We start from the raw sequence: 51,547 nt of genomic DNA on the forward strand, positions 1-51,547 counted from the left end.
CGGAGGTGCCTGTTGCGGTCAACGCGATCTGGTTCGTCCAGTACCACCGGCGCGTGGTCCAAGTCCCATCGAGTGTCACGTCGTCCCCGTCCACCTGGCCGTAAAAGACCACGGTATGGGGGGCATCGGGGCAAATCGTGCGGGCAGTGAAGTGGATGACGCCGTCGATCTCTTTGGTTTGATACTCAGACCACCCAAAGTCACAGTAATTCTGACAATCCACCGACTGGAATGTGCCGTTACGAAATACGATGAGGTCTTCGAGTACGGCGCCGCTGGCGACGTCGACACCGTTGACCTCAAAGGACCTCCCATCCAGCGCGCCGCTTTGGCTCCAGTCGCCATCGGGGACTTTCAGGTCCGGAATATCTTCGTTCATCACCGTCATGGTCGCAGCGCCGGTTCCGAGTGTTGCCATTGCGATGGCCGCAACCTGAAGAATCTGGGGCATGGAAATCTCCTAAATCTGGGACCCGTTGGCAAATAATCGCGCCGCTTCGCGATGGTATGTCACCGGGTGACTGTGCGTAAAGCAAAACCTATGCTTTGACTTCTGTCATCAGAACGCGGAACGTGGCACCGATCCGGTAGCCGCCATCCTTTTGGCGGAAGGGCGCGAGGGCCACGGCATGGGCCGCATCGAGCGCGTCTTGTCCGTTGTTCTCGGCAGCTTTGGCTGCGACGCCGGACGATCCCAGTCCCTTTTGCGCGGTGGCAAGATCCGGATAGGTCCAGAGCGTGTCCACATCAAAAACCTCCAGGGGGGTCAATCCGGCGGACGCGGCCAGATCTTCCAGCCTGCCGGGTTCCGAGAGCGCAAACGGCCCGTTGGCATGGGGCGGTGCAGGGGGCAGCAGCGGTTTGAGCGCCGCGATAAGGGCTGTGGCTTCCATCGTTTCTGGAGCGCCCCAGGTCATGACAAAGACCTTCCCGCCGGGCCGTGTTGCGCGGTGTGCCTCCTGCAGAGCCCGCGTCGGATCAGCGGCGAATTGGAACGCGTTGAAGCCTGTGACCACATCGAAGCTGTGATCTTCAAATGGCAACGCCTCCAAATCGCCATGGGCAAGAGGCGCGTCGGGCAACCGCTTACGGGCCACGTCGAGCAAGGCCTCTGAGGCGTCGATGCCGGATACGTCGGCTCCGAGTTCGGCGGCAAAAGACATGGCCATACCTGCGCCACAGCCTGCATCCAGAAGCCGCGTGCCCGACCCTGCCCGCGCTTTGTCGAGGACAGCGTGGTAAGCAGGTGCGCATTGCGCTTCTTGGATGTTGGCCCAATCCGTGGCGCGCAAGCCCCAGATACGTCCGTTGGCCTCTCCGCTGCGGGCGGCCGGGGTCTTTGCATTGGTCTCCGTAACACTCATGGGTGCCTCCCTTTGGGCTTGGCCTTACGGCACATCTGTCCCGGGCGGTCGAAACGCGACTCGCTGCGGATGTGCTGTCAGGGCGTCTGGTTCGGTTAGGTGCCTAGCCGCCCGACGCCGGGATCGGGCTTTACGGTTTCTCAGTGCGTCCCTGTCGAAAAGTGTTTTCTTTTCGGTTCTTTGATCTCGGGGCCGCGGTGGCTGGCATCCCTTTTCTCTGGACTTGAAGACACTATCGGCGCGATGCTCATGTCAGTCCAGCGAAACGATTTCAGGCCCATATGAGCGAAATTCAGCTACATAAGGTTGATCTGAACCTTCTTTCGACATTCGAGGCCTTGATCGAGGAGGGCAGCGTCGCGGGAGCGGCAGACAGGCTTTCACTGACAGCCTCCGCTGTCAGCCATGCGCTTGGACGATTGCGCACGCAATTTGACGATACGCTTTTTGTCCGCGTCGGTGGCAGGATGCAGGCTACACCACAGCCGCTGCGGCTTGCCGATGAGATCGCACCGGTTCTGAGGCACTTGCGCCTCGCGCTCAAACCGGCCGCACCCTTTGATCCCCGCACGACAGACCGGGTGTTTCGCATTGGGCTCCATTCTTGTCCGACGCTGATGGCGCAGGTGACTGCGCACCTCCAGTCCGAAGCTCCCAATGCAATGATCGAATGGGTGCCGATCCGGTCTCGCAGTCAGGCCGATCTGGTCGACGGATTGATCGATTTGTTGCATGTGGGCGGGCCTGTCCACCTGTTTGACCGGGTCCAGTCCAAGGATCTGGAGCCGGCCACCTTCTTCAGTTTTGTCAAGCGCGGACATCCCGCTGCGCAGGACTGGCGTGTCGAGATGGCTGCGCAGTATCGCTATCTTCAGGTCGCCGTTGAAGACCAAGGTGCTGGCAGACCGGTCGAACAGGAACATCACCTGCTCAACCGGCCGCGCACCCTAGGGAGCAAGGTGCCGGATTTTTCACTGGTGGGTGTGATCCTTGACGCAACCGATTTCATCGCAACGCAGCCGTCCATTGCCATGGAGGACATGTGGGTGCGCTATGATCTGGAGGTGATGGAACCCGTGGCGGCGCCGTCGAGTTTCCCGATGCGCTTTACCTGGTCCGCGCGCAATGCGACCGATCCCGCCAACACCTGGCTGCGCGATATCGTCATCGCGGCCTATGACGCGCATCAGGCCGATATCAATCGCAAGTTTCGTGACGTGTTGATCTCGCTTCAGCGCTGAATCGATGCGGGCGTGAGAATCATGCGTGGTAACTTGCTTGGGCGCAGCCGTCATGTATCCCTTGGGATCGAGCGACACGCGCGGAAAGGGGGCAGCCCGGGTCAGGGAACCCAACGGGTGCGGCGTGTGATCGCCCCGCTTGAGCCGCCTTTGTGTTAGGGGTAACAGTATTGCAAGCACCAAGAAGGACGCATGCCTGTGACGATTGATCCCAAACGCCCGCTCACTCTTCGGGATGTGTCTGAAGCCTCTGGCGTATCGGAGATGACCGTCAGTCGCGTGCTGCGCAATCGCGGCGATGTGTCGGCCGCAACGCGAAAGAAGGTCCTCGAAGCGGCAAAGTCATTGGGGTATGTGCCCAACAAGATCGCTGGCGCTTTGGCCAGTCAACGCGTCAATCTTGTCGCCGTGATTATCCCGTCGCTCTCTAACATGGTGTTCCCGGAGGTGATGGGCGCGATTTCGGCTGAGCTGGAAGATACCGAGTTGCAGCCCGTGGTCGGGGTGACGGATTACCTACCGGAAAAAGAAGAACGCGTGCTCTTCGAGATGCTCTCATGGCGGCCGTCGGGGATTATCATCGCCGGTTTGGAGCATACGGATGCCTCGCGCGCCATGTTGCAGGCCTCCGGTATTCCAGTGGTCGAGATCATGGATGTGGACGGGACGCCGGTTGATAGCGCGGTCGGGATTTCACACCGCCGCGCCGGGCGTCAGATGGCCAAGGCAATCCTCAAGCAAGGCTTTGAGATGATTGGCTTCATGGGCACGAAAATGCCCCTCGATCACCGGGCGCGCAAACGCTTTGAGGGGTTCACGGAAGCGCTTGCCCGTGACGGTGTCGAAGTGCTCGATCAGGAGTTTTATGAAGGCGGCTCGGCGCTGGCCAAGGGGCGGGAGATGACAGCCGCCATGATGGAGCGGACGCCGGATCTCGATTTTCTGTATTACTCCAATGATTTGATCGGCGCAGGCGGTTTGCTTTGGGCGATGGAAGAGGGCCTTGATGTGCCGGGCCGTTTGGGTCTTGCGGGGTTCAATGATGTTGAGCTGTTGCAGGGCTTGCCGCGCAAATTGGCGACGATGGATTCCTGCCGGCGCGAGATTGGTGCCAAAGCCGCGAAAATCATCCTGTCGCGTTTGGATGAAGGTGGCGAAAGCGAAGCGGGCCAAGTTGTGGAACTGAGCCCCACGATCTCGATGGGCGACACGCTCAAGCGCTACTGATGTCGGTGCCGGTCCTGCCAAACGCGCTGGCGCGGCGGCTTTTTCTGCACAAGCATCTTCTGGCCGAGGCGCCCGAGGGGCCTGCGGATGGGGCCGCTTTGACAAGCCTTGTAGAGCGGCTGGGCTTCATTCAGGTTGACAGTATCAATACCGTCGCACGGGCGCATGATCTGATCGTTCATACGCGCAGACCGCGCTACCGTGCGGGTGGTTTGGCGCGGCATCTGGAGCGCAATCGCGCACTTTTTGAACATTGGACTCATGATGCGGCCCTGATCCCGATGTCTTTCTATCCGTACTGGCGGCTCAAGCAGCGGCGCGATGCGGCGCGTATGTTGGAGCGGTACCGCAGCTGGCGCGAGGGTGACTTCGAAGTGGAGTTTGATCGGGTGCGCGCGCATATCGAGATGCATGGGGCCTGTGGCTCCGGGGAACTTGGGACACGCGAGAAGAAAAGCTCTGGCGGATGGTGGGATTGGCATCCTGCCAAGACGGCTTTGGAGTACTTGTGGCGCAAGGGCGAACTGGAGATTTGTCACCGGAAGTCTTTTGCCAAGTATTACGATCTGAGCCACCGCGTTATCCCGCTTGAGGTTGCCGAACGTGATGTGACGGAGGCTGCATCGGTTGACTGGTTTTGTCAGGGGGCTCTCGATCGGTTGGGTTTCGCTACGACTGGTGAGATCGCCGATTTCTGGGACATCGTGACGAAGCGGGAAGCCAGGGACTGGGCTGAGGCCGCGGATCTGATTGAAATCGATGTCGAAGGCCACGATGGGGCCTTGCGGCGCCATCTCGCGCGTCGGGATGTATTTGATGCGGCCGAGGCGGCGCCCGCTCCCCCCAATCGCTTGCGTGTTCTCTCACCGTTTGACCCGGCCTTGCGGGACCGTAAACGCGCTGAGCGCCTGTTTGGATTTCACTACCGTATCGAAGTCTTTGTGCCGGAAGCAAAGCGCCAATACGGCTATTACGTCTTCCCCTTGTTGGAGAGAGATCGACTTGTCGGGCGGATCGACATGAAGGCGGATCGCAAGGCGGGGCGTTTGAAAGTCACCGCGCTGTGGCCGGAAGCTGGCATGCGATGGGGGCAAGGGCGACAGGACCGTTTGGCGGCGGAGCTGGGACGGATCGCGCGTTTGGCGAATGTAGAAGAGGTTGTCTGGGCGTCCGACTTTCTCAAGGCACCCATCGTTAAGGATTCTTCATAAAACAGGGCTATTCAGAGGATGTTCGAAAGAACGGTTCATTCTTGCGAGTGTTTTTGAATACGACAAATGGGCGGCTCTGTGAGCCGTCCTTTTTTTTCGGCTGGTGCTTGTCAGCTTGTCACACTTGCAACTATCGCATGGCGGCTTTCGCCAATCCGAATTGGTGCTGCGGTGCAGCATGGCCTATCTCCGATCCTGTGGGCAAGCGCCCTTCATTCGAACTGGAGAGAAGATCATGGCACATTTCGTAGACGAGCTGAACCAACACCCAACTTTGCTGGCCCGTGTTGCAGATCTCTTTGAGAGCCTCGTGACGAGCTCCAGCCGTGTGCGCGAACTCGAGCGTTTGAACGCGATGACCGATGATCAGTTGAACGCATTGGGTCTGCGCCGCCAGGACATCGTGCAACGTGTCTTCGGCGATCACCTCGCAAGTTAAGTCACGTTTTCCATCTCTGCCAAGGCGCGGACCCTTTTGAACGCGGGTCGCGCGCGCATGGCGGACAGATAGGGTGAGAGCGCATCGGGCGGCGCCGGGAATTTGGCGGACACGGCCCAATTGCAGCAATGTGTCAGCAGAATGTCCGGAACGGTCATCATGTCTCCCATGAGATAGGGCCCGTTCACGCGATCCACCAACCGCTCAAGATTGCGCACAAATTCAGCTTTCAGAGACGTTTTGATCTGCGGGACACGCTGATCTTCCGGCAGCACAAAGCTGTGGCGTGCAGCGGTCCAGAGCACGGCATCCAATTCATCGAGGATGGTGTGCAGAAGCGCATCTTGGTGCGCGCGCTCAATGCTCCCTGCGTCAAAGGTCAAAACGCCGTGTTTGTCGGTCAGGTAGGTCATGATAGCGCTGCTGTCCGTGAGAACATGCGCGCCGTCCAGCAATACGGGGATCTTGCCCGAGGGGTTCACCGCGCGCACCGCTTCACTACGCGGCTTAGCCGGGACGAACTCATAATCGGCCCCAAGCTCTTCAAGAACCCACAAGACCCGAAATGCCCGGCTCGCCACGCCGCCCAAGACCTTATACATCGCTCATCTCCCGTGGTGTTTTGATTTCAATGTCATGTTGGAGGGATGCTGACCGAGCTGCCACTCAGACGGCGCAAGCCGTGGTCAGTCGGTTTCGACGGCACGGATCAGTTTGCGCTCGAGAACGCGCAGCACGGTCTTGAGATCTGCGCCGCGCTTCAGGATTTGCCCGTCCATGCCAATCACGGAATACTGCCCCTGCCGCCCGCGCAGTTTGGGCCGCTTTTCGATACGGTAGAGCGGATGCTCCGCTGTGCGCCGAAAGACCGAGAAAATTGCCACGTCTTTGAGCGATGAGATGCCATAGTCGCGCCATTCACCAGCGGCGACCATACGGCCGTAGAGTGACAGGATCACATTGAGCTCTGTCCTGTGAAACGCGACGACATCGCCGGATTGAGCAGAGAAGGGGGCTTGGCTGTTCATTCCTGACAAGGTGACGCGGCTTTGCGTGTAAATCAAGCGTTACGCGCGGCGCTCTGCCGCGAGCGCTGCATCGTAGAGCGGGGAGCGTTGGCCCGGTTGCACGTGGCTCGGGTCATAAGGGGCACGCGCGAAGACCTCCCGGACCATGGGCGCAAAGAAGGTGATTGGCTCGGTCGGGTAATCCGGATCAAAACTCGCCTGATCCCAATTCTCGCAGAATGCGGCGCAGTCGTCGAAATAGGGATGGCCCTTGTAGACGTCACGCTTGTGGGGATCAGCGCCGACGTGTTCGCCATAGTAGATCATCTGGAAATCGCCATGGGTCTGGACACACCAGGCGCATTGCTCTCGCACGAAAGGCCGCAGGATGGTCGCGGCATATTCGTCGTGATTGTACGGGGCGTAGATATCACCGATGTCGTGCAGGAGAGCAGACACGACCCAGTCGATATCCGCCCCGTCGCGCCAGGCGCGTGTGGCAGATTGCAGGGAATGACCAAGCCGGGTGACTTGATAACCCGAAAGGCTTTCATCGAGCTCGACCAAAGCTTTCAGCAATCTGTCGGCTGTGCCGGAGGCGTAGTCCGTTTCATGCTCGGTCAGAAAGTCATAATCTTCCTTGGTCCCGTCTTTCATCTGGGTAAAGCTGACTTTGTCCATTCGGGCCTCCCTGCCGTGCCGGGCTTCATCTTACTGAGTGCCAGTGGTGCGAACCACACAAACGCGATGCATGGCGGCGCGCACAAGCGGTTTTGGGCGCTATGCCAAAACAAAATCCGCTTTGGCATAGCCTTGCAGATAAAGCAGCGCAGTGAGATCGCCGTGATTAATCCGGACCGCAACCTGCGCGGCAACAGCGGGCTTGGCATGGGCTGCGACGCCAGTGCCTGCGGCCTGCAACATGCCCAGATCATTGGCGCCGTCGCCAACGGCGATGACATCCTCTGAGCTCAAGCCCAGACGTGTCGTGATCTCTGACAACGCTTGTACCTTGGCGTCGCGCCCAAGGATGGGCCGCCCGACGTCGCCAGTCAGCCGGTTGTCCTCAATGATGAATGTGTTGGCGCGGTGCTCATCAAATCCGAGCATCGCAGCCACCTTGCTGGTGAAGGCCGTAAAACCGCCGGAGACAAGCGCGGCATGGGCGCCATGCGCTTTCATGGTGGCCAGGAGAGTGGCCCCGCCTGGCATAAGGGTGATCCGGCTCTGCAGGACGTCCTCAATAATGGAGGCAGGTTGGCCTTTCAAAAGGCCCACGCGTTCGATGAGCGCGGCTTCGAAATCCAGCTCACCGTTCATGGCGCGTGCCGTGATGTCCTTGACCCGCGCGCCCACGCCCACGAAATCCGCAAGCTCGTCGATGCACTCCTGCTCAATCATCGTGCTGTCCATATCCGCCAGGAGCATCTTCTTGCGCCGGTTTTCCTGAGGCTGCACGATCAGATCCTTCCCGATGGCCTGACAGCTCTCCCAGACATCCCACAGATTTGCCGGTTCGCGCTCCAGCGGGAATTCGGCGGCTTCGTCGGGCGCAAGCCACAGAGCATCGCCGCCGCCCCAGGCATCCCGGATCGAGGTCACAAGCGCGGGGTCCAGTTGATTGGGTTTGGCAATGAGCGTCGCGATATACATCTGTGATCTCCGGATCGTCTGAAATGCGCCCTAGCGCAGCCTGCTGACGGATGCCAGAGGATGAATTGCCACCGGGTGATCAGCGCTTGCGGAATTCAGAGGTCTGTCAGAGGGCTGTCTGCTGGGACTCAAACCCGTGCAGGAGCCATGCTGCCGCATCAACAGGTTTCCGATAGTGGTCTGCCCGTGTCGCTTTTTTGAGGGAAAGCGCCGCGGGAGCGTCATTTTGCCTGTTGTGCCAAAACGCCTTGGCCCGTATGTCCGCCCGTGGGACACCCCTCCCCAACGAGGGGCGCTTATCTGGAAGGGTAGCATTAATGGCTATTGCACAACCGGTCACGCGGCCGGCAAACCCGCGTTTTTCGTCTGGCCCCTGTGCCAAACCCCCCGTTTTCGAATTGACCAAACTGGCGGATGCCGCCCTCGGGCGCTCGCACCGCGCGGCTGTTGGCAAGTCCAAGCTGAAGGCCGCGATCGAAGAGACGCGTGAGATCCTCGGCGTGCCTGCTGACTACAAAATCGGCATCGTACCAGCCTCCGATACAGGCGCCTTTGAGATGGCGATGTGGTCGCTCTTGGGCGAACGCCCTGCGGAGATGGTGGCCTGGGAGAGCTTCGGCGCTGGCTGGGTGACCGACGTTGTCAAGCAGCTTAAGATCGAGGCTAATGTTCATACGGCGGAATACGGCGAGATCGTCGATATGACCGCGCTGAACTACGACAATGACGTTTGCTTTACATGGAATGGCACCACCTCGGGCGTGCGCATGCCATCGGGTGATGCGATCCCTGCGACCCGCGCAGGCCTGACCCTGTGCGACGCCACATCTGCCGCCTTCGCCATGGATCTGCCTTGGGACAAGCTCGATGTGACGACGTTCTCCTGGCAGAAGGTGCTGGGCGGGGAAGCGGCGCACGGGATGTTGATCCTGAGCCCTCGCGCGGTTGCACGTCTGGAAAGCTATACGCCTGCATGGCCGCTGCCCAAGATCTTTCGCCTGACGAAGGGCGGCAAGTTGATTGACGGCATCTTTGAGGGCGCAACGATCAATACGCCTTCCATGCTCGCCGTCGAAGACTATCTTCTGGCGCTCGAGTGGGCGCGCTCTGTTGGTGGGCTCCAAGGATTGATCGCGCGGGCGGATGCCAATGCGCAAGCCGTGCATGATTTCTGCGCCCGGAACGATTGGATCGACAATCTCGCGGTGGATCCTGCAACGCGGTCAAATACATCTGTGTGCCTGAAGTTCACCGATGCGCGCATTACGGACGGTGCGGCCTTTGCCAAGGCGGTGGCCAAACGGTTGGAAGCTGAAGGCGTTGCGCTGGATATCGGTGCCTATCGTGATGCGCCCGCTGGTTTGCGTATCTGGTGTGGCGGGACGGTCGAGACAGCTGACATCGAGGCGATGTTGCCGTGGTTGGCCTGGGCGTTTGAAGCCGAGATCTCCGCACATTCCCAAGCCGCTTGACCTCTGTCGTCCCGGACGGGCTCCGGGGCGCGTTTCTCACTCCCTCTGACTATGACGTCCCGGCTTTTGCCCCGGGATACGAAGGATAAACCCCATGCCTAAAGTTCTCGTCTCCGACAAACTCTCGGAAACCGCCGTTCAGATTTTCCGCGACCGCGGGATCGATGTCGATTTCATGCCCGATCTGGGCAAGGACAAGGAAAAGCTTCTTGAGTTGATTGGCCAATACGATGGTCTCGCCATTCGCTCCGCCACAAAAGTGACCGAGAAGGTCATTGCCGCGGCGGACAATCTCAAGGTCATTGGCCGCGCCGGGATCGGCGTTGACAATGTGGACCGTGAGGCGGCTTCCAAGAAGGGCATCATCGTGATGAACACGCCCTTCGGCAACATGATCACAACGGCTGAGCATGCCATCGCGATGATGTTTGCGGTGGCGCGTCAAATTCCGGAGGCTTCCGCCTCGACTCACGCGGGCAAGTGGGAGAAGTCCAAGTTCATGGGCGTTGAGCTCACCGGCAAGACGCTGGGCGTGATCGGCGCTGGCAATATCGGCGGGATTGTCTGTGATCGCGCGCGTGGGCTCAAGATGAAGGTTCTGGCCTATGATCCCTTCCTGTCGGAAGAGAAGGCCGAGAAGATGGGCGTTCAGAAGGTGGAGCTCGACGAGCTGCTGCCCAAAGCGGATTTCATCACCCTGCACGTGCCTGCAACCGATCAGACACGCGGCATGCTGAATGCAGACGCAATCGCGAAGATGAAGAAGGGCGTGCGGATCATCAATTGTGCCCGCGGCGGGCTGGTCGATGAGGAGGCTCTGGCCGAAGCGCTCAAATCCGGCCACGTGGCTGGCGCGGCCTTTGATGTCTTCGCTGAAGAGCCCGCCAAGGAGAACGCGCTGTTCAATTTGCCCAATGTCGTCTGTACGCCGCATTTGGGCGCGGCCACCACCGAGGCGCAGGAAAATGTCGCGCTGCAAGTGGCCGAGCAAATGGCCAATTATCTGCTCACAGGGGCCGTCGAGAACGCGCTCAACATGCCGTCCGTCACAGCTGAGGAAGCCAAGGTCATGGGGCCATGGATCAAGCTCGCGGATCATCTTGGCAGCTTTACCGGCCAGATGACGGATGAGCCGGTCAAGGCGATCAATATTCTCTATGACGGCTCCGTGTCCGAGATGAACCTTGCTGCGCTGAACTGCGCCGTGATTGCAGGGATCATGAAAAAGGCGAACCCGGATGTGAACATGGTCTCCGCACCGGTTATCGCGGCGGAACGTGGCATCAAGATCTCAACCACGAACCAGGCCAAGTCTGGCGCGTTTGATGGCTACATCAAAGTTACCGTTGTGACCGAAGAGCGCGAGCGCTCCGTTGCGGGGACCGTCTTTTCCGATGGCAAGCCGCGCTTCATCCAGATCAAAGGCATCAATATCGATGCCGAGATCGGGGCCCATATGCTCTACACCACAAACGAAGATGTGCCGGGGATCATTGGTGCGCTGGGTCAGACCATGGGTAAAAACGGTGTCAACATCGCCAACTTTACGCTTGGACGCTCCGACAAAGGCGGCGAAGCGATTGCGCTTTTGTATGTCGATGAAGCGGTGCCCGCGGAGGCGCGCGCCGCTTTGGCCGAGACAGGTATGTTCCGCCAGATCAAACCGCTGGCGTTTGACGTCGCTTGACGTTGAGACTTGAACAGCAAAGGCCCGCGCGATGACTTGTCGTGCGGGCCGTACTGCGTTTTCTAGGGCAATCTACAGTTATCCAGTCGCATTGTTTGCTAATGCGCAACAATCCACCGGCGCTTTTGCACCTCGAACGCAATTCCGATAACCCGGCCGCAGGAGGGCGTGCAGTGAAACCCATTTACGCCATTGGCGATGTCCATGGTCAGTTTGACAAACTTGCGGATGCGCTGGAGCTGATTGAAGACGATGGCGGTCCAGACGCGCGCGTTGTCGTGTTGGGCGATCTCGTGGATCGTGGTCCGGATGCTTTTCGTGTCATCGAGCTTTTGCGTTTGGGCTGCGCGGAAGGGCGGGATTGGACCGTCCTGCTGGGCAATCACGACCAGATGTTTCTTGAGTTCCTGCGAACCGGTGAGACCCATCATCATCGCATCGTGTCCGGTATTTCATGGCTCAACGACCGCATGGGTGGGAAAACGACCCTTGCGTCCTACGGCGTAGATACCGAGCAACCGTTGCGAGACATGCAGGCGCAAGCGCGCGCGCTGGTGCCGCAAAGCCACGTCGATTTCCTCAACGAGCTGCCGCTGGTGTACGAAACCGGGGGGCTGTTGTTTGTCCATGCGGGCCTGATGCCGGGGGTCACACTGGAAGAGCAAAATCCGGAAGATCTCTTGTGGATCCGCGAGCCTTTTCTAAGCCATGAGGATCCGTTCGAGTGGCTCGTTGTGCATGGGCATACCGCGATTGATGCGGCGCAGCATTACGGCAATCGGGTCAACCTCGACAGCGGTGCGGGACGCGGCGGGGACCTGAGCGTTGCGGTTTTTGAGGACAACGACGTGTTGCTTCTGACCCCCATGGGCCGGGCTGTTTTCTAAAGGAGCGCGCTGACGCGCGCGCTCGTTCTTTCGTTCATGGCGCCAGGCGGATCTACGCGGGGCTCAGGTGTGGTCCACGATTGTGAGATGTTGGGCGAGCTCATCTATGGTGGCCATCCAGCTTTGGACAATGCGGGGGTCTGAAGGCGCGGCCTGCACACCCGAGGGCAGGGTACCCGCCAGTACGGCTTCAATCGCCAGCGATACCGGGATCGAGACAAGGCGGGCCATGGCGGTGTTGGTCTCATCGCCCCAGGCATCCATGACATATGTCTTGTGCCATACCGGGCCGGTCGCGTTTTCCGCTTTGAGGGAGACGCACAGCACAACCCGGTCAGGCTCGCCCGGAGCATAGGCGTTGTCGCGCCAGAACCCTTCTGACATTTCAGCAAGGCGCGCATCGCTGGCTGTCCCAACTTCGGCAAACACGTCCTGCCACGCATCCTGCCAGCCATCCAGCCGGAGCGTACCGCGCACGAATTCCTTGACATGCCATGTCGGATCGAACCCGTATTCCTCCATGAAAGGCAGGCTGTCGCGATTGGGGTAAACCTCGAATTGTTCAGGTTCGGGCAGAGGCGCTTCATAGTGGCTCACAGCGTCCCAGGGTCTGGCGACGTTGAATTCCTTGAAATCCCGAATGGACTTGGACGGAGAGCGCAGCGCTTTGAGGACGCCGACGGGCGACCAGCTGAATTTGTAGCGAAATGGGTTGGGGTTTTTGGGAATGCCACCGCAATAGCTCAGAAAACTGAGCGCATTCGAGCTGTCGAGACGCGGCGACGCGCGGTAATCTGCGACCAGCGCATGCGCCATCAGATGATCGATTCCAGGGTCCAGACCCACCTCGTTGACAAGGCTCACACCGCGCAATTGCGCCTTGGCATGCAGGGCGCGCATCTCGGGGGCAATGTAGCTGGATGACACAAAATGCGCGCCAGCCGCGATAGCCTTCTCGGCCAGCGGTACGTGCCAGTCGCCAGGGAGCATGGAGACGACAACGTCTCCTTCCTGCAAATCCAGCGTATCAAGATCAAAACGGAAGATCCGGTCGGTCAGATCGCCCACCGCCTCGCGCGCCTTTGCTTCTGTCCGGTTGTAAACGGCGACGTCATGTTTGGTCTCAATCAGCCGTCGCAACCCCGGAATGGCCGACAGGCCCGTACCGCACCAATGAATTGTCATGTCAAACCTCCCCGATATGTCGCTCGAATTCCGCCTGTGCACGCCCCCAAACACCTTGGCTCAAATCGCTAAGTGCAAGAAGCGAAGGTAGGAGTTGTTCGGCGTAGTCTTCTGAGCTTTCCACGGGCAGCATCGAGGGCAAATTGTCAATCGCTGTCACATCGAGACAGGGTGTGTCGTGAACGCGCAGGGCAGGCTGCGTCCATGTTGTGGTGCGGTCGTAGACCTTGATGGGTGAAAAGTCCGACGTCGGATCGCAAGCAATATCGCCAATCACGCTCAGCCGCCGTGCCGCTGTTTTGGCTGACGCAGGCACAAAAACAGGGGTCCCCGGACGCGCGAGAATGCAATTGAGGAAGATGTCATGGGCCAGTACCTCCGGGAAGGGGCCGCCGGACGCTGTCTCCGCCATATCCCATTTGGTGACAGGCACACCCATCTGAGTGCACAGATCACTGGCGCCGGAGCCCACGCGCCCAAGAGCGCCAATCACGATGGCTGTGGGACGGGCGCTGCCGGTTTGTGTCAACGTGGCTTGCAAATCCTCCAGCATGGCTGTGGCAGAGGCGTGCGTACTGACCTCGGGGCAGAGTTGGCCGCTTTGCTGGGCCGCCCAGCATCTCAAAGCGACCGCCGCGCCGGCATACCCCGCCCAATAGCCAAAGGCCGCCACACGGCGCCCGCTCTCATCGACAAGGTATTCCAGATCCAGCAGCGTGCCTCCTCCGGCCTTGAACCTCTTGAGCAATTCTCGCCCGGCGGGTTGTCCTTTGTAGGCGTGACCGAACATGATGTGGCGGTGGATGAGCGGGGAACCGTCTTCAGGCAGTTCCTTCAGGCCGAAAACGATGGCGTCCCGCGGCGCGTCGGGCCAGGAGTTTTCCGGAGCCCAGGCACATCCTGTGTCGCGATAGGCCTCGTCTGGCACAGCCCGCACGGAGCTGTGTTCCATCGTCACCTGTAGCCCCGCTTGAATAAGCGCTGCGACGCCTTCAGGCGTGACGCCAACGCGCTCTTCATGGTCGCGCTGTTCGGCCCGGATCCACAGATGGGTCATGATGGGGCTCCTGACTTAATAAAACGTGCGGGCATGGGCGCGATCCGGGGCGTCGAGATGGGGCGTGGCGTTGTAGCCTGACAGGAAGAAGCTGCCATGGATATGTTGCAACTGATGAATGGAGGCATTGCGGATTTGCAGCATGACCTTGGCCAAGGCGTGGGCCTCAAGGCTCAACGTGTGGCGCAAGGCCATTGAAATCACGCCGCCCGAGGTCACGGCGAGGATGCGTCCGCCGCGCGCTTGCAGGTCTTGCAAGGCATCCTGAACGCGGCCGTCAAACGCCGCGAATGTCTCGGCCGCGCCTTCAATCTTACCTTCTTGCCAAAGCTTCATCAGCTTGGGCGCTGTGCGCGCAAAACTCTCGGGCCCATCGGAAAAGGGGAGCCCGTGCTCTCGCTCCCCGGCTTGCGCGAGGGCAAAATAATCGAACTCGTCCAATCGCGGATCAGTCTCCGTTTCGAGGTGGCCCATGGCGCGCGCCGTGCCGCGTTGGCGGTGCATGTCCCCTGTCACGACGATGTCAAAGTCTTGCGATTGGGCTTGCATATGCGCACCCAACCATTTGGCTTGCTGCTCCCCCAGCGGGCTCAAGCGATCGTAGTCGGCGGCATTGTCGGCGTGGCTGTTGGCCTGACCGTGGCGGATAAGAGTGATTTGTGTCATGCGACCAGAGCTACCCGGACCGCGCGCCTGAGGAAAGGTCTGGATATGCGTATTTTGGGCCAGAAGAAGTCAGGATGCGCCTATCGGAAACAGGCGGTGGCGCAAAATGTCTTGTGGGCGTCGGGATTGAGGCACCGGAAATGGCAGAACTTTGATGTATGATTTCCGCAGATGCGGGGAGAGAGCCATGTCCAAGACGATTTCATTTTTTCTCGACGGCCAGCCTGTCGAGGCGCAGCCGGGCCTCACGATATGGGAGGTTTGTCATGGTCGTGGTTTGGTGCTTCCTCATTTGTGTCACAAGCCTTCGCCTGGGTATCGGCCTGATGGGAACTGTCGGGCGTGTATGGTTGAGATTGAGGGTGAGCGGACGTTGGCGGCGTCGTGTATTCGGGAGCCGTCTGAGGGGATGGTTGTGACGACCAGTTCAGAGCGGGCTTCGAGCGCGCGGAAGATGGTCGTGGAGATGCTTGTGGCTGATCAGCCGGAGCGCGAAGAGGCCCATGACAAGTCTGCACATCTGTGGGACATGGCCGATCTCAATGGGGTCTCCGAGAGCCGTTTTCCCAAGCTCGAGGAGGGGCGCATTCCGCTCCTGGATGACAGCCACGTGGCGATGTCGGTCAATCTCGATGCCTGCATCCAATGTGGGCTTTGCGTGCGGGCGTGCCGCGAGGTGCAGGTCAATGATGTGATCGGCATGGCGGGGCGGGGCCATGATGCCTATCCGACCTTCGATTTCGCCGATCCGATGGGCGAGAGCACCTGTGTGGCTTGCGGCGAATGCGTGCAGGCCTGCCCCACGGGCGCGCTGATGCCGTCGTCCGTCGTGGATGAGAACCAGGTGGGTGACAGCAGCGATTACGACAGCGAGACCGAGAGTGTCTGCGCCTTTTGCGGCGTGGGGTGCCAGATCTCGATCAAGGTCAAGGACGGCAAGGTCAAGTATGTGGAGGGCATCAATGGCCCGGCCAATGAGGGGCGGCTCTGCGTCAAGGGGCGCTTTGGCTACGACTACATTCACCACGGTCACCGCCTGACCAAGCCTTTGATCCGACGCGAAGATGCGCCCGCCAAGGGGCTCAATGTCGATCCCGGCGACCTGCTGACGCATTTCCGCGAGGCGAGCTGGGATGAGGCGCTGGATTTTGCCGCCGCTGGCTTGAAGGGGCGGGGCCGCGAGGTGGCGGGATTTGGCTCGGCCAAGTGCACCAACGAGGAGGCCTATCTCTTCCAGAAGTTCATCCGGCAGGGCTTTGGCCACAACAACGTCGATCACTGCACGCGGCTGTGCCATGCCTCTTCGGTCTCGGCGCTGCTCGAGAACGTCGGCTCCGGCGCGGTCACAGCGACCTTCAACGAGATCGAGAACGCCGATGTGGCCATCGTGATCGGGGCCAACCCGATCGAGAACCACCCCGTCGCCGCGACCTATTTCAAGCAGTTCACCAAGCGCGGCGGCAAGCTCATCGTGATGGATCCGCGCGGCCAGGCGCTCAAGCGTTTTGCCACGCATATGCTTCAGTTCCGCCCCGGTGCGGATGTCTCGATGCTCAACGCGATCATGAACGTGATCGTGGAAGAGGGGCTGTATGATCAGCAATATATCGAGGCCTGGACCGAGAACTGGGAGGCCGAGCGCGCGCATCTGGCGGATTTCACGCCGGAGAAGATGGCTGGGATCTGTGGCATCGATGCGGAGACATTGCGCGCCGTGGCGCGGGACTTTGCAAGCGCCAAGGCGGGCATGATCTTCTGGGGCATGGGGGTGTCCCAGCATATCCACGGCACGGACAATTCGCGCTGCCTCATCAGCCTGGCGCTGATGACGGGCCATGTGGGCCGTCCCGGCACGGGGCTGCACCCGCTGCGCGGGCAGAACAACGTGCAAGGCGCGTCTGATGCCGGGCTCATCCCGATGTTCCTGCCGGATTATCAGACGGTTGTGGATGAGGGCGTGCGCGCGGCCTTTACCGATGTCTGGGCGTCGGGGGATTTCTCCGCCGAGAAGGGCCTGACGGTGACCGAGATCATGGATGCGGTCCATGCGGACCAGATCAAGGCGATGTATATCCTGGGCGAGAACCCGGCCATGTCGGACCCGGATGTGGAGCACGCGCGCGCGGCACTGGCCAAGCTCGATCACCTGGTGGTCCAGGACATCTTCCTCACCGAGACGGCGAACTATGCCGATGTGATCCTGCCGGCCTCCGCGCTCTACGAGAAGTCCGGCACAGTGTCGAACACCAACCGGACGGTGCAGATGGTGCGCCCCGCCGTCAGCCCGCCCGGTGAGGCGCGGGAAGATTGGTGGATCGAGACGGAGCTGGCCAAGCGGTGTGGCCTGGACTGGAGCTACACGCATCCTGCGGAAGTTTTTGACGAGATGAAGCTCAACATGCGCAGCCTCGACAATATCACCTGGGATCGCCTGTCGGGCGCGGCCGTGACCTATCCCTCGCTGAGCCCGGACGATCCCGGTCAGGCGGTGGTCTTTGGCGATGGCTTTCCGCGTCCCGAGGGCCGCGCGCGGTTTACGCCGGCCTCCGTCATTGCCCCCGATGATACGCCCGATGCGGAATACCCGATGATCCTGACCACGGGGCGGCAGCTCGAGCATTGGCACACAGGCTCAATGACGCGCCGCGCCTCCGTGCTCGACGGGCTGGAGCCCGAGGCCAATTGCTCGTTGCATCCCAGCACCTTGCGCAAGATGGGTGTGGAACCGGGCGGTATGGTGCGGTTGACCACCAAACGCGGCAGTATCGAAATCATGGCCCGCGCCGACCGCGCCGTGGCGCCCGATATGGTCTTCCTGCCCTTCGCCTACGTCGAAGCCGCCGCCAACATCCTCACAAACCCCGCCATCGACCCCTTCGGCAAAATCCCGGAATTCAAATTCTCCGCAGTCAAAGTCGAAAAGGTCCAGCATGGGGTCGCCGCAGAGTGATGGTTTGATCCCATCATAGCTTTTTTGCCTATCGCCGGGGCGATTGGCGGATGCGACGTGCTGAAGGCAACAGGTCAGGTTTTGTGAGGCGCTTCCCTTTTGTGCAGAGGCGTCAGTCGAAGATATCCATCAGGCTATCGAACAATCCATCGCGCTTTTTCTTGCGAGGAGGGTGGCCTTGCGGCGCATACGTGCCGTGCGCAGCGCGTGACTGGCTTTGATAGCCACCTGAGACGCGACCACTGGGCGGCGGCGGGGGCATGCCCGCGTCCTGCATCGCTTCTTCGCGGATCATCATGATGATCTTTTCGAGTTCACCCTTGTCGAGCCAGATGCCGCCTGATGTCGGACAGATGTCCAGTTTGACGCCGTAGCGTTCCACTTCGCGCATGGGGGCGCCGTCAATCGGGGAGCTCATCAAGGGCATTTGGACATCCTTTTCGCTGGGTTTGGCTGAGGTATTCTTGATAGGGAGGTGGTGGTGCACGCGCCGATTGCAAGTGCGGTCAGGAGGGGACATTCTGCAAACTTGATGGATTTGGCGATCTGCCATGTCGGTTGTTCCTCTGTCTGCGAGGCGTTTCATGCATATCAATCCGGATCGTTTTTTGACCTCGTTGCACCGTTTGCGTCAGTTTGGCGCTTCGGGTCACGGCAAAGGGGTTGTCCGTCCAGCCTATAGCGATGCGGACATGGCTGCGCGCGATTGGTTGGCTGGTGAGATGAGGGATGCAGGGCTCGACGTGCAGTGGGACGCGATGGGCAATCTCTTCGGCTTGGCGCCTGAACCGTCCCTTCTCATCGGGTCCCATACCGATAGCCAACCGGAGGGCGGTTGGCTCGATGGGGCGCTTGGCGTCATGGCGGGGCTCGAGATTGCACGGGCCGCGCGAGACGCAGGTGGGCCGCCCGTGTCTGTTGTGAGTTTTCAGGACGAAGAGGGCCGCTTTGGCGTGACAACAGGGTCGGCTGTCTGGTCAGGAGCGCTTTCCTTGGAGGCGGCGGATGCGTTGACGGATACCGCCGGTGTGTCTCTCGCCAGCGCCAGAGCTTGCGTCGCGCCGCGCGAGGTCTCTTCGATTGATCCCAGAGGCTTCAAGGGCTTTCTGGAAATGCATATCGAACAGGGCCCAGTTCTCGATGATGCGAGGGAGCGGCTGGGGATCGTCACCGATATCGTGGGGATACGCGATCTGCGCATCACCTTTGACGGGCAGCAAAACCATGCAGGCACGACGCCCATGGCGCTGCGGCGCGACGCGGCGCAGGCGATGATGCAGTTCAACGCTTTACTGTGCGAGCGTTTTCGCAACGTCGTCACACCTCAGAGCGTCTGGACGATGGGTCATATCGCGTTGCATCCCAATACCCCCTCCATCATTCCAGGCCGCGCGACGTTTTCGATGCAATGGCGCGACGGGAACCTGGATCGGTTGGAGCATATGGAGCGTATCATCCGGGATACGGCCCGGGAGATTGGCGAGGGTGGCTTCGACGTGACCTTCGGCCCATTGCTCGCCCTTGATCCGGTCGTGATGGATGCGGGCCTGCGAGGCGCGCTTGAGGCGGCTGCCCGTGAGACCGGGGCGGCTTGGCGGGCGATGCCCTCAGGCGCGCTCCATGATGCGACGAATGTGAGCCGGGTGATGCCCGTGGCGATGCTCTTTGTGCCGTCCATCGGCGGGATCAGCCATGCGTTTGAAGAAGATACACGCGAAGATGACCTTGTGCTGGGCCTTCGTGTGCTTGGCGATGCGGTCGCACGTTTGGCTTAGGGGACTGACAGCGCATGAATGCGCTGCTAGGATCACCGAATGGACCCGATTGCTCTTGTCTTTTACGCCCTCGTCTGTGGCTTGCTGTCCTTGGCGGGGCCGCGTCTGGGTAAGCCTGCCGTTCGGCTGGGTATTGGCGCCTGCGTCGGCGTTGTCGCGGCTTTCGCGTTGCCTATTTTGCGAGGAAGCCTCGGCCTTTAAGCCCGCGCTCACAAATGTCGCATCGAAAAAACACCTTTGAGGTCTAGATCCTCCATTGAGCAAACAATGGGTGTGTCATGAAAGAGCAAAAGACCTTTGTGCATGATGAGGAGACCGATCTTCAGGTGCACCATGAACCGCGCGACATTCACGATCGTATTGCCTACCGCATCGTGAAATTCATGCGCATTTTCGCCGATAAATTCTTTGCCAAGCGATATGGGCATCGCGCGGTTGTCCTTGAAACAGTGGCCGCCGTGCCCGGCATGGTTGGCGGCTTGTTGCAGCATCTCAAGTCCGTGCGTCACATCCGTGATGATCAGGGCTGGATCCGGGAGCTGCTGGATGAGGCGGAGAATGAGCGGATGCATCTCATGACATTCATTCACATCGCGCAGCCGTCGCGGTTTGAGCGGTGGGTGATCATGATCACGCAGATGATCTTCTACAATGTCTTCTTCTTCACCTATCTCTTCGCGCCGCGGACCGCGCATCGGATTGTCGGGTATCTCGAGGAAGAGGCCGTGGTGAGTTACACGCAGTATCTCGCGGATATTGACGCGGGCGGGCAGGAGAATGTGCCTGCGCCGCAGATCGCCATCGACTACTGGGATTTGCCGGAAGACGCGCGCTTGAGAGATGTTGTGATCAAGGTACGCGCGGATGAAGCGCATCACCGCGATACCAACCACAGCTTTGCCAACCAGCTGCGAGATGGCCAGCACCCCTGATCGCTTGTCCTGCGCGTGTCCGCCCTTTGGAGCCCTTCGACGGAAATCTGATGCATCGAGCATTACGGAACTCACGAGAGAGCAGGTGCTTGGCAGTGTTTTCGTAATCGAGGTTTTTTGCGAAGTGCTATAGGCTGCGCGCATGTCTTTTATGTATGCTTTGAGATCTGGGTTTGGCCTCTGTCTGATCGGTGTGGGGCTGATGTCCTGCAGCACGGTCGAGGAGGGGCCGCCAACACGGCCTGCCGCGGAGCAGACCTGCGCACCGGGCGCGCATGAGGCGCTTTTGGGCGCATCGGTGGCGGCGGCAGCTGACATAGCGGATCCAAAACGTATTGTGCGGCCCGGCAGCGCGCTGACGATGGATTATCGCCCCGACAGGACGAATATCGAGGCGGATGAGAGCGGGCGCATCACACGTATCTGGTGTGGATGACTCGACTCACGAGCGGCAGTGTTCTATCTCGAAACGAGAGAGAACATATAGTGAACATGTGCTGCCAGCATGCCTCAACGTCGTATCTTATCGCTCTGGTTTCCGCGGCTTGGCGCGGAGCGCCTGCTCCGGCAGATGCGCGGGGATGCACAGCTGTTTGCCGCGCCGCTGGCGATCATTGACCGGGTTGGCAATCGCGATCAGATTTCTTCGCTGTCTCCGGCCGCTGCGGAGGCGGGGCTACAGGTTGGCTTCAGTCTGCGGGATGCCTGCGCAATATGTCCTGAGCTTGTCACACGGCGGCGCAATCCGCATATCGAGGCGCGGTTTTTGGGCGTCCTGCAGCGTTGGGCTGGTCGGTTTTCGCCCTGGGTCACGCGGGATGGCGAGGATGGGCTTTTGCTGGATGTGACAGGATGCACGCATCTGTTCGGTGGCGAAGAGCAGATGGTGGCGCAGCTGGCAGACGAGGGCCACGCTATGGGCGTGAGCGTGCATGCGGGTCTGGCGGATACGCGGGGCGCGGCCTGGGCTCTGGCGCGGTTTGCAGGGCAAAGCGCCGGGTCTGACCGTTCTGGTGATGCGATTGATATGGAAGCGCGGGCCACCCGGTCGCGCGCGGCAAAGCGGCGTCATTGGGAGCGGGGCGGGTCGGCTGTGAGCCAACCATCGCAGGGCGCAGATACAGGGCAGAGCGCCAGCCGGGGGCGGATCGCGCCGCCTGGTCAAACCCATAGCGCGCTGGCCGCTTTGCCGATTACCGGGCTGCGGCTGGAGAGCGACACGACAGCGGCGCTCACGCGCCTCGGGTTGCGCCAGATCGGTGATCTTGTGGGCCAACCGCGCGCGGCTCTGGCGCGGCGCTTTGGCAAGGCGGTCGTTCTGCGTTTGGATCAGGCGCTGGGGGCGGCCCCTGAGCCTGTCTCTCCTGCGGCGCCGGAAGAGGTTTTTGCCCTGCGGCTCACATTGCCCGATCCGATTGGCCTGGTTGAGGATGTCACGGCGGCCATTGATCGCCTGCTGCCGCCGCTTTGTGAGAAATTGCGCAGCAAAGGAAAGGCCGCGCGCGGTCTGGTGCTGGAGGCACATCGCGCGGATCATACGATGCAGCGTGTCCATATCCGGCTCGCGCGTCCGTCTCATACGCCTGCACGCCTGCGTGGCCTGCTGTTGATGAAGCTGGACGACATCGACGCAGGCTTTGGCATCGATATGCTGCGCCTCGTCGCCAGCGAAGTGGAAGTGGTGCAAGCCCGCACACAGGTGGGGCATGGCGAGGCCGGACGCGCTGTGGCGGCCCGTCTGGAAGCGAATACGGCGCTTGATGATCTGATCGGACGCATTGGGGCCCGGGTCGGGCTTGAGCGCGTCACACGGCGGGTCCCGGCGCAAAGCCATCTGCCGGAGAAATGCGCAAACATCACAGCGGCGGCCTTCTCTGAGGCCGCGACCACATGGCCCGCGCCGGCCCGTCCGCGCCCTTTGCGCTTGTGGCGCCCTGAGCCCGTTGATGCGCCTGACATGCCACGGCTGCCCGAGCAGTTTCGCTGGCGGCGTCGTCACCTCACTCTGGCGCATGCGCGCGGTCCGGAGCGTATTGCGCCGGAATGGTGGCTGGATGCACCGGAATGGCGCTCAGGGCAGCGCGATTACTGGGATGTCGTGACAGAGGAGGGTGAACGGCTCTGGCTTTTCTACGCCCATGGCGCGGAGATGTCCTCGGGCTGGTTTTGCCATGGCTCGTTCATGTGATGCCTGAAGATAAGACGCATCACGTCCTCAAGGCCGCGCGCATCTCCCGTTCCAACGCATCGAGAAAGCGGGCGCGATCTGCTTTCGAGAAAGGCTTGCCGCCGCCCTGACGGAAGGGATCTGCCGCCCGCAAATCGGTCATCAGATCGCGCATGGCCAGCGCCTCTTTGACATTCCGGCCATCCAGCCGCTCGCCTGAGTGTTTGAGAACCCGCGCTCCCGCCTCGACACATTTTGCCGCCAGTGGGATGTCGCCCGTGATGACAATGTCGCCCGGGCCCGCGCGTTCGGCAATCCACATATCCGCAACATCTGGCCCATCGGGCACGATCACCACCTCCACCAGAGGATTGTCCGACAGGCGCAAACCACCATTGGCCACAAGCTTCATCTGGACCTTGTGGCGCGTGGCGACGCGCTCCGCCTCCGCCTTCACGGGACAGGCGTCGGCATCAATAAAGAGGATCGTCATGCCCAGAGATGCTCTGCATGGAAGGTAACGTGATCCTCCATGAAGGTAGAGACAAAGAAGTAGCTGTGGTCATAGCCTTTTTGCAGCCTGATCTGCGCCTCAAGACGTTTTTCGGCGAGCGCATGAGCGAGGGCTTCCGTCTTGAGAAGATCGCCGAATTGATCGTCCGTCCCTGTGTCGATCAGCGTTGGCGGCAGTGCCTTGCCTGCGCGCACGAGCTCTGTGGCATCATGGGCGGTCCAGCGTGCCTCGTCAGAGCCCAGATAGGCGCTCAACTGTTTGCGCCCCCAGTCGCTTGCGGTGGGGTTGCAGATGGGCGCAAAGGCAGAGACGGAGCGGAAGCGCTCTTCCTGCCCCAAAGCCAGCGTCAATGCGCCGTGACCACCCATCGAATGACCGGTGATCCCCTGACGCTCTGCATCAATGGGAAAAGCATCTGCCAGCAAGGCTGGCAGTTCGTCCATGACATAGCTGCGCATCTGAAAATGTGGCGCCCAGGGCGCTTGCGTTGCATCCACGTAAAAGCCGGCGCCTTGCCCCAGATCATAGGCGTCGTCATTGGCGACGCCATCGCCGCGTGGTGAGGTGTCGGGAAAGACAAGGGCGATCCCCTGTTCTGCGGCATGGGCCTGTGCGCCTGCCTTGACCATGGCATTCTCATGGGTGCAGGTCAGTCCAGAGAGATACCACAGCACGGGCACGGGCCCGTCGTTTGCCTCCGGTGGCAGGAAGAGCCCAAAGGTCATATCAACCGCACAGGCTTTTGAGGCATGGCTCACCACCAGCTGGCGGCCCCCGAAGCAACGGTTGTCAGCTTGAATATCCATGGAAGGCTCCTGTTGTCGGGCATGCGCGCAAGACGATGCCGCGCTGCCAAGTGTTTGTTGGACCAAACGCTGAAGGTTTGGTCTGGGTCAAGCGGTGGTGACCAATCCGATGGCGACCGAGACTGTCACAATGGAGATCACCGTTGAAATCAAAATCGCCGCAGACACCCTTTGGGGCGCAACGCCATAGTGTTGGGCAAGGATGAAGACGTTGCCCGCGACGGGAAGTGCGGCAGCTGCGATGGCCACAGAGGCCGTGTAGGCATTCGTGGGAAACAGGATCAAAACACCCATCGCCACGAAGAGCGGGTGCAACACCAGTTTGCAAAAGCTCAGCCAACCGGCGATCTCGATGCGCTCGGCAGATTTGCTGGCCAGTGATGCGCCAATGGCAAAAAGCGCGCCCGGCGTTGCTGCGCCGCCCAGAATGCCCAGAAAATCATTCAATGGTGCAACAAGGCCAAAGCCGGTGGAGGCCCAGATCAACCCCGCGCTGATCGAGACGATCATCGGGTTTTTCAGCAATCCCATGCCAACTGTCTTGAGGATGGAGAGAGACATCTGTCCGTCCCGCGAGCCAGTGATGAGGATGACGATGAGCGAGGAGAAAACGATGAGATCGACCGCGAGGATCATCATGACCGGGCCAATCGCCGCTTCGCCCATCAGGAGAACCAACATGGGCGCGCCGAGAAAACCGACATTGCCAATGACCGCGCATTGCGCCTCGACCGCACAAGTCTCGACATTCAGGCCTCTGAAAAAGCCAACAGCAGTTGCCAGACCGTAGACGAAGGCTGTTCCCCAGAGATATCCCGCGATCAATCGGGCATCAAAGACGTCTGCCAAGCTCAGATTGGCCGCGAAGCGAAACAACATCGCAGAGAGCGCGAAGTAGAATACGAATTTCGTGAGGTAGGCTGTCGCCTCTTCGGAGAAAAACTTCGTGCGCCCGGCCCAGTACCCCAGCCCGATGATCGCAAAAAACGGCAAGGTTTTGAAAAATATCTCAACCATGCCGCCTTGGGTATCACTTGGGGCCGTGTGGTCAACGGTGCAACGTGCCTTCTTCTTTCGAGGCGGGCCGGGGGCAGGTGAAAAAATGAACTATGTAGTTTAGTTTTGCCTTGCAAAGTGAACTGATAGGTTTAGATATCAACTGAACCGAATAGTTTACTTTGGAAAATGGAAGGATACCCCATGAAACTCCTCGCAACAGCGCTCATGACCGCTCTTGTTCTCGCAGGCCCCGCAGCGGCGTTTGGGCCAACTATGACACTGCCCGTTCTGGAATTTCCGCAGGATACCGGCACTCTCTCAACGCAGGGCTGCAGCGAGGTTGTCAAAGCCTGCAAATAGCGCCGTCGCTTGCCGTAACTGAACTGAACGGTCTATAGTCGGACCAGCAAGGGGAGACGACATGGCAGCTGATGGTGGACAAGCCGCGAATGCACGAGGGGATGCGCCGAAAGTGCGGCGCGGCCGCAAGTTCGACCAGGTCCTCGCAGGCGCGCGCGATGTGTTCATGGCCCATGGCTTCGAAGGGGCCAGCGTTGACGACATCGCCCGCGCGGCCGGCGTGTCCAAGGCGACGCTCTACAGCTACTTCCCGGACAAGCGTCTGTTGTTCAGCGAGGTTGCGTCATGCGAATGTACGCGACTGGCGGCGATGGCGATGGATACAATCGATATGACCGCGTCGCCCGCCATCGTTCTGGAGCAGATCGGGCGGCATTTCCTTGATTATATCACCTCCGATATCGGCCAATCGATTTTCCGGATCTGCGTCGCGGAATCGGATCGTTTTCCCGATATTGGTCAGCAGTTCTATGAAAGCGGGCCAATGGTTTTGCGCGCTGCGATGGTTGATTACCTACACGGCGCGGCCGAGCGAGGTGAAGTCAGCATTGACGATTTCGAACTGGCCGCGGAACAGTTTGGCGAGCTTTGCAAAGCCGATATCTGGCTGCGCCTGACCTTCAATGTCTCGAAATCCGTCACTCAGGCGGAAATTGATCGCGTTATCGAGAATGCGGTTGCGACGTGGCTGGCACGCTTCGGAACCTGAACGCTCACACCAGTTTTCGAAACATCACGAGCGCATCTGCGAAGCTTCCACAGGGCTGTCTGAACGCCGACGGCACGCGCCCTACTGTCTCAAAACCAGCGTGCTCCCAAGTGGCCACGGCCCGCGTATTGCTCGCCACGACGAAGTTGAACACCATGCCTGTGAAGCCCAGCGTCGGGGCTCTTTGCAAGGCATCTGTCAGCATCGCCCGTGCTATGCCGCGCCCGGTTTGGCCCGGCGCCGTAACAAATCCGCAATTGCAATAATGCGCGCCGCCACCGGGGCGGTTGCGTTGGATGTAATATGTGCCCGCGATCTCACGGCCAATCCGCACGATGAAGACATGCTCCGCCAGCCAATACGCCAGCGCAGCATCGCGGGAAATGTCAGGGTCAATCGCATAGGTATCGCCTGCGCGAAACACGGGCTCCAATATGGCCCATATGTCTCCGGCATCCTCCGCAGTCGCCGCTTCTATGCGCAGCGCCGTCTTCATCTTGCCGAATAAACTCCCCCCGGAGGGCCGCCCAGCCACAAAGCCGTGCGGCCTGCTAGTGTCGTGCTCAATAGACCACAACAGAGCGGATCGATTCGCCCGCATGCATGAGGTCAAAGCCCTTGTTGATGTCATCAAGGCTCAGCGTGTGTGTGATCATTGGATCGATCTCGATCTTTCCGTCCATATACCAATCCACGATCTTGGGTACATCTGTCCGACCGCGCGCGCCGCCAAAGGCCGTGCCGCGCCAGACCCGGCCCGTCACAAGCTGGAAGGGACGCGTGGCGATTTCCGCACCTGCGGGGGCTACGCCGATGATGATCGATTCGCCCCACCCTTTGTGCGCGCATTCCAAAGCATCGCGCATGACCTGCACGTTGCCCGTGGCATCAAACGTATAGTCGGCGCCGCCCTTTGTCAGTTCCACGAGATAAGGCACGAGCGCGCCGTCGATCTTCGAGGGATTGACGAAATCGGTCATGCCGAATTGGCGGGCCATGGTTTCCTTGTCGTCATTGAGATCCACCCCAACGATCTGGTCCGCGCCGGCAAGGCGCAGGCCCTGGATCACATTGAGACCAATGCCGCCCAGACCAAAGACCACAGCGCGCGATCCAATCTCGACCTTGGCCGTATTGATCACCGCCCCGATCCCTGTCGTCACACCGCAGCCGATGTAGCAGACCTTGTCAAAAGGCGCGTCGGGCCGAATTTTGGCGAGGGCGATTTCCGGCAAGACCGTGTGATTGGAGAAGGTCGAGCATCCCATGTAATGGAGAATGGGCGTGCCATCGAGCATGGAGAAACGAGATGTGCCATCGGGCATGACACCTTTGCCCTGCGTTTCCCGGATCGCCTGACACAGGTTGGTCTTGGGATGCAGGCAATACTCACAGGTTCTGCATTCCGGTGTGTAAAGCGGGATCACGTGATCGCCGACCTTGAGGTCTTTCACGCCCGGGCCGCATTCGACGACCACGCCTGCGCCTTCATGACCCAGAATTGCAGGGAACATGCCCTCGGGATCTGCGCCCGAGAGGGTAAATTCGTCGGTATGGCAGATGCCGGTCGCCTTGATCTCAACCAGCACTTCGCCCTCTTTGGGCCCGTCGAGATTGACGTCCATGACTTCTAGCGGTTTTCCGGCCTCAAGGGCCACTGCAGCACGCGTGCGCATCAGCTGTCTCCTCCCTGTTTTGCGCGACACTGCGTCAAAGACTGCGAGCGCGCAACACCTAAGCGCCATGTCGTGTGCGTCCTTGTGCGCGGCGCGGTTTTGACGATGCGGTGAAATTTTCGTCTAAGACGTTGACCTTCGCAGCCTCTCCCTCGCAAGATACGGGTGAATCGTGAAAAAGCGATCGCCCCGGTATGAGGGCAAAGGGAGGAACATCGTTGGCATCATCTCGTTCAGGCGCAGAGACTCTGCGCTCGATCCCCGCGCTTTTGATGCGCAACGCGACTCAACATGCCGCGCGCGCTGCGTATCGCGAGAAAGAATACGGAATCTGGCAAAGCTGGAGCTGGGCCGAGACAGCCGAGGAAGTTGAAAATCTTGCGCTTGGACTTCTGAACCTGGGCGTTGCCGAAGGCGACTACGTGGCCATCATCGGCCGCAATCGTCCGTACCTCTATTGGTCCATGGTTGCAGCGCAATCTGTAGGCGCGATCCCGGTTCCGCTTTATCAGGACGCGGTTGCCGAAGAGATGGCCTATGTGCTCGATCATTGCGGCGCACGCTTCGTTATTGCCGCGGATCAGGAGCAGGTCGACAAGGTCATCGAAGTGCAGGAGCGCCTGCATCAGTTCGAACATATGATCTATCTCGATCCGCGTGGGCTTCGGAAATACGATCATACCAAGTTGCATCAGTTCAGCCATGTGCAGGAGCAGGGACGTGCGGCGCGCGATGAACTGACACCGGAGCTGGACCGCCGCCGGAATGCGCTGGAGTATGATGACACCTGCGTGATGCTCTACACATCCGGGACAACGGGCAAACCAAAGGGCGTTGTCCTGTCCAACCGCAATATCATTGAGACGGCCAAAGCTTCCTCTGACTTTGATCATCTCAACGTAGGCGACGAGGTCTTGGCCTATCTGCCCATGGCGTGGGTAGGCGATTTCATCTTTTCCATCGGTCAGGCGTATTGGACAGGGTTCTGCGTAAACTGTCCCGAAAGCGCGGAGACGATGATGACGGATCTGCGTGAAATCGCGCCGTCTTATTACTTTGCCCCGCCGCGTGTATTTGAAACGCAGCTGACGCAGATCATGATCCGTATGGAGGACGCGAGCCCGCTCAAGAAGCGCATCTTCGATTATTTCATGGGCCATGCGCGTAAAGTGGGCCCGAAGTTGCTTGATGGCGAAGCCGTCGGGCTTGGCGCGCGGATGCTCTACCAACTGGGTGAACTCACGACCTATGGGCCGCTGAAGAACGCTTTGGGCTTTTCGAAAGTGCGCGTTGGCTACACGGCCGGTGAGGCGATTGGGCCGGAGATCTTCGATTTCTACCGCTCGCTGGGGATCAACCTGAAACAACTTTACGGCCAGACGGAAGCCAGCGTCTTCATCACACAGCAGCCCGATGGAGAAGTGCGCTCGGACACAGTTGGCATTCCCTCGCCTGGCGTTGAGATCCGGATCGCCGAGAACGGTGAGGTCTTTTACCGGTCTCCGGGCACTTTTGTTGAGTATTACAAGAACGCCGAAAGCACAGCGGATACCAAGGACCCGGAAGGCTGGGTTGCGACCGGGGACGCGGGGTTCATCGAGAAAGACACTGGGCATCTGCGCATCATTGATCGCGCCAAGGACGTCGGCCAAATGGCCTCCGGCGCGCTCTTTGCGCCGAAATACGTCGAGAACAAGCTCAAGTTCTATCCGAATATCCTTGAAGTCGTTGTCTTTGGCAGCGGTCGGGAAGAGTGTACGGCGTTCATCAATATTGATCTCACGGCGGTGGGCAATTGGGCCGAGCGAAACAATATCGGCTACGGCAGCTATCAGGAGCTTGCCGGGCATCCGCAGGTGCTGGAAACGATCAAGTCACATGTGGAAGAGACGAATGTCTCAGTGGCCGAAGACGACATGTTGTCGGGCTGTCAAATCCATCGCTTCGTGGTGCTGCACAAGGAGCTCGATGCTGATGATGGCGAGCTGACGCGGACACGGAAGGTGCGCCGCCGGATCATTGAGGAGAAATTCGCGGACATTATTGCGGCGCTGTATGATGGCTCCGAGGTGGTCTCGACCGAAACGGAAGTCACCTATGAGGATGGCCGCAAGGGATCCATCAAGGCCACGCTCAAGGTCATGGATGCGAAAACAGTGCCGGTCACTGTTCAGAAAGTGGCCGCAGAATGACGCGTGACGTGCGCGCGGACGCGCGACACCCCACCCGCCATCCCGCTGCCTCCGGCGGGCGTGTTTTGAGCCAGAAGAAGGAGTGTGTCCTTTGAAAGACACCGAGGGATACATCACAGCCGATGGACGCCAGATCGGTGGCACGCTCATGGAGCTGAAGAACATCACGCTGCGTTTTGGCGGGGTGGTCGCGATCAAGGATATCTCTTTTGACATCCATGAAGGCGAGGTGCGCGCGATCATTGGGCCCAACGGGGCCGGTAAGTCCTCGATGCTCAATATCATCTCGGGGTTTTATACACCTTCCGAGGGTGAGGTCTGGTACAAAGGCTCGAAGCGCCCGCCGATGAAGCCTTTTGAGGTTGCGCGGATGGGCGTGGCGCGAACCTTTCAGAACATTGCGCTCTTTGAGGGCATGTCCGTTCTCGACAATGTCATGACAGGTCGGTTGACCCATATGCACGCCTCTGTTCTCAGCCAGGCGATCTGGTGGGGCAAAGCGCGCGAGGAAGAGATGGCGCAGCGCGAGAAGGTCGAGCGGGTCATTGATTTTCTCGAGATCCAGCACATCCGCAAGACACCAGTAGGCCGCTTACCTTATGGACTCAAGAAACGCGTCGAGCTTGCCCGCGCGCTGGCGGCGGAGCCGTCGCTGTTGCTGCTCGATGAGCCTATGGCGGGGATGAATGTGGAGGAGAAAGAGGACATGAGCCGCTTTATCCTTGATGTGAACGACGAGTTCGGCACGACGATCTGTCTGATTGAGCATGATATGGGGGTCGTCATGGACCTCTCGGACCGCGTGGTCGTGATGGATTACGGCAAGAAGATCGGTGATGGCACGCCTGATGAGGTGCGCAACAATCAGGACGTCATCGACGCCTATCTGGGGGTGGCGCATTGATAGGGATTGTTGAGATGGGGGCTCTGCCCCCGGCGCTTCCGCGCCTCCCCCGAGGTATTTTGAGACAAAAGAAGTTGATGGGTGTGATCACCCATGGGAGGCAAGATGCTCGCTGATATCTTCATCAATCCGTTTGTGGACATGGTGCAGGCGCCGGACTTCCTGATGCAGGTGCTTTGGGAGGGGCTGGTTTCGGGCATTCTTTATGCGTTGATTGCGCTCGGGTTTGTCTTGATCTTCCGTTCCAGCCGCATTTTCAACTTTGCGCAGGGGATCATGGTGGTCTTTGCGGCGCTCACGTTGGTGGGCCTGCATGCGTATGGGATCCCGGCGTGGATCTCGGTCTTGCTGACGCTTGGGGTCATGTACGGGTTGGCGGTCTCGATTGAGAGGGTCGTGCTCAGGCCGCTTGTCGGCTCGCCGGACATCATCCTCTTCATGGCCACCATCGGGGTTACGCTGTTCCTGATCGGGTTTGGCGAGATCATCTTCGGCGGTGAAAACAAGGTGATGATCACCTCGGAACTGGGCATTCCGACGGGCGATACGGTACTCGAGCCTTTTGATGGATTGCTGATTTTGCAGCATCTGGACATCACGGTTGTCGTCGTGGCGACGCTGCTGGTTGGGGCGTTGCTGGCGTTTCTCAACTACACCTCCATGGGGCGCGCCATCCGTGCGCTGGGCGATGATCATCAGGCGGCGCTGTCAGTGGGGATTTCGCTCCAGACGATCTGGGTATTGGTGTGGTTCATCGCAGGTATCATCGCGCTTGTGACAGGCATTGCCTGGGGCGCGCGGGCGGGGGTTTCCTTTGCCTTGGAGGTTATTGCGTACAAGGCGCTGCCGGTGCTGATGCTGGGCGGTTTGGAATCGATTACGGGAGCCATTGTCGGCGGGCTGATGATCGGGATGCTCGAGAAACTCTTCGAGATTTACTGGGGCCAGCCCCTGCTGGGGGGCAATACCGAAACCTGGTTTGCTTTCGTTTTGGCGTTGGTGGTTCTTCTCTTCCGTCCGCAGGGGCTCTTTGGGGAGAAGATCATCGAGCGGGTCTAGAGCAGCGCGGGGCGCGCTGCAGACCACTCGGACGACACTTCAAGGACAAGACACATGGCCAAGGTAATCGCACTTCTCAACACAATCGCCTGGATGGGCTTCTGGGCCTTTGGCTACATCGCCTTCACGACCTCCCCTGAGCAGCCGACCAATATGGTCATGGCAGCCTTGCTGGCCGCGATGGGCGGTGCTTTTGGTCTTTGGGCGTATTTCTGGCTGATCCGTCATTCAGAGGCCACAGGCTATGCCAAGCCCCGCAACAGGGCCCGGCTCAGCGAGGAGGCGGTCTGATGCTGTATCGTACGGCTGGGCAATTCAAGACCTCCTATCAGGCAGACCAGGCGCTGTTTCCGGTCCGGCAGGATGCTGTCCTGCTTTTGATCATCCTCGGCTTTGCCTATGTGATCTTTCCCCTCACAGCGTCCGAGTTTGCCTTTCAGACCTTGGGCATTCCGATCCTGATCTACGCGCTGGCGGCCATGGGGCTGAACATCCTGACGGGATATGCGGGGCAGCTTTCGCTGGGCACAGGCGCGTTCATGGGCGTGGGCGCTTATGCGTGCTACAAACTGATCACGATCTTTCCATGGATGAACCCGATTGCCGCGATTTTGCTCTCTGGGGTCTTCTCGGCGGGCATTGGTGTTTTGTTCGGCATACCCAGCTTGCGCATCAAAGGCTTCTACCTGGCCATCGCGACGCTTGCGGCACAGTTTTTCCTCGTCTGGCTCTTCGAGAAATGGGCGTGGCTTTACAACTACAACGCGTCAGGCGCGATTCAGGTGCCCAACACAACCAGCTTTGGCGTGTACCTCACGGGACCGCTCGCCAACTCCGTGACGCAATACTACATCGTGCTGGGGATTGTGACCCTGATGACGGTGCTCTGCATCAACCTCACGCGCGGCAATCTCGGGCGCATGTGGAAGGCGACGCGGGACATGGATATTGCGGCGGAGCTCATCGGGATCAACCTGATGAAGTCCAAGCTGATCGCCTTCGCCATCTCGAGCTATATCGTAGGCGTGGCTGGCGCGCTTTTCGTCTTCATGTGGCGCGGGGCGGCGGAGCCGAACCTCTTTGATATTCCGCTGTCCTTTGATGTGCTCTTCATTGCGATCATCGGCGGGCTGGGCTCGATCCTTGGCAACTACCTTGGAGCGATCCTGATCGTGGGCTTGCCTGTCTTGCTCAACACCGTCCCCGCAGCACTTGGGCTTGATATCAAATCGGCGACAGTGGAGCATATCAACATCATGATCGTGGGAAGCCTGATCGTCTTCTTCCTGATCATCGAGCCGCATGGGTTGGCGCGCCTTTGGCAACTCATCCGCGAAAAACTCATCATCTGGCCATTCCCGCACTAGGGGCGGCCCAAACAACCAAGACCTTTATCCAATGGGAGGATATCAATGAAACACTGGACCAAGCTCGCGGCAGCCGCCGCAGCCACGGCCCTCATCGGCAGCGCGGCTGTCGCGGAGAGCCTGTATACGCCCAACCTCAGCTATCGGACGGGCCCGTTTGCTTCGACCGGCATTCCGCTCATGAACGGTCAACGTGACTACATGCTGATGCTCAATGCCCGCGATGGCGGGATTGGCGGCGTTGCGGTTGATTTCGAGGAATGTGAGACGGGCTATTCCACCGAGAAGGGCGTGGAATGCTACGAGAAGACAAAGTCCAAGGCGATTGTGACGCAGCCGTGGTCCACGGGGATCACGTTGCAGGTTCTGCCCAAGACCAATGTGGATCAGATCCCGATTCTGGCCCCCGGTTATGGCTTCTCGCCGATGTCCGATGGCTCGGTGTTCCAGTGGGCGTTCAACATGCCTGGTGGGTATTTTGATGCGGCGTCCATGATCCTCACAGAACTTGGCGGCGGTGATCAGGCAGGTCTTGCAGGCAAGAAGATCGCTTTCCTGCACCTCGATCACCCTTACGGCAAAGAGCCGATTCCCTATCTGCAGCTGAAGGCTGAAACCCATGGCTTTGAGCTTTTGCCGATCCCGGTTGGCCTTAAAGAGATGCAGAACCAATCCGCGCAATGGCTGCAAATTCGCCGTGAGCGTCCTGATTTTGTCGTGATGTGGGGGTGGGGCGCGATGAATGCGGGCGCCATCACCGAAGCCGTCAAGACGAAGTATCCGATGGATCAATTCGTTGGTGTCTGGTGGGCCGGTCACTCTGATGACCTGCAACTCGTGGGCGAAGAGGGCGCGGGCTACCGTTCGATTTCCTGGTCCCTGCCCAATTCGGAATCACCTGCGATGAAGGCGATTCAGGAGCATGTTGTGGCCAAGGGCAAATCGCTGGCCTCTGAAGAAGAGATCTCCGAAGTGTTCTATCAGCGCGGTGTTGTGATGTCGGCGATCCTCGCCGAGGGCATCATGAATGCGCAAAAGGAATACGGCACGGCAAATATCGACGCATCACAACTGCGTTGGGGCCTGGAGAATATCAATCTGACGGAAGAGCGGATTGACGAGCTTGGGATCACTGGCATGGTGCCGCCTTTCTCCACATCCTGCTCGAACCATACCGGCCATGCCGGCGGTTGGATGCTGGAATGGAACGGTTCGGAATTTGTCAAAGCCTCCGATCTGCTCAAGCCGGATCTCGAAGCGATCACGCCGCTCATTCGGGCCAAGGCTGCGGAATATGCGGAAGCAAATGCCCCGTGGCCCACAAATGACAGCTGCGATGCCATGAACTAAGGACCCTGGTCCTGCCACCGGCGGCTTTTTGGGCCGCCGGTGGTTTTTGCGTATTTTCAGCCAGAAGAAGCGGATGGTGTGAACGATGTTGGATGCCGGACAAACGGAAGACGCGCTCCTCGAAGTGAACAATATCGAGGTTATCTACAACCACGTTATTCTGGTGCTTAAAGGCGTGAGCCTGTCTGTTCCCAAGGGGGGCATTACGGCGCTTCTGGGCGGGAACGGCGCGGGCAAGACGACGACTCTCAAGGCGATTTCCAACCTGCTGCATTCCGAGCGCGGCGAGGTTACCAAAGGGACGATCCACTATCGGGGGGAGCGCGTACAGGATCTTGATCCGGCGGCTTTGGTCAAAAAGGGTGTCATTCAGGTCATGGAAGGGCGCCATTGCTTTGAGCACCTAACCGTTGAGGAAAACCTCCTGACAGGGGCCTACACGCGGCGAGATGGCAAAGGCGCGATCGAGGCCGATCTGGATATGGTCTACACCTATTTCCCGCGCCTCAAAGAGCGGCGTCGGTCGCAAGCCGGGTTTACGTCAGGCGGCGAACAGCAAATGACGGCTGTTGGGCGCGCATTAATGTCAAAGCCGGAGACTATTCTGCTGGATGAGCCATCCATGGGGCTGGCCCCGCAATTGGTTGAAGAGATTTTCGGCATCGTGAAGAGCCTCAACGAGAACGAAGGCGTGAGTTTTCTCTTGGCGGAGCAAAACACGAATGTCGCGCTGCGGTTTGCCCATTACGGGTATATTCTGGAAAACGGGCGCGTCGTCATGGACGGGCCCGCAGAGGATTTGCGCGAGAACCAGGACGTGAAGGAATTCTATCTTGGTGTCTCCGATGAGGGGAAGAAGTCATTCCGCGATGTGCGGTCTTACCGTCGTCGCAAGCGGTGGCTGGCGTGACGGCGGACAAAGTTGCGTGTCGGACGCCCGCTGAGGGCAAGGACGGCGTAACCAACATTCCTGTCTGGAAATTCGAATTGCTGAGGGCGGCAATTCTCGCGGAACTGGGCAAGGGCACAATCGCCTTCAGTGCGCTTAGGACACGCCTTTCCAAGGGGATTGCCAAAGCAGACCACGACAGGTTGGGATCGCTGGGCTGGCATACCACTGTTGTTAGGCATGCAATGGGCTGGCGCGGCGAGGGGATCCGGCGCCTGGGCGTCTCGCCGCAAGTGATTACCCAGGGGTGGAAAGCTCCTTGCTCATGACCGTGTCAGGAGATCTCTGCAAGCAGGGCGCTGCGCATCTCTTCGATGCGAGCACGGGCCTCGGAGAGCGTATTTCGGATATTGGGCTCAAATCCTTGAGACCGTGCGCGCATGCGAATGTCGTCCTCTGTTTCCGATCCAGCCGCAAACCTGACCGATCCCAGCGAGGCGGCTTTGTTGAGCCGTTTGCCGCGGTGGGCATATCTCACCCAGGCGGCGGGCAAGATCTCACAGCCATTCAGGTTCACAAGGAAAAACCACTTTCGGTCGCTCTCGATGATCCGAGCTTCGATGTGGTCATAGACGTCATCTACATCGCGGGAATGATGGAAGGTCATGTTGGAGAAATCAGCCGACATGATCACTGTGGATTCGTCGAATGTGATGCGTTCCGCGATCTCTCGTTGGGTGTAGTTCGGCTGATCGGAGATGTGACGGGTCTTGCGGGTCGAGGGCAATTCGGCAATGCGCGCGAGGGCCGCTGCGCGATTGTCAAAGAGATTGGGATCAAAGGCCTCTGTATTGGCCGCGCGCTGGATTTGTCGCCGCGTCTCGTCGGAGGCATCAAAGCGCACCGAACCCATCGAATGGGCGTGGTTCAGGACCTTGCCGCGTTTGCGATAATCGTACCATGCGTCGGGTTCGATACGGGTGCCGTTGAGATTGACGAGGAAAAACCACTTGTCTTCTCCGCTGGCGGCAATGCGTTCTTCGAGACGATCGTAGAAGAGGTTAACGGTTTCGGCCGTGTCAAAATCGAAGTTGGAGAAATCGGCTTCCATGGTTTTAAGCGTGTCATGAAAGACGATGCGCGCATCGAGCGCCGCGCGCGAAAGGTCTTGCGCCATGGCAGGCGCAGTCGTTTGTGTCATCGTATTGTCCCCCGCAGGCGCCTGTTTTCGGCCCCTAGTGCAATACCACCTATACACGAAAACTGTGGATCGGCCTACCGAGCACGTGGCCGCCCCATGAGATAAGCGAGAAAGTGAGCATGGATACGCATTTTGATGATCTCGAAACCCGTTCGCAGGATGCGCGGGAGGCGGCTCAATTGACGGCGTTGAACGCGCAGCTGGATTTGCACGGCCTCACCCCGCTGGCGGATCTGACGGAATTGGTGCAACTGCCGGTACTGCGCAAAGCAGATCTTGTCTCACGTCAGCAAGAGGCCCCGCCGTTTGGCGATATCCCGGTGCAGAACGTCGTCCATGTGTTTCAATCCCCCGGACCGATCTACGAGCCGGGCGGCATCAGTTTTGATTGGTGGCGATTGGGTCGTTTCCTGCATGCGGCGGGCATTGGGTGCGATGATCTCGTGCAAAACTGTTTTGGTTATCACATGACGCCCGCAGGCATGATCTTTGAGAACGGCGCGCGCGCTGTTGGGGCGCGCATCTTTCCCGCAGGCACGGGCCAGACGGAATTGCAGGTGCGCGCGGCGGCCGATCTCGGCGTGACGGCCTATGCAGGAACGCCTGATTACTTGAAGGTGATCTTGGAAAAAGCAGACGAGATGGGCGTTGCTTTGAACCTGCGCAAGGCAGTGGTCTCGGGCGGGGCGTTGTTCCCGTCCTTGCGTCAGAGCTATGCCGACGCAGGCATCTCGTGTTTGCAATGTTATGCGACCGCGGATCTTGGCAATATCGCTTATGAGAGCCCTGCGATGGAGGGCATGATCCTTGATGAAGGTGTGATCGTTGAGATTGTGACGCCCGGAACAGGCGATCCTGTGCCAGACGGGGAGGTTGGCGAGGTCGTCGTGACCTCTCTCAACCCGGATTATCCGCTCATTCGTTTTGCGACGGGGGACATGTCCGCCATCCTGCCCGGGCAAAGCCCTTGCGGGCGGACCAATGCACGTATCAAGGGGTGGATGGGCCGCGCCGATCAGACGACCAAGATCAAGGGCATGTTCGTCCGGCCCGAACAGGTCGCCGAACTGGTCAAGCGCCATCCTGAGGTGCAGCGCGCGCGGGTTCTGGCGCAGCGCAGCGGCGATGCCGATCATATGGTCGTGCAATTCGAGGCGGAGGACGCCGATGCTGACGGTCTCGGCGCGACGGTGCGCGATGTCCTGAAGCTGCGCGGGGATGTGGAGATCGTGGCCCCCGGCGCCCTGCCGCGCGATGGCGTGGTGATCGAGGATCAGCGCACCTACGAATGAGGCCCTGCGGGTCTCACTGCTCGGCGTCAGTCTCCACCACGAAGATCACCTCCATCTCGCCCGCGTTCTGGAAAACGAATGTGGTGGGGATCCTGTCGCCCTTGGCGAAGCCGTCCTCGGCCAGCCCGTCAAAGAAGACATGCAGCGCCTCGGCCGTCAGAGTCACGGACCCGCCGCGCGGGATCGCCAGCCGATCTACGGGCACCAGCCGCATCTCGTCACCGACCTCGACCCGGTGGCGCAGGGTCACGGTGTCGAAGGGGCCGCGAATATCGGTCAGCTTCTCGGTCTCGTCGGTCTGGTTGCGGATGGTCAGCATGCCGATGGCGCTGGTGGCCCCGGCTTGGGTGGGCGGCGCGTAGGGATGCTCGACAAACAGCCCGCCGATATTGAATTCATGGGCCAGCGCCGGCCCTGCCAGCGCCAAAGCGCCGATCAAGGCCGCTGCGCGTGTTGTTCCATGGATCATCTGTGCCCTCCAAACCTTTCTGCGAGATAGGCAGACGCGGGGGGATGTCTAGCGGCGGGAATGCAAAAAGCCGGGCGAAGGCGGCTCTTTTTCCGTAGGGCATCCCGCAAGTGCGGCGCACCGAAATGCAAAACCGCCCCGGGGGGCGGTTTTGGCATTCAACGATTGATCAGCTTGGCAGATCAGCCCTGACGCGCTTTGAAACGGCGCTGGGTCTTGTTGATGACGTATACGCGGCCCTTGCGGCGCACCCAAATGCAAAACCGCCCCTGAGGGCGGTTTTGGCATTCAACGATTGATCAGCTTGGAAGATCAGCCCTGACGCGCTTTGAAACGGCGCTGGGTCTTGTTGATGACGTATACGCGGCCCTTGCGGCGCACAACGCGGCAATCGCGGTGGCGGTTCTTGAGCGAGCGGAGCGAGTTCTTGACCTTCATGGTCCTTCTCCTCATCTGCGGCGCTCAAACCCCATATGGTGGGCGCCTGGGTTTCATTGTGGCGCTAAGCGCCGGAATATCATGGTGGGCGATACAAGGTTCGAACTTGTGACCCCTTCGATGTCAACGAAGTGCTCTACCACTGAGCTAATCGCCCCCGGTGCCTCGCTCCATGCCCCAATAAAATGGGGCGCGGATCTCCGCGCCAGTCCGCGCGTCTATAAATAGGATTCTGAAAGGGATCAAGGCCTTTTGGGTTTGGTAAAAAACGGTCTATGTTTGCTGTATTACAGCACAATCGGAGCGCCCCGTGCCCAAGATTGCCTATCATGTCGATTTACCGGACCGTTGGACATCGCCTGCGGTCTTCGCGTCGCCGCATAGCGGGCGCGACTACCCTTGGAATTTCCTGCGTCGGACGGTTCTGGATCAGCATTCGATTCGCACTTCAGAGGATGCATATGTGGACCGCTTGTTTGATGCAGCGCCCAGTTTTGGTGCGCCTTTTATCCGAGCGGGCGCGCCGCGTGCCTATGTGGATCTGAACCGCTCGCGCGACGAGTTTGATCCGGCCCTGATCGAAGGCGTGCGCAAGCAGGGGCATAACCCCCGTGTCGCATCGGGGCTGGGTGTTATTCCGCGTGTCGTGGCGAATGGTCGGGCCATATATAGAGGCAAATTGTCGAAGGCGGAAGCGCTGGCGCGGATCGAGGACATCTGGGTGCCCTACCATGATCAACTGCAACTGCTGTTGGAAGGGGCCAAGGCGCGGTTTGGACAAGCCATCCTGATCGATTGCCACTCCATGCCCCATGAAGCTGTCGAGTCCATCGCACGTGCCGGGGCACGCAGGCCGGAGATCGTTCTGGGCGATCGCTTCGGCGCATCCGCGACCGGTGATCTCATGGACCGGATTGAAAGTGCCTTTACCGGGGCGGGGCTGACCGTTGTGCGCAACTCCCCCTTTGCGGGTGCATATATCTGCCAGGCCTACGGACGTCCGTCGCGCCGCCAGCAAGCGATCCAGATCGAGATCGATCGTGCGATCTACATGAACGAACAGGCGATCCGACCAAATTCGAACTTTCAGGCCTTCCGCAAGCTGCTGCGCGGTGTGATTTCAGACATCACATCCATCGGGAGCCAAACGCTTCCACTCGCCGCAGAATAGCGCCGGATCAGAACACGGGAGAGTGTCTTTGTTCAACGCGTTTGCCCGGTTCGTTCAACGCCCAAATCTGAGGTTTGTGCCGCACCAGCCGACATTGCGCGCGATCTTTGAAACGCAAGCGGTCTTGACCTATCGCAGGGCAAGGGGCGTTCGCGTGACGCGCAAGACCTATGGCGGTGTAGAGGGCTTGGAGATCGCGCCGGAGGGGCATTCAGGCCCGGCGTCCGTTCTCTACATGCACGGCGGCGGTTTTACGATTGGCAGCGCGCGGACCCATAAATGGATGGTGGCCCGCATCGCCAAAGCCTCTGGCCGTTCCATCTTTTCGGTGGACTACCGATTGGCGCCGAAACACCCCTTTCCAGCGGCCGTCGATGACTGTGAAGCGGCGTTTGATGCATTGGCTGTGCATGGCCCTGTTGCGGTCGCCGGAGATAGTGCAGGCGGGTGTCTGGCTCTAGGTTTGTGTGCCACACGGCGACCGGAACGGGCCGTCCTGTTGTCGCCTGTGGTCGACTTCGCCGGTGGGGAGGGGGACTACAGCCGCGAAATCCTGCTACCCCGGGCTTGGGTCAACCGGGCGTTTCGGCATTATGCCGCGGGAGCGGATCCGGCCGACCCCCGGCTGTCTCCCATTCGCGCAGATCTGAGCGCGGCGCCGCCCATGCTGGTCGAAGTGGCTGAAGGCGAGATGTTGGAGTCTCACAGTCGCCGGGTTTTGGAGGTCATCCCGCATGCGCGCCTGGAAGTGACGCCGGGCGTCGCTCATGTCTGGCAGTTGAACGCGGGATGGATGGCGCAAGCCGATGCGTCTGTTGCGCGCATCGGGGCTTTCTTGCGCGCAGGGCTCTAGCGCAGGGACCGGCCTTTCAGGATGGCATCGGGGCCGAATTTTGCGCGGATGCGGTCGGTGGCGCGTTCGGCATCCGCGCGCTTGCTGGCGCCGGGGTCCAGCAGATCTGCAGAGCGATCCGCTTCATTCTCGGCGACGATATCCGACAGGCCGCAGCCGAGCAGGCGGAACGGGCCTTTGTCCTTGACCGTATCAAACAGCGCACGGGCCTCTCTATAGATCCGGTCTGCCATATGCGTGGCATCGCGCAGCGCGTGTCGTCTTGTGATGGTTTGGAAATCCGATTGCTTCAATTTGAGCGTCACCACGCGACCGGCCAGTCCCTTGGCCTTGGCGCGATCCGCCACCTTTTCGGCCATACGCCAGAGATGGCCATCGAGAAGCTCGGGATCAGAGGTGTCCTCATGAAACGTCGTTTCGTTGGAAATCGACTTCATGGGGCTGTTGCGCGAAACACGCCGCGCATCCTGCCCCCGCGCGAGGCGATGCAGGCGCAGGCCCATTGAGCCGAAACGTTGCACGAGGTCTTTTTCGTCCCAACGGAGCAGGTCGGTGAAGGTGTGAATGCCTGCGCGATCGAGGGCGCTTTGTGTGGCAGCGCCGACGCCCCAGATCATCCGGACGGGTTTTTCCGCCAAGAAAGCCATCGTCTCGGCCTTACCGATCACCGAGAAACCATAGGGTTTGTCCAGATCAGAGGCGACCTTGGCGAGGAATTTGTTGTGGCTCAGGCCGATGGAGCCTGTCAGGCCCAGCTCGTCTCGCATGCGCCGGATCAGGCGCGCGAGCATCACAGCGGGCGGCGCGCCGTGCAGGCGTGCTGTCCCCGTGAGATCGAGGAAGGCCTCATCAAGCGACAAGGGCTCGATAGCTGGTGTGAGCTCTTCCATCATGGCGCGGATCGCGCGGGAGGCATCGACATAGGCCTGCATGCGCGGCTTGATGATCACGGCGTCTGGGCAGAGTTTGAGCGCCTGAAACATCGGCATGGCCGAGCGGACGCCCCGGATGCGCGCGACATAACACGCCGTCGAGACGACACCGCGCCGCCCCCCGCCGATGATGACGGGTTTGTCCGCGAGGCTTGGGTCATCGCGTTTTTCCACCGAGGCGTAGAACGCATCGCAATCCATATGTGCAATGCTGAGATCCCACAATTCGTCATGGGACACGACGCGCCGCGACCGACAGGCGGGGCAGAGCGCGCCGGTGTCGAATTCCTGCAGGCAATCGCGGCAAAGTGTTGGCATGGCTGGTGTTCCTCAACCCGCACAGTATAGGCTGAAAGAATGACGGATACGACATGGTTCAACGGCTCGAAATGCGCCGTGTTTGTCGGCAGCAGGCTTGTCGTGCTGCGGCGCGATGACAAGCCGGATATTCCTTATCCGGACCGTTTGGATATCCCCGGCGGCGAACGTGAACCTGGCGAAACCCCTGAAGAAACGGCTGTTCGCGAAATTCGTGAGGAGATCGGTCTGGAGCTGGATGTGTCTTTGATGAAAGACGGTCGCACCTATGAAGGCCCGTTTGGTCGGAGCTGGTTTTTCGTGGCGCATCTGCCTGCTGAGGCGGAGGCGGACATCGTCTTTGGCGACGAAGGGCAGGGCTGGGCGCTCATGACATGCGCTGAGTTTGTCTCGCATCCTGATGCTATTGGCCATTTGGCCGATCTGGTGCGCCGCCTTGCGGCACCGCCGCCCGATGCGCGCGGCTAGATGTTGGTCTGGTGCGCCTACGGGCTGATCATCTCGCTGAGAATGGCCTCTGCCGCAGCGCGCGGGGAGGGCGCGGTGTGGATCGGGCGGCCCACGACGATATGATCGACCCCATCGGCAATGGCTTGCGCGGGTGTCGCGATGCGCTTTTGATCTCCCACGGCAGCCCCTGCCGGGCGCACGCCGGGCGTGACGATCAATCGTCCGTCTGCCTCTGGTAGCGCGCGGATCAATGCGGCTTCCTGTGGTGATGCAATAACCCCATCGGCGCCCGCCTCAAAGGCGCGTGCGGCGCGCGTCGCAACGAGCTCAGGCAGATCGCCCTGCCGGACCAGGCTGGCATCAAGATCGGCGCGATCAAGCGAGGTCAGAATGGTGACGGCCATGATCTTCAGGTTTGAGCCCGACGCCCCTTCTTTTGCGGCGCGAACGACGTGTGGATCGCCGTGCACTGTCAGCAAATCGAGGTCGAATTGGGCCAGTCCGCGCACCGCGGCCTCGACAGTGGCTCCGATATCGAAGAGCTTCATGTCCAGAAAAATGCGTTTGCCGCGTTCGTCCTTGAGTTCCTGGGCCAGTGCCAGCCCGCCGCCGGTGAGCATGCCAAGGCCGATTTTATAGAAGCTGACCGCGTCGCCCAGTTGATCTGCGAGCTGCAATCCGGCAACGGCATGGGGCACATCGAGCGCAACGATCAGGCGGTCATCGGATTGTGGCATGGCTGGCTCCTGTTCTGACTGTCTGCGCAGCTAGAGGGCGCGCGCGGGCCCGTCAAGGCGCATCGCGCTCTGTATCAAGGGCCTGGCGGACCTTCTCCAGCTCAGGCAATGCTTGGGCAAAAGGGGCAATGCCGAGGTCTTTCAGTGTCGGTGCAAGCGCTTGCTGTAACGTCTGCGAGATGTCGCGCTGGAAGGCTCGTCCGGGCTCTGTGATACGCGCAATCTTGGAGCGCTTATCGTCCGGGTTGGGGCTTAGAACAACGAAGCCGTGGCCTTCCAAGCCCGCCAGCATGTGGCTCATCGAGGTCTTTGGAACCTGAAAGGCCTGTGCCAATTGCAATGGGGTTTCGCCGTCCGGGCGGCGCTCCAGATGGCCCAAGAGGCCAAACTGCGTCGCGCTCATCCGCCCGGGCAGATAGCTCTCCAGTTTGGTCGAGATCAATTGCTGGATGATCCCGACCTCCGTGAAGAAGCGAAACACGCATGTTAGATCGTCATCAGGTGCCATTCATGATCCGCGACTCCAAAGGCCACCGCGGCGTTGGTATCGCGCCGCTGCCAAATCCCACTCGCAGCAACATTTGCACTGTGTGGCCTTCGGGCACAAGCAAGCGGTGGGCCAGCGCATATTCATCCGCCATTTCAGGAAATTCCTGCAATGCCTGACTGACGGGATGCAGGCCGACGCCCATCTCCGTTGCCTGAAGATACAGACGCATGAGCGTCCGTCCGGCCTCTATCTGATCGAGACGTGTGTTGGTGGCGCTGCTCAGTACGGCGAAATGCGGCGTTGCATCGAGCATTGTGAGATAATCGGCCAGAAAGGCCTGATTGCCGGGGTGGCTGGTATCGGCAAGCATGTCATTGCGCAGCAATCCGGTGATCCTGAGGGCTTCAAAGAGCGGCTCGCGCAGTTCGATCCCATCGGGATTGGCATTGATCTCGGCTTTTCCGATTCGCATCAGGTCAACGGATTCCTGAAACGTGCGCGGTGTCATGACCTCGATCTGGAACGCGCGCTTTGTCATTTCGCGCAGTTCTGCCACCTGCGCGTCATCGCGGATGAGCGTGGCGTATTGGCCAAGCGCGCCTGCTTCTTCTGCATTGAGGCGTCGGTCCGTGTAAGGCGTCTTCGTCGAATGCCGGTTCAGGATGTGCGCGGCGAGCGGATCGGGCGCGCCGCCTTGGCGAAAGACCGCATAAGCGACGGGGCCGTCTTCTCCCTCGGGATACAGATCCAGATCGACCTCTTGCCCCTGTGCGCTTGCGGCGAGTGTCATAGTTTCAAGAAATGCGCCCAGTCCAATGGTCAACTGGCGCTGATGAGGGTCCGTCATCGGCAGATCACGGTCTTTGTCGCGGTAAATCCGCACGGAGTCCTGCCCCACAAGTTCGATGAGCCAAGGCTGCCTGTTGTGGGGATTGGGCGCGAGAATGGCGTAGGAGAGTGCGGCTTTGCGTGGGTCTGAATAGGCTGCCGGCGTCCAGGGGGCCAAAGCGGCCGTGGGGGTGCGTGTGGCAAGAAAGGCGCCGGTGCCGCCTGCGGCCAGGATGCTGCCGCCTCCCAGCAGTTTGAGAAAGGAACGTCGTGTGGTCATGTGGCTCTCCATTGATACGATATCGCACTATAATGGTACGAACTCGCACTAAGTCAAGAAGAGACGCATGTCTCTTGAAAGAAAACCGTTCCCTCACCATTTGTTTATCGAGGCCCGAAAGGATGTGTGCTGCCAGGTCAGGCGCATTCGCAAGCGGGCGCTTATAGAAGGAGAGAAACCATGGACTTGTCGAAGTTCACGGAGCGGTCGCGCGGGTTTGTTCAGGCGGCGCAGACGATTGCTATGAGAGAAAGCCATCAGAGGATGGCTCCTGAACACATTCTGAAAGCACTTCTGGATGACGAAGAGGGACTTGCCTCCAACCTCATCCGCAGCGCGGGCGGAACCCCGGACCGCGTAGCGCAAGCCAATGACATCGCTTTGGGAAAGTTGCCCAAGGTGTCTGGGGATGGCGCGCAGGTCTATCTCGATAACACAACCGCAAAAGTCTTGAGCGAGGCCGAAGCCATTGCCAAGAAGGCAGGCGACAGTTTTGTGCCTGTCGAGCGCATCCTGATGGCTCTGGCCCTTGTGAAGTCAGAGGCGAAAAAGGCCCTCGATGCGGGAGCTGTCACAGCGCAGGCGTTGAATTCCGCCATCAATGACATTCGCAAAGGCCGAACCGCTGACAGTGCCAGCGCTGAAGAAGGCTATGACGCGCTCAAGAAATACGCGTTGGACCTGACGGAGCGCGCGCGCGAAGGCAAGATCGATCCGATTATCGGACGAGATGATGAAATTCGCCGTGCCATGCAGGTTCTGAGTCGCCGGACCAAGAACAATCCCGTGCTCATCGGTGAGCCGGGTGTTGGTAAAACCGCAATTGCGGAGGGGCTGGCGCTTCGCATTGTAAATGGCGATGTGCCGGAAAGCCTGCGCAACAAGCAGCTCCTGTCGCTTGATATGGGCGCGCTGATTGCTGGTGCGAAATATCGTGGTGAGTTTGAGGAGCGCCTGAAAGCGGTTCTCTCCGAAGTCACGGCGGCTGCGGGCGAGATTGTGCTCTTTATCGATGAGATGCACACGCTGGTGGGCGCGGGCAAGGCAGATGGCGCGATGGACGCGTCGAACCTGCTGAAACCCGCGTTGGCACGTGGCGAGCTGCACTGCGTCGGCGCAACCACGCTTGATGAATACCGCAAACATGTGGAGAAAGACGCCGCACTCGCGCGGCGGTTCCAGCCGGTGTTGGTCGAGGAGCCGACGGTCGAAGACACGATCTCGATCCTGCGGGGCATCAAGGAGAAATATGAGCTGCACCATGGCGTGCGTATCTCCGACAGTGCTCTGGTCTCTGCCGCGACGCTCTCGCATCGCTACATCACGGACCGGTTCCTGCCCGACAAGGCGATTGACCTCATGGACGAAGCCGCATCAAGGCTGCGCATGGAGGTGGACAGTAAGCCTGAAGAGCTTGATGCCCTTGATCGCGAGATCCTGCAAAAGCAGATCGAGGTCGAGGCACTCAGGCTCGAGGACGATCAGGCCTCCAAGGACCGCCTTGAGAAACTCGAAGCAGAGCTTGCCGATCTTCAGGAACGCTCCTCGGAGATGACGGCGCAATGGCAATCCGAGCGCGACAAGTTGGGCGCGGCACGCGATCTCAAGGAGCAGCTTGACCGGGCCCGCGCGGAGCTGGAAATTGCCAAACGCGAGGGTAATCTCGCCAAGGCAGGTGAGCTGTCTTACGGCGTTATCCCGCAGCTTGAAAAGCAACTGGGCGAAGCGGAAGAGCGCGAGGACAGCGACGTCATGGTCGAGGAGGCTGTACGGCCGGAGCAGATCGCAAGCGTTGTTGAGCGTTGGACGGGGATCCCCATGTCCAAGATGCTTGAAGGCGAACGCGAGAAGCTTTTGCGCATGGAGGAGGAACTGCATCGTCGTGTCATCGGGCAAAACGCAGCCGTGACGGCGGTGGCCAATGCCGTGCGCCGCGCGCGCGCTGGCCTCAATGATGAGAACCGCCCGCTGGGCTCGTTCCTGTTTCTGGGGCCAACCGGCGTCGGGAAAACGGAGCTGACGAAAGCCGTGGCAGACTTCTTGTTTGATGACGATCAGGCGATGGTCCGCATCGATATGTCGGAATTCATGGAGAAACACTCCGTCGCGCGCCTGATTGGGGCACCTCCGGGCTATGTTGGCTATGATGAAGGCGGTGTCTTGACGGAAGCCGTGCGGCGTCGGCCGTATCAGGTCGTCCTGTTCGACGAGGTCGAAAAGGCGCATCCCGATGTCTTTAACGTGCTGTTGCAAGTGCTTGATGACGGTGTGTTGACAGACGGGCAGGGCCGGACGGTCGATTTCAAGCAGACGCTGATCGTATTGACGTCGAACCTCGGGGCGCAGGCGCTGAGCCAGCTGCCTGACGGGTCTGATGCGTCAGCGGCCAAGCGCGACGTCATGGATGCGGTCCGCGCGCATTTCCGGCCGGAATTCCTCAACCGCTTGGATGAAACGATCATCTTTGACAGGCTTGGGCGTGCGGATATGGACGGCATCGTCGATATCCAGATGGCGCGCCTGCTCAAACGGCTTATGGCGCGCAAGATCACGCTGGAGCTCGACGATGGCGCGCGTACATGGCTTGCCGATGAAGGGTATGACCCTGTTTTTGGCGCGCGGCCGCTCAAGCGTGTCATCCAGCGCGCCTTGCAGGACCCGCTTGCCGGGATGCTGCTCGCAGGTGACGTGACGGATGGTGACACGGTTGTTGTCACGGCTGGCGCGGATGGCCTGATCATCGGGGACCATGTGGCGGCATCCAATCGCCCCAAACCCGAAGACGCTGTCATTCATTGACGCGCGCGGCGATATGAGATGGAAAGGCCGGGAAACAACACCCGGCCTTTTCTTATGCACCTTCCCCCTGACCTTGTAATTTTCGACTGTGATGGCGTTCTGGTGGACAGTGAGCCAATCACGAACCGGGTCGTGCAGGCCAATCTTGCGGGGTATGGGCTGCAACTGACGCAGGAAGAGACCGTGGCGCAATTCGTTGGCGGCACGATGAAGGGTGTGATGGAGCGGGCCATCGCTCTGGGCGCGGATCTTCCCGATACATGGCTTGATGAGATCTATAGCGCGATGTTTGCGGCGCTGGCGACGGACGTCGACGTGATCCCCGGCGTCCCCGAGATGCTGGATCGCCTCGATGGGGCGGGCATTCTCGTCGCGGTTGGCTCGAACGGGCCCCACGCAAAGATGGATATCACGCTGGAGCGCACAGGCCTGCTGCCGCGCTTTGCAGGCAAGATCGTCTCGCATCAGGACGTGCCGCAGGCAAAGCCTGCGCCCGATGTCTATCTTGAAGCTGCGCGTCGCAGTGGCGTCGTGCCCGCGCGCGCTGTTGTGGTTGAGGACAGTGTGTCCGGGGCGAAAGCGGGCAAGGCTGCCGGTATGTTCACGCTGGGCTATGCGGCTGACACAGATCCCGCGAAACTGGCGCCGATCTGCGATGTTGTTTTTCAAGACATGTCCGCGCTGCCCGGGCTCCTTGGGCTGAAATAGAAAGAGGCGCCGCGCGAAGCGACGCCCCTCGTCTGGTCCCTGTAGAAGGAGATCAGCTGTCGGCAGGCAGGATAACCTTGTCGATCACGTGGATCACGCCGTTGGATGTCTCGATATCCGCGCTCACCACTGTCGCGTCATTGACTATGACACCGTTGTCGAGATCGATCATGATCTCACCGCCTTGCACGGTTGCAGCAGACATGTCGTCGGACAGGTCCGTGGACATCACTTTACCCGGCACAACGTGGTAGGTGAGAATGGCGACCAGCTGGTCTTTGTTCTCGGGCTTGAGCAATGTCTCGACTGTGCCTGCGGGCAGAGCGGCGAAAGCCTCATCCGTGGGTGCGAAAACTGTGAAAGGGCCATCGCCCTTCAGTGTGTCAACCAGACCGGCGGCTGTTGCAGCGGCCAGAAGCGTCTCGAACGAGCCAGCTTCGACGGCTGTATCGACGATGTCTTTCTTAGCCATGGCGAAAGCTGATGTAGCCAGAGCTGCGGTTGCAGTCATTGCGAAAAGTGTCTTGCGAAACATGTGGTCCACTCCTGATGTTTGCGTTCTGCCGTCATCGGCAATGTGGATGAAACGCATGGGAGCGCTGATTGGATCAGCGGGGATTTTCGCGCATGCGGCTTGACGAAATCACGGGCGCACTAAGCGAGGCGATTTTGCGATTTCCACTGACAATTCTGTGAAACGTCGTGAGATTTCAACGTGCCGCTTGCTCCTGATCCCGGCTCAGCGCAGGCTGAAAAGAAGTGATTGAAGGAGACGCGGGATGGGATTTGCAATGCAGGTGATGAACGCGGCGGCCGTGACGTTTGCCTTTTTGGCAGGGCTGTTGGTCTTGGTGCTGGCTGTTGTTTTTGTCATCGACAAGACCCAGCGCCGCGATGCGATCCGGCGAAATTATCCGGTGATCGGGCGGTTTCGCGCACTCTTCTCAGAGCTGGGCGAGTTTTTCCGGCAATATTTCTTCGCCATGGACCGGGAGGAATTGCCATTTAACCGCGCGCAGCGTGATTGGGTGTCTCACGCGGCCGAGGGCAAGGGCAACACGATTGCCTTTGGGTCGACCCGAAACACAAACGTGCCCGGCACACCGATCTTTGTGAATGCAGCCTTCCCGCCTCTCGATTCCCAATTTGCCAAAACACAACCACTCCAAATCGGGCCAACGGCGCGGATGCCTTATTCGGCGCCGTCTTTGTTCAACATCTCTGGCATGTCTTATGGCGCAATTTCCAAACCAGCCGTGCAGGCCCTGTCGCGCGGCGCGGCGCAGGCTGGCATTTGGCTCAACACGGGCGAGGGTGGTGTCAGCCCGTTCCATCTTGAAGGTGGGTGTGATGTCGTGTTCCAGATCGGGACGGCCAAGTTTGGCGTGCGCGACGCGGAGGGCCGGTTGTCCGATGACAAATTGCGCGAAGTTGCAGCCCATGCCTCGGTCAGGATGTTTGAGGTCAAGCTGAGCCAGGGGGCGAAACCGGGCAAGGGCGGCATTCTACCTGGCGAAAAAGTGACGCCGGAGATCGCGGCCATCCGGGGCCTGAATGTCGGTCAAGACGGGATTTCGCCCAATCGCCATGCGGAAATCGATGACTGGAACGATCTGCTGACCTTTCTGGATCATATCCGTCACGTCACGGGCAAGCCGGTTGGCATAAAGCTGGTTGTTGGCGGGCCAGAGGGGATTGCCGGGCTGTTCGAGACCATTCAAAGGCGCGGCGCGGATCTGGCGCCGGACTTCATAACGATCGATGGTGGTGAGGGCGGGACGGGTGCTGCCCCCATGCCGCTCATGGACCTGGTGGGCATGTCCATTCGGGAAAGCTTGCCGATGGTGGCGGATATGCGCAACGCAGCGGGGCTCAAGGATCGGGTTCGCCTGATCGCATCCGGTAAGCTGGCCCACCCCGGCGATTTGGCCTGGGCGCTTGCGGCAGGCGCGGATTTCATCACATCGGCGCGCGGCTTCATGTTTTCGCTCGGCTGTATCCAGGCCCTGAAGTGCAACAAGAACACCTGTCCGACGGGCATCACCACACATGACCCGCGCTTCCAGAAAGGTCTGGTCGTCGAAGACAAGGAGTTGCGCGTCGCGCGTTATGCGAAGCAGATCATCAAAGAGGTGGAAGTCATCGCGCATTCGGTCGGCGTCGCGGAGCCACGGCAATTGCGTCGCCAACATGTGCGGATCATGCAGGACAACGGTCAGAGCCTGCCGATGAATGATGTCGTCAAACGTTACAATGCAGCCACGGGAAGTTGAGAAAACGTCGATAGAAGCGCAGGTCTTGAGTGCCTACATCTAACTCAAGCCGGGGATGTGCGCAGGCCACCCTATATATACTGTATATCGAAGCTCGGAGATCACGATGGCACACCGCTGGAAAAACACTCTCACTGATCGGGACGTGACGCCCGAAGCTGCCTTTCTCAATCGCCGTCAGATCATTGGCGGGCTCGCGGGTGCAGGGCTATTGGGGGGCGCGGCCAGTGTGGGCCTCATGGGCTCGGCGGCCCCGGTCTCCGCCCAGGAGAACACGATGGAGCCCAATTCCTGGGAAGATATCACGACCTACAACAACTTTTACGAGTTCGGCACCGGCAAGGAAGATCCAGCGCGGTATGCCCATGAAATGACGACGTCGCCGTGGAGTGTTGAGATCGATGGGCTTGTGGATCGTCCGGGCGCTTATCAAATCGAAGACATCATGGCGAAGATGATTGTGGAAGAACGGCTCTACCGGTTCCGCTGTGTGGAGGCCTGGTCCATGGTGATCCCCTGGAACGGGTTTGAGCTGAAGGACCTTCTTGAATTGGCTGGTGTGC

Annotated in this window: 55 protein-coding genes and 1 tRNA gene (2 of these 56 only partly in view); 31 read left to right on the forward strand and 25 right to left on the reverse strand. The window is 59.8% G+C overall.

Translation table 11 applies throughout. From position 1 onward, the window contains the following. Both ACP15S_RS15640 and ACP15S_RS15645 read right to left on the reverse strand, forming a co-directional pair. Window positions 1-451, reverse strand: partial view of a hypothetical protein gene (locus tag ACP15S_RS15640; protein WP_425040572.1) — the 5' portion only. It extends 29 nt beyond the left edge of the window; only the first 451 of its 480 coding nucleotides appear in the window; the start codon lies at window positions 449-451; its stop codon lies off the left edge, out of view. A gap of 88 nt (window positions 452-539) precedes the next feature. Beyond that, a complete protein-coding gene (locus ACP15S_RS15645) occupies window positions 540-1,364 on the reverse strand; it encodes a class I SAM-dependent methyltransferase (RefSeq protein WP_425040573.1) in 825 nt (274 codons plus the stop codon). Between the two features lie 281 nt (window positions 1,365-1,645). Between ACP15S_RS15645 and ACP15S_RS15650 the strand changes: the two genes are divergently transcribed. The 4 genes from ACP15S_RS15650 (at window position 1,646) to ACP15S_RS15665 (ending at window position 5,482) form a co-directional block, all read left to right on the forward strand. Next, window positions 1,646-2,605, forward strand: a complete 960-nt coding sequence (locus ACP15S_RS15650; protein WP_425040574.1) for a LysR family transcriptional regulator — start codon at window positions 1,646-1,648, stop codon at window positions 2,603-2,605. Between the two features lie 192 nt (window positions 2,606-2,797). Next, window positions 2,798-3,832: a LacI family DNA-binding transcriptional regulator gene (locus ACP15S_RS15655; RefSeq protein WP_425040575.1), complete on the forward strand. Its 1,035-nt coding sequence runs from the start codon at window positions 2,798-2,800 to the stop codon at window positions 3,830-3,832. Continuing rightward, on the forward strand, window positions 3,832-5,043 hold the full coding sequence (locus ACP15S_RS15660) for a winged helix-turn-helix domain-containing protein (RefSeq protein ID WP_425040576.1): 1,212 nt from the start codon (window positions 3,832-3,834) through the stop codon (window positions 5,041-5,043). Before ACP15S_RS15655 ends, ACP15S_RS15660 begins: the two co-directional genes overlap by 1 nt. A 235-nt stretch (window positions 5,044-5,278) precedes the next feature. Then, window positions 5,279-5,482: a DUF1127 domain-containing protein gene (locus ACP15S_RS15665; protein WP_425040577.1), complete on the forward strand. Its 204-nt coding sequence runs from the start codon at window positions 5,279-5,281 to the stop codon at window positions 5,480-5,482. On the opposite strand, the gene ACP15S_RS15670 is transcribed toward ACP15S_RS15665, so the two are convergent. From ACP15S_RS15670 to serB, 4 genes are all read right to left on the reverse strand, one after another. After that, complete coding sequence (locus ACP15S_RS15670; RefSeq protein WP_425040578.1) at window positions 5,479-6,084, reverse strand: glutathione S-transferase family protein; 606 nt, start codon at window positions 6,082-6,084, stop codon at window positions 5,479-5,481. The genes ACP15S_RS15665 and ACP15S_RS15670 overlap by 4 nt on opposite strands. 84 nt (window positions 6,085-6,168) lie before the next feature. Continuing rightward, window positions 6,169-6,510: a DUF2794 domain-containing protein gene (locus ACP15S_RS15675; protein ID WP_425040579.1), complete on the reverse strand. Its 342-nt coding sequence runs from the start codon at window positions 6,508-6,510 to the stop codon at window positions 6,169-6,171. Between the two features lie 39 nt (window positions 6,511-6,549). Further along, window positions 6,550-7,170, reverse strand: a complete 621-nt coding sequence (locus ACP15S_RS15680) for an HD domain-containing protein (RefSeq protein ID WP_425040580.1) — start codon at window positions 7,168-7,170, stop codon at window positions 6,550-6,552. A gap of 99 nt (window positions 7,171-7,269) precedes the next feature. Further along, window positions 7,270-8,142: a phosphoserine phosphatase SerB gene (serB, locus tag ACP15S_RS15685; RefSeq protein ID WP_425040581.1), complete on the reverse strand. Its 873-nt coding sequence runs from the start codon at window positions 8,140-8,142 to the stop codon at window positions 7,270-7,272. 317 nt (window positions 8,143-8,459) lie between these two features. Between serB and ACP15S_RS15690 the strand changes: the two genes are divergently transcribed. The 3 genes from ACP15S_RS15690 to ACP15S_RS15700 all read left to right on the forward strand — a co-directional run bounded on the left by ACP15S_RS15690 (window position 8,460) and on the right by ACP15S_RS15700 (window position 12,188). After that, entirely contained in the window at window positions 8,460-9,614 is a 1,155-nt protein-coding gene (locus ACP15S_RS15690) for a phosphoserine transaminase (protein WP_425040582.1), read from the forward strand. Between the two features lie 94 nt (window positions 9,615-9,708). Next, window positions 9,709-11,301 carry a phosphoglycerate dehydrogenase gene (gene serA / locus ACP15S_RS15695; RefSeq protein ID WP_425040583.1) on the forward strand — a complete coding sequence of 531 codons (1,593 nt, stop codon included), beginning with the start codon at window positions 9,709-9,711 and terminating at the stop codon, window positions 11,299-11,301. 173 nt (window positions 11,302-11,474) lie between these two features. Next, window positions 11,475-12,188, forward strand: a complete 714-nt coding sequence (locus ACP15S_RS15700) for a metallophosphoesterase family protein (protein WP_425040584.1) — start codon at window positions 11,475-11,477, stop codon at window positions 12,186-12,188. 63 nt (window positions 12,189-12,251) lie between these two features. On the opposite strand, the gene ACP15S_RS15705 is transcribed toward ACP15S_RS15700, so the two are convergent. The 3 genes from ACP15S_RS15705 to ACP15S_RS15715 are packed head-to-tail and all read right to left on the reverse strand — an operon-like array spanning window position 12,252 to window position 15,096. Continuing rightward, the gene (locus ACP15S_RS15705; RefSeq protein WP_425040585.1) at window positions 12,252-13,373 is read right to left on the reverse strand and encodes a saccharopine dehydrogenase family protein; all 1,122 of its coding nucleotides are present in this window, start codon (window positions 13,371-13,373) and stop codon (window positions 12,252-12,254) included. A 1-nt stretch (window position 13,374) separates the two neighbouring features. Further along, complete coding sequence (locus ACP15S_RS15710; protein ID WP_425040586.1) at window positions 13,375-14,430, reverse strand: saccharopine dehydrogenase; 1,056 nt, start codon at window positions 14,428-14,430, stop codon at window positions 13,375-13,377. 15 nt (window positions 14,431-14,445) lie between these two features. Continuing rightward, window positions 14,446-15,096: a histidine phosphatase family protein gene (locus ACP15S_RS15715; protein ID WP_425040587.1), complete on the reverse strand. Its 651-nt coding sequence runs from the start codon at window positions 15,094-15,096 to the stop codon at window positions 14,446-14,448. Between the two features lie 187 nt (window positions 15,097-15,283). Here ACP15S_RS15715 and fdhF point away from each other — a divergent pair, with 187 nt between their 5' ends. Beyond that, on the forward strand, window positions 15,284-18,046 hold the full coding sequence (fdhF, locus tag ACP15S_RS15720; protein ID WP_425040588.1) for a formate dehydrogenase subunit alpha: 2,763 nt from the start codon (window positions 15,284-15,286) through the stop codon (window positions 18,044-18,046). Window positions 18,047-18,158: 112 nt separating this feature from the next. On the opposite strand, the gene ACP15S_RS15725 is transcribed toward fdhF, so the two are convergent. Then, complete coding sequence (locus ACP15S_RS15725) at window positions 18,159-18,473, reverse strand: zf-TFIIB domain-containing protein (protein WP_425040589.1); 315 nt, start codon at window positions 18,471-18,473, stop codon at window positions 18,159-18,161. A gap of 157 nt (window positions 18,474-18,630) precedes the next feature. On the opposite strand from ACP15S_RS15725, the gene ACP15S_RS15730 reads away from it, so the two are divergent. From ACP15S_RS15730 to ACP15S_RS15750, 5 genes are all read left to right on the forward strand, one after another. Continuing rightward, complete coding sequence (locus ACP15S_RS15730) at window positions 18,631-19,821, forward strand: hydantoinase/carbamoylase family amidase (RefSeq protein ID WP_425040918.1); 1,191 nt, start codon at window positions 18,631-18,633, stop codon at window positions 19,819-19,821. A 39-nt stretch (window positions 19,822-19,860) separates the two neighbouring features. After that, entirely contained in the window at window positions 19,861-20,022 is a 162-nt protein-coding gene (locus tag ACP15S_RS15735; protein WP_425040590.1) for a hypothetical protein, read from the forward strand. Between the two features lie 77 nt (window positions 20,023-20,099). After that, window positions 20,100-20,753, forward strand: a complete 654-nt coding sequence (locus tag ACP15S_RS15740; protein WP_425040591.1) for an alternative oxidase — start codon at window positions 20,100-20,102, stop codon at window positions 20,751-20,753. Window positions 20,754-20,895: 142 nt separating this feature from the next. Further along, the gene (locus tag ACP15S_RS15745) at window positions 20,896-21,189 is read left to right on the forward strand and encodes an I78 family peptidase inhibitor (RefSeq protein ID WP_425040592.1); all 294 of its coding nucleotides are present in this window, start codon (window positions 20,896-20,898) and stop codon (window positions 21,187-21,189) included. 69 nt (window positions 21,190-21,258) lie between these two features. Then, a complete protein-coding gene (locus tag ACP15S_RS15750) occupies window positions 21,259-22,941 on the forward strand; it encodes a Y-family DNA polymerase (protein ID WP_425040593.1) in 1,683 nt (560 codons plus the stop codon). 19 nt (window positions 22,942-22,960) lie between these two features. Here the strand turns inward: ACP15S_RS15750 and ACP15S_RS15755 are convergent, their stop codons facing one another. The 3 genes from ACP15S_RS15755 to ACP15S_RS15765 all read right to left on the reverse strand — a co-directional run bounded on the left by ACP15S_RS15755 (window position 22,961) and on the right by ACP15S_RS15765 (window position 25,257). Further along, window positions 22,961-23,413 (reverse strand): YaiI/YqxD family protein, encoded by a 453-nt coding sequence (locus tag ACP15S_RS15755; protein ID WP_425040594.1) that lies wholly within the window; start codon window positions 23,411-23,413, stop codon window positions 22,961-22,963. Beyond that, a complete protein-coding gene (gene fghA / locus ACP15S_RS15760; protein ID WP_425040595.1) occupies window positions 23,410-24,240 on the reverse strand; it encodes an S-formylglutathione hydrolase in 831 nt (276 codons plus the stop codon). The genes ACP15S_RS15755 and fghA overlap by 4 nt, the downstream gene beginning before the upstream one ends. 87 nt (window positions 24,241-24,327) lie before the next feature. Further along, complete coding sequence (locus ACP15S_RS15765; RefSeq protein WP_425040596.1) at window positions 24,328-25,257, reverse strand: AEC family transporter; 930 nt, start codon at window positions 25,255-25,257, stop codon at window positions 24,328-24,330. A 183-nt stretch (window positions 25,258-25,440) separates the two neighbouring features. Here ACP15S_RS15765 and ACP15S_RS15770 point away from each other — a divergent pair, with 183 nt between their 5' ends. Beyond that, a complete protein-coding gene (locus tag ACP15S_RS15770) occupies window positions 25,441-25,599 on the forward strand; it encodes a hypothetical protein (protein ID WP_425040597.1) in 159 nt (52 codons plus the stop codon). A gap of 61 nt (window positions 25,600-25,660) precedes the next feature. After that, window positions 25,661-26,308 carry a TetR/AcrR family transcriptional regulator gene (locus tag ACP15S_RS15775; protein ID WP_425040598.1) on the forward strand — a complete coding sequence of 216 codons (648 nt, stop codon included), beginning with the start codon at window positions 25,661-25,663 and terminating at the stop codon, window positions 26,306-26,308. Window positions 26,309-26,312: 4 nt separating this feature from the next. Here the strand turns inward: ACP15S_RS15775 and ACP15S_RS15780 are convergent, their stop codons facing one another. Then, window positions 26,313-26,804: an N-acetyltransferase family protein gene (locus ACP15S_RS15780; RefSeq protein WP_425040599.1), complete on the reverse strand. Its 492-nt coding sequence runs from the start codon at window positions 26,802-26,804 to the stop codon at window positions 26,313-26,315. Between the two features lie 67 nt (window positions 26,805-26,871). Next, window positions 26,872-27,984 carry an S-(hydroxymethyl)glutathione dehydrogenase/class III alcohol dehydrogenase gene (locus ACP15S_RS15785; protein ID WP_425040600.1) on the reverse strand — a complete coding sequence of 371 codons (1,113 nt, stop codon included), beginning with the start codon at window positions 27,982-27,984 and terminating at the stop codon, window positions 26,872-26,874. A 194-nt stretch (window positions 27,985-28,178) separates the two neighbouring features. Here ACP15S_RS15785 and ACP15S_RS15790 point away from each other — a divergent pair, with 194 nt between their 5' ends. From ACP15S_RS15790 to ACP15S_RS15825, 8 genes are all read left to right on the forward strand, one after another. Next, on the forward strand, window positions 28,179-30,176 hold the full coding sequence (locus tag ACP15S_RS15790) for an AMP-binding protein (protein WP_425040601.1): 1,998 nt from the start codon (window positions 28,179-28,181) through the stop codon (window positions 30,174-30,176). Window positions 30,177-30,324: 148 nt separating this feature from the next. Beyond that, the gene (locus ACP15S_RS15795; RefSeq protein WP_425040919.1) at window positions 30,325-31,080 is read left to right on the forward strand and encodes an ABC transporter ATP-binding protein; all 756 of its coding nucleotides are present in this window, start codon (window positions 30,325-30,327) and stop codon (window positions 31,078-31,080) included. Window positions 31,081-31,185: 105 nt separating this feature from the next. Beyond that, a complete protein-coding gene (locus ACP15S_RS15800) occupies window positions 31,186-32,139 on the forward strand; it encodes a branched-chain amino acid ABC transporter permease (RefSeq protein ID WP_425040920.1) in 954 nt (317 codons plus the stop codon). Between the two features lie 54 nt (window positions 32,140-32,193). Beyond that, entirely contained in the window at window positions 32,194-32,430 is a 237-nt protein-coding gene (locus tag ACP15S_RS15805) for a hypothetical protein (protein ID WP_425040602.1), read from the forward strand. Further along, entirely contained in the window at window positions 32,430-33,506 is a 1,077-nt protein-coding gene (locus ACP15S_RS15810) for a branched-chain amino acid ABC transporter permease (RefSeq protein ID WP_425040603.1), read from the forward strand. Before ACP15S_RS15805 ends, ACP15S_RS15810 begins: the two co-directional genes overlap by 1 nt. Window positions 33,507-33,551: 45 nt before the next feature. Next, window positions 33,552-34,856 carry an ABC transporter substrate-binding protein gene (locus tag ACP15S_RS15815; RefSeq protein WP_425040604.1) on the forward strand — a complete coding sequence of 435 codons (1,305 nt, stop codon included), beginning with the start codon at window positions 33,552-33,554 and terminating at the stop codon, window positions 34,854-34,856. An 85-nt stretch (window positions 34,857-34,941) separates the two neighbouring features. Then, the gene (locus ACP15S_RS15820) at window positions 34,942-35,766 is read left to right on the forward strand and encodes an ABC transporter ATP-binding protein (protein WP_425040605.1); all 825 of its coding nucleotides are present in this window, start codon (window positions 34,942-34,944) and stop codon (window positions 35,764-35,766) included. Beyond that, complete coding sequence (locus ACP15S_RS15825) at window positions 35,763-36,074, forward strand: DUF6958 family protein (protein WP_425040606.1); 312 nt, start codon at window positions 35,763-35,765, stop codon at window positions 36,072-36,074. The genes ACP15S_RS15820 and ACP15S_RS15825 overlap by 4 nt, the downstream gene beginning before the upstream one ends. A gap of 5 nt (window positions 36,075-36,079) precedes the next feature. Here the strand turns inward: ACP15S_RS15825 and ACP15S_RS15830 are convergent, their stop codons facing one another. Next, window positions 36,080-36,946 (reverse strand): hypothetical protein, encoded by an 867-nt coding sequence (locus ACP15S_RS15830; protein ID WP_425040607.1) that lies wholly within the window; start codon window positions 36,944-36,946, stop codon window positions 36,080-36,082. Between the two features lie 119 nt (window positions 36,947-37,065). On the opposite strand from ACP15S_RS15830, the gene ACP15S_RS15835 reads away from it, so the two are divergent. Further along, the gene (locus ACP15S_RS15835; protein WP_425040608.1) at window positions 37,066-38,238 is read left to right on the forward strand and encodes a phenylacetate--CoA ligase family protein; all 1,173 of its coding nucleotides are present in this window, start codon (window positions 37,066-37,068) and stop codon (window positions 38,236-38,238) included. Window positions 38,239-38,251: 13 nt separating this feature from the next. Here ACP15S_RS15835 and ACP15S_RS15840 read toward each other — a convergent pair whose 3' ends face one another. The 4 genes from ACP15S_RS15840 to ACP15S_RS15855 all read right to left on the reverse strand — a co-directional run bounded on the left by ACP15S_RS15840 (window position 38,252) and on the right by ACP15S_RS15855 (window position 39,302). After that, a complete protein-coding gene (locus ACP15S_RS15840) occupies window positions 38,252-38,707 on the reverse strand; it encodes a copper chaperone PCu(A)C (RefSeq protein ID WP_425040609.1) in 456 nt (151 codons plus the stop codon). A 182-nt stretch (window positions 38,708-38,889) separates the two neighbouring features. Next, window positions 38,890-39,003, reverse strand: a complete 114-nt coding sequence (locus ACP15S_RS15845) for a ribosomal protein bL36 (RefSeq protein WP_425040921.1) — start codon at window positions 39,001-39,003, stop codon at window positions 38,890-38,892. A gap of 16 nt (window positions 39,004-39,019) precedes the next feature. Continuing rightward, window positions 39,020-39,145, reverse strand: coding sequence for a type B 50S ribosomal protein L36 (gene ykgO / locus ACP15S_RS15850; RefSeq protein WP_008562923.1), 126 nt, complete (start codon window positions 39,143-39,145; stop codon window positions 39,020-39,022). 82 nt (window positions 39,146-39,227) lie between these two features. Then, window positions 39,228-39,302 (reverse strand) — tRNA-Val (locus tag ACP15S_RS15855). 153 nt (window positions 39,303-39,455) lie between these two features. Here ACP15S_RS15855 and ACP15S_RS15860 point away from each other — a divergent pair. Together ACP15S_RS15860 and ACP15S_RS15865 are read left to right on the forward strand one after the other, a co-directional pair. After that, complete coding sequence (locus ACP15S_RS15860) at window positions 39,456-40,316, forward strand: N-formylglutamate amidohydrolase (protein WP_425040610.1); 861 nt, start codon at window positions 39,456-39,458, stop codon at window positions 40,314-40,316. A 154-nt stretch (window positions 40,317-40,470) separates the two neighbouring features. Further along, window positions 40,471-41,169 carry an alpha/beta hydrolase fold domain-containing protein gene (locus ACP15S_RS15865; RefSeq protein ID WP_425040611.1) on the forward strand — a complete coding sequence of 233 codons (699 nt, stop codon included), beginning with the start codon at window positions 40,471-40,473 and terminating at the stop codon, window positions 41,167-41,169. On the opposite strand, the gene ACP15S_RS15870 is transcribed toward ACP15S_RS15865, so the two are convergent. Next, window positions 41,166-42,419 (reverse strand): DNA polymerase IV, encoded by a 1,254-nt coding sequence (locus ACP15S_RS15870; protein WP_425040612.1) that lies wholly within the window; start codon window positions 42,417-42,419, stop codon window positions 41,166-41,168. The two genes, ACP15S_RS15865 and ACP15S_RS15870, sit on opposite strands and share 4 nt — an antisense overlap. Window positions 42,420-42,458: 39 nt before the next feature. Here ACP15S_RS15870 and ACP15S_RS15875 point away from each other — a divergent pair, with 39 nt between their 5' ends. Then, window positions 42,459-42,887: an NUDIX domain-containing protein gene (locus ACP15S_RS15875; protein WP_425040613.1), complete on the forward strand. Its 429-nt coding sequence runs from the start codon at window positions 42,459-42,461 to the stop codon at window positions 42,885-42,887. A 17-nt stretch (window positions 42,888-42,904) separates the two neighbouring features. Here the strand turns inward: ACP15S_RS15875 and pyrF are convergent, their stop codons facing one another. Genes pyrF through ACP15S_RS15890 form a run of 3 tightly spaced genes read right to left on the reverse strand, consistent with a single transcriptional unit; the run spans window position 42,905 to window position 45,204 of the window. Further along, entirely contained in the window at window positions 42,905-43,606 is a 702-nt protein-coding gene (gene pyrF / locus ACP15S_RS15880) for an orotidine-5'-phosphate decarboxylase (protein ID WP_425040614.1), read from the reverse strand. A 52-nt stretch (window positions 43,607-43,658) separates the two neighbouring features. Further along, on the reverse strand, window positions 43,659-44,114 hold the full coding sequence (locus ACP15S_RS15885) for a MarR family winged helix-turn-helix transcriptional regulator (RefSeq protein WP_425040615.1): 456 nt from the start codon (window positions 44,112-44,114) through the stop codon (window positions 43,659-43,661). Further along, window positions 44,104-45,204: an Acg family FMN-binding oxidoreductase gene (locus ACP15S_RS15890; protein ID WP_425040616.1), complete on the reverse strand. Its 1,101-nt coding sequence runs from the start codon at window positions 45,202-45,204 to the stop codon at window positions 44,104-44,106. The genes ACP15S_RS15885 and ACP15S_RS15890 overlap by 11 nt, the downstream gene beginning before the upstream one ends. A gap of 180 nt (window positions 45,205-45,384) precedes the next feature. On the opposite strand from ACP15S_RS15890, the gene clpB reads away from it, so the two are divergent. After that, window positions 45,385-48,003, forward strand: a complete 2,619-nt coding sequence (gene clpB, locus ACP15S_RS15895) for an ATP-dependent chaperone ClpB (protein WP_425040617.1) — start codon at window positions 45,385-45,387, stop codon at window positions 48,001-48,003. Between the two features lie 54 nt (window positions 48,004-48,057). Next, entirely contained in the window at window positions 48,058-48,711 is a 654-nt protein-coding gene (locus tag ACP15S_RS15900) for an HAD family hydrolase (RefSeq protein ID WP_425040618.1), read from the forward strand. Between the two features lie 52 nt (window positions 48,712-48,763). Here ACP15S_RS15900 and ACP15S_RS15905 read toward each other — a convergent pair whose 3' ends face one another. Beyond that, entirely contained in the window at window positions 48,764-49,246 is a 483-nt protein-coding gene (locus tag ACP15S_RS15905; protein WP_425040619.1) for a fasciclin domain-containing protein, read from the reverse strand. A gap of 244 nt (window positions 49,247-49,490) precedes the next feature. Here ACP15S_RS15905 and ACP15S_RS15910 point away from each other — a divergent pair, with 244 nt between their 5' ends. Both ACP15S_RS15910 and msrP read left to right on the forward strand, forming a co-directional pair. Beyond that, a complete protein-coding gene (locus tag ACP15S_RS15910; RefSeq protein WP_425040620.1) occupies window positions 49,491-50,984 on the forward strand; it encodes an FMN-binding glutamate synthase family protein in 1,494 nt (497 codons plus the stop codon). Between the two features lie 106 nt (window positions 50,985-51,090). Next, a protein-coding gene (msrP, locus tag ACP15S_RS15915) for a protein-methionine-sulfoxide reductase catalytic subunit MsrP (RefSeq protein WP_425040621.1) crosses the window boundary here: on the forward strand, window positions 51,091-51,547 show its start. The gene runs 476 nt beyond the window's last position; 457 of the gene's 933 nt are visible here — the first part of the coding sequence; it begins with the start codon at window positions 51,091-51,093; its stop codon lies off the right edge, out of view.

This window comes from Primorskyibacter sp. S187A, assembly GCF_049800955.1.
GTDB lineage: Bacteria > Pseudomonadota > Alphaproteobacteria > Rhodobacterales > Rhodobacteraceae > JAKVBH01.

Bases quoted from the DNA above. Each gene is read 5' to 3' on its own strand.
- ACP15S_RS15730 (WP_425040918.1), top strand. From the start codon at position 18,631: ATGCATATCAATCCGGATCGTTTTTTGACCTCGTTGCACCGTTTGCGT.
- ACP15S_RS15780 (WP_425040599.1), bottom strand. From the start codon at position 26,804: ATGAAGACGGCGCTGCGCATAGAAGCGGCGACTGCGGAGGATGCCGGA.
- serA (WP_425040583.1), top strand. From the start codon at position 9,709: ATGCCTAAAGTTCTCGTCTCCGACAAACTCTCGGAAACCGCCGTTCAG.
- fdhF (WP_425040588.1), top strand. From the start codon at position 15,284: ATGTCCAAGACGATTTCATTTTTTCTCGACGGCCAGCCTGTCGAGGCG.
- ACP15S_RS15740 (WP_425040591.1), top strand. From the start codon at position 20,100: ATGAAAGAGCAAAAGACCTTTGTGCATGATGAGGAGACCGATCTTCAG.
- ACP15S_RS15670 (WP_425040578.1), bottom strand. From the start codon at position 6,084: ATGTATAAGGTCTTGGGCGGCGTGGCGAGCCGGGCATTTCGGGTCTTG.
- ACP15S_RS15810 (WP_425040603.1), top strand. From the start codon at position 32,430: ATGCTGTATCGTACGGCTGGGCAATTCAAGACCTCCTATCAGGCAGAC.
- fghA (WP_425040595.1), bottom strand. From the start codon at position 24,240: ATGGATATTCAAGCTGACAACCGTTGCTTCGGGGGCCGCCAGCTGGTG.
- serB (WP_425040581.1), bottom strand. From the start codon at position 8,142: ATGTATATCGCGACGCTCATTGCCAAACCCAATCAACTGGACCCCGCG.
- ACP15S_RS15665 (WP_425040577.1), top strand. From the start codon at position 5,279: ATGGCACATTTCGTAGACGAGCTGAACCAACACCCAACTTTGCTGGCC.
- ACP15S_RS15910 (WP_425040620.1), top strand. From the start codon at position 49,491: ATGGGATTTGCAATGCAGGTGATGAACGCGGCGGCCGTGACGTTTGCC.
- ACP15S_RS15890 (WP_425040616.1), bottom strand. From the start codon at position 45,204: ATGACCACACGACGTTCCTTTCTCAAACTGCTGGGAGGCGGCAGCATC.
- ACP15S_RS15905 (WP_425040619.1), bottom strand. From the start codon at position 49,246: ATGTTTCGCAAGACACTTTTCGCAATGACTGCAACCGCAGCTCTGGCT.
- ykgO (WP_008562923.1), bottom strand. From the start codon at position 39,145: ATGAAGGTCAAGAACTCGCTCCGCTCGCTCAAGAACCGCCACCGCGAT.
- pyrF (WP_425040614.1), bottom strand. From the start codon at position 43,606: ATGCCACAATCCGATGACCGCCTGATCGTTGCGCTCGATGTGCCCCAT.
- ACP15S_RS15805 (WP_425040602.1), top strand. From the start codon at position 32,194: ATGGCCAAGGTAATCGCACTTCTCAACACAATCGCCTGGATGGGCTTC.
- ACP15S_RS15675 (WP_425040579.1), bottom strand. From the start codon at position 6,510: ATGAACAGCCAAGCCCCCTTCTCTGCTCAATCCGGCGATGTCGTCGCG.
- ACP15S_RS15655 (WP_425040575.1), top strand. From the start codon at position 2,798: ATGCCTGTGACGATTGATCCCAAACGCCCGCTCACTCTTCGGGATGTG.
- ACP15S_RS15715 (WP_425040587.1), bottom strand. From the start codon at position 15,096: ATGACACAAATCACTCTTATCCGCCACGGTCAGGCCAACAGCCACGCC.
- ACP15S_RS15755 (WP_425040594.1), bottom strand. From the start codon at position 23,413: ATGACGATCCTCTTTATTGATGCCGACGCCTGTCCCGTGAAGGCGGAG.
- ACP15S_RS15745 (WP_425040592.1), top strand. From the start codon at position 20,896: ATGTCTTTTATGTATGCTTTGAGATCTGGGTTTGGCCTCTGTCTGATC.
- ACP15S_RS15765 (WP_425040596.1), bottom strand. From the start codon at position 25,257: ATGGTTGAGATATTTTTCAAAACCTTGCCGTTTTTTGCGATCATCGGG.
- ACP15S_RS15690 (WP_425040582.1), top strand. From the start codon at position 8,460: ATGGCTATTGCACAACCGGTCACGCGGCCGGCAAACCCGCGTTTTTCG.
- ACP15S_RS15725 (WP_425040589.1), bottom strand. From the start codon at position 18,473: ATGCCCTTGATGAGCTCCCCGATTGACGGCGCCCCCATGCGCGAAGTG.
- ACP15S_RS15835 (WP_425040608.1), top strand. From the start codon at position 37,066: ATGGATACGCATTTTGATGATCTCGAAACCCGTTCGCAGGATGCGCGG.
- ACP15S_RS15705 (WP_425040585.1), bottom strand. From the start codon at position 13,373: ATGACAATTCATTGGTGCGGTACGGGCCTGTCGGCCATTCCGGGGTTG.
- ACP15S_RS15645 (WP_425040573.1), bottom strand. From the start codon at position 1,364: ATGAGTGTTACGGAGACCAATGCAAAGACCCCGGCCGCCCGCAGCGGA.
- ACP15S_RS15785 (WP_425040600.1), bottom strand. From the start codon at position 27,984: ATGCGCACGCGTGCTGCAGTGGCCCTTGAGGCCGGAAAACCGCTAGAA.
- ACP15S_RS15735 (WP_425040590.1), top strand. From the start codon at position 19,861: ATGGACCCGATTGCTCTTGTCTTTTACGCCCTCGTCTGTGGCTTGCTG.
- ACP15S_RS15650 (WP_425040574.1), top strand. From the start codon at position 1,646: ATGAGCGAAATTCAGCTACATAAGGTTGATCTGAACCTTCTTTCGACA.
- ACP15S_RS15885 (WP_425040615.1), bottom strand. From the start codon at position 44,114: ATGGCACCTGATGACGATCTAACATGCGTGTTTCGCTTCTTCACGGAG.
- ACP15S_RS15830 (WP_425040607.1), bottom strand. From the start codon at position 36,946: ATGACACAAACGACTGCGCCTGCCATGGCGCAAGACCTTTCGCGCGCG.
- ACP15S_RS15870 (WP_425040612.1), bottom strand. From the start codon at position 42,419: ATGCCAACACTTTGCCGCGATTGCCTGCAGGAATTCGACACCGGCGCG.
- ACP15S_RS15775 (WP_425040598.1), top strand. From the start codon at position 25,661: ATGGCAGCTGATGGTGGACAAGCCGCGAATGCACGAGGGGATGCGCCG.
- ACP15S_RS15795 (WP_425040919.1), top strand. From the start codon at position 30,325: ATGGAGCTGAAGAACATCACGCTGCGTTTTGGCGGGGTGGTCGCGATC.
- ACP15S_RS15660 (WP_425040576.1), top strand. From the start codon at position 3,832: ATGTCGGTGCCGGTCCTGCCAAACGCGCTGGCGCGGCGGCTTTTTCTG.
- ACP15S_RS15750 (WP_425040593.1), top strand. From the start codon at position 21,259: ATGCCTCAACGTCGTATCTTATCGCTCTGGTTTCCGCGGCTTGGCGCG.
- clpB (WP_425040617.1), top strand. From the start codon at position 45,385: ATGGACTTGTCGAAGTTCACGGAGCGGTCGCGCGGGTTTGTTCAGGCG.
- ACP15S_RS15770 (WP_425040597.1), top strand. From the start codon at position 25,441: ATGAAACTCCTCGCAACAGCGCTCATGACCGCTCTTGTTCTCGCAGGC.
- ACP15S_RS15900 (WP_425040618.1), top strand. From the start codon at position 48,058: ATGCACCTTCCCCCTGACCTTGTAATTTTCGACTGTGATGGCGTTCTG.
- ACP15S_RS15815 (WP_425040604.1), top strand. From the start codon at position 33,552: ATGAAACACTGGACCAAGCTCGCGGCAGCCGCCGCAGCCACGGCCCTC.
- ACP15S_RS15875 (WP_425040613.1), top strand. From the start codon at position 42,459: ATGACGGATACGACATGGTTCAACGGCTCGAAATGCGCCGTGTTTGTC.
- ACP15S_RS15840 (WP_425040609.1), bottom strand. From the start codon at position 38,707: ATGATCCATGGAACAACACGCGCAGCGGCCTTGATCGGCGCTTTGGCG.
- ACP15S_RS15820 (WP_425040605.1), top strand. From the start codon at position 34,942: ATGTTGGATGCCGGACAAACGGAAGACGCGCTCCTCGAAGTGAACAAT.
- ACP15S_RS15710 (WP_425040586.1), bottom strand. From the start codon at position 14,430: ATGACCCATCTGTGGATCCGGGCCGAACAGCGCGACCATGAAGAGCGC.
- ACP15S_RS15800 (WP_425040920.1), top strand. From the start codon at position 31,186: ATGCTCGCTGATATCTTCATCAATCCGTTTGTGGACATGGTGCAGGCG.
- ACP15S_RS15680 (WP_425040580.1), bottom strand. From the start codon at position 7,170: ATGGACAAAGTCAGCTTTACCCAGATGAAAGACGGGACCAAGGAAGAT.
- ACP15S_RS15790 (WP_425040601.1), top strand. From the start codon at position 28,179: ATGAGGGCAAAGGGAGGAACATCGTTGGCATCATCTCGTTCAGGCGCA.